Below are 57454 nucleotides of genomic sequence, written 5' to 3' on the forward strand. Positions count from 1 at the left end.
GGCATAGCCTGCCTTTCCGCAAGTTGACCCGCAACGCTCGTCGGCGCAGTTCCGTCGTCCAGGTAGCCGAGACCCCGCCCTGCTGCCTCGCGAATGAATGGCTGCATGACAGTAGCGGCAGTGACAAAACGCGCTCCCATGAAATTGGTCAGGCCGACATAGCCTTGAAAGCGGCTTAGCTGCCAATGAAGGCGATCGATATTCTGCTCGGCGCCAAGTGTCGTGAGCAGTGTTTGCGGTCCGGGGTCGTTGTCGGGATAATCATAGGGCTCCATAGGGACTTGCAGCAGCACCTCGTGACGTTGCGCGTGCGCCTGTTCCACCATCTTACCCGGATCAGAGCCATAGGGTGTGAACGCCAGCGTTACGGCTGACGGCAGTTTCATGATTGCATCGGTGGTTTTCGTCGCACCGACGCCGAGACCGCTGACCACGATGGCAACCACCGGTGTCTTTGCAGCCTTCGCGCGATCCGCCTCGGTGCCCATGGCATAAGCCTTGAAAGGCTTCAGCCCGTCGGCAGCGACAACCGGAATCATTCCATAACGCGACTTCTCCAACAGATGCTGACCAACTCCCGTTGCCGCCGCCGGTGAGCCGGCGTCCGCCGTATTGGACTCAGGACCGGAGACGACGACGTCCTGACGAGATCCGCTGGACCCGTCGATGATGGTGATGGTCTTCTGTCCGGTTGCGGATTGAGCGGCAACGGCGGCGGCGCTGTCCGGCTGCTTCGGCGCGGATCGGACGGCTGCAGGCTTGTCATCGCTGACTGAGGTCTGCTGGATCGCAACCCGCGCCACAGGTTCGCCGCCGAGAGGATCGTGATTGAAGAAAACGAAGCCCAGGAAGACGACAAGGATCGATCCCAGCAAAAATCCCGCCGCCTGTGGCAGCGTGACAGGAAGCCGTAAGCGGCGCTTGGGCGCGGAGTTCTGTCCAAGCGGCGTGCTGAGATCGTCGGTGGTATCGGCCATGGCCCCCTCGAATCATCCGAATCGAGAATACCATGGGCGCTCGCAAAGGCGGCAACGCGAGATCCGGCAGCGACGCCTGAAGTGACCCCACCCGCAAACGAATTCGGGCGACCCAGAGGCCGCCCGAATCCGGAAAACCTGATTACTTCAAAGGATCAGTTCGCTGCCTTGTTTGCAGGCTTTTCAATCGCCGCCTTGTTGCTGGGGGACGGTGACGAGGCGTTGATCTTGACCCCGTGCAGAAGGTCATCGGCCATCTTGAGGGCCTTGTCGTTTTTCGTGTCCGGCGGGACGTAGGATTGCGAGCCTGTCTTCTCGTCGGTGCCGTTTCGGAGGTGCCCCCGCAGCGAGGCCTCGCCCTTGGTATCGGTCCTCGACTTCAGTTCATCAGGCACATCCTGAAGCACCTCGATATCCGGAACGATGCCCTTGGCCTGAATCGAACGGCCCGATGGCGTGTAATAGCGCGCGGTCGTCAGCCGGAGCGCGCCATTGCCCGACCCGAGCGGAATGATGGTCTGCACCGAGCCCTTGCCGAACGAACGGGTCCCGATCAATGTTGCCCGCTTGTGGTCCTGCAATGCGCCGGCGACAATTTCGGAAGCCGATGCCGACCCGCCGTTGGTCAGAACGATCACGGGCTTGCCCTTGGTGAGGTCGCCGGGATGTGCGCTGCGCCGCTGGGTTTCCTCGGCATTGCGGCCGCGCGTCGACACGATCTCGCCGCGATCGAGGAAGGCATCCGAAACGGTCACCGCTTCCTCGAGCAGCCCGCCCGGGTTGTTGCGCAGGTCGATGATGTAACCCTTGAGCTTGTCGCCAAGCTGGCTTTGCAGGTCGGAAATCGACTTCTTGAGCCCCTCGGTGGTCTGCTCGTTGAACGTCGTGATGCGGATATAGGCGACGTCGTCGGATTCGATCCGCGAACGGACCGAACGGACGCGAATGTTGTCGCGCACCAGCGTCACGTCGATCGGATTGTCCTGTCCCTTGCGGATGATCTTTAGCCTGATCTTGGTGCCGATCGGACCGCGCATCTTGTCGACGGCCTGGTTGAGGGTCAGTCCCTGCACCGCCTCGTCGTCGAGATTGGTGATGATGTCGTTTGCCAGGATACCCGCCTTGGATGCCGGCGTGTCGTCGATCGGCGAGACCACCTTGACCAGGCCATCCTCCATCGTGACCTCGATGCCGAGACCTCCAAACTCACCGCGTGTCTGCACCTGCATGTCGCGGAAGCTCTTCGCATCCATATAGCTCGAATGCGGATCAAGACCCGTGAGCATGCCGCTGATCGCCGATTCGACCAGCTTGCTGTCGTCAGGCTTTTCGACGTAGTCGGTACGGACACGTTCGAACACATCGCCGAACAGATTGAGCTGGCGATAGGTATCCGAGGTTGCGGCTCGCGCGCTTGATCCCATCGTCATAGACCGCGGCTGTGTCACGAACAGCGTCAACGCGGCACCCGCTGCGGCGCTGAGAACAATAAGGGAAACCTTGCGCATCATCCGCGAACCTTTTGACCTTTGTTTACGACCCACCACGGGGCTGGATCAATGGGAGTGCCGTCCTTACGGAACTCAATGTAGAGGACGGGCTGACTAGCGTTTGCCGCGAGAATCGAGGCGACACGGGAAGTCGATCCCATCGTCGCTACCGGCTCCCCGGTCAACACGAACTGGCCGATGTTAACCGAAATACGCTCCATGCCGGCGATCAGCACATGATACCCGCCCCCGGCATTGAGGATCAAGAGTTGTCCATAACTACGGAACGGTCCCGCATACACCACCCAGCCGTCACAGGGTGTCGTGACCTGAGCGCCAGGACGGGCGGCTAACGAAATGCCTTTTTCCGCGCCACCGGCACCATCGGAGCCGCCGAAATCACGAATCTTCGTGCCGTTAACCGGCAGCGCCAACAAGCCCTTGGCCGACGCAAAGGCAATAGCCGGACTGAGCCGGCCGGGATCCTTGAGGGCACCCAGATTCGGCTTGCCGTTGAGCGCTCCCGGAACACCTTGCCGGCTGGCTGTCGCCGCCGCCTTGGCCGCGCTCTTGAGATCCTGCTCCATCTTCGCGATCAGGCCTTGCAGCGTGTCGACCTGGTGCGACAGTTCGACCGCACGCGCCGCCTCCACGGCCATATTTTTTTCGATACCGCTTTGCTGCCGTTGTCGTTCGTCCACCAGCGTCGCCAAACGGGTTTGATCGTCCTTGAGGCTGTCGCGATTGGCCGCCATTCGATCTCGCTCGGCAGCGATTGATTTCCGAAGGCCGACAAGTTCATCGAGATCAGCCACGAGCTTTTCCGCGCGCACGCGCATCTCCGGCACAACGGAGCCGAGCAGAATCGCGGTGCGCAAAGACTGCAAAGCATTCTCCGGCCGCACCAGCAAAGCGGGCGGTGTGCGGCGGCCGGCGCGCTGGAGGGCGGCGAGCACTTCCACGATCTCCGACCGCCGCGAATCCAGCGAGGCTCGGATTTCCTGCTCGCGGGCATCGAGCGGCAGCAGGCGCGCTTCGGCCTCTGCAATTTTGGTCTCGATGTCACGGACACTGGCGGCGACATCGATCAACTGTTGATTGAGCTTGGCGCGATTTTGACCAATCGCCGCAATGTCGGCCTTCAGTCGCTCCTGTAATTCAACCGCGCTCTTTTGCTGCGCCCGTACCGCGTCCAGATCCCGCTCGCGCTGTTTGATGTCGTCCGACGACGGGTTTGCCGGCGAGGGTGTTCCGGTCTGCGCCATCACGGACGACGAAAACGCGGACGAAAAACCCGCAAGCAGACAGGCTGAGATCACAAGCATGGAAGCAGGTGACGACTGTCCGAATCGCACCTCCTGGGACCGTGAACAGAGGTCCTGGATCAGTCCCAAGTCAGGTGATCGGCGCTCGTTTGCTCGCACTATGTTAATCCGATCGCGCCGGCGCGTTCAGCCGAGCGCGCTAACTGCGGTGATAAGGATGGCCGGCCAGGATGGTCGCGGCCCGGTAGATCTGCTCCAGCAACATGACGCGTACCATCTGATGCGGCCAAGTGGCAGCACCGAACGCAACGCTCAATCTAGCCCTGCGCCGCAATTCGGGCGAAAGTCCGTCCGCGCCGCCGATGACAAAAACAGTGCTCGCCACCGACTCATCCCGCCAGCGGCCAAGATGTTCCGCAAACGCGGCGCTGTCGATATTTTTACCTTTTTCGTCCAGCGCCACCAGGACCATCTCTTCGGGAGCCAAAGCAAGAACTGCGTCCGCCTCTTCGCGAATGCGCTGCTCAACATCGCGGGCGCGACTTTCCGCAATTTCATGAATATCCAAGCCGCGAAAGCCAAGCTTGCGCCCGATATCCTCGAAGCGTCCGCGATAGCGATTGGCGAGCTCCCGCTCAGGACCCTGCTTAAGACGACCAACGGCAACGACGACGAGTCGCATCTGCGCACGCTGACATGCGATAATTGAATTACAGCGGCGAACGGTTCAGACCGTCTTCGCCGTTGCCGTGTTTTGTATCCACAATCTCTCGAGATTGTAGAATTCACGAACCTCAGGCCTGAACACATGCACGATCACACCGCCGGAATCGATCAGTACCCAGTCGCAATTGGGCATGCCCTCGATATGGATTTTCTTGACTCCGGCATCCTTGAGGCCCTTGGCCACATTTTCGGCGACAGCCCCGACATGACGGTTGGACCGACCGGTAGCGATGACCATGTAGTCCGAAAAAGCCGACCTGCCGCGTAGGTCGATGGTGACCGCATCTTCCGCCTTCATATCCTCGAGGCGGGAAAGGATCAGCTCAAGGGTCTGTTCCACATCCGGCTGCGCCTCCGCAATGACGGCGTCTGCCGAAGTCCTTCGTGTTCTAGGCCCGTCGGTCTTGGCTTTCGTTCTCTTCAGCGCCGACGATCCCGGCGAGGAGGATGAAGCAGACCTGGACAATACAGGTGCGGTCAGGGACCATTTCCTTTCGCTGTACCGACGCCGACTCCCGGCACCGATGGGTTATAATACGCATGTAGGGGCGGAAGTTTCAATATTCCAGTGAGGCCGCGCCTTCATGTTTTAAGGCTTCCGTCCATCCATGTTCCGTCCCGGTTCCGCAGCCCGGTCGAGGACAACCGCGATTTCATTCCCGTGAGGAAAACCCAGGCAGGCAGGCGGTGCGTGGCCAACCGGCCGGCCCTGGCTTCGGGCAAACGCCATCGCGCAAGCGCCTGCGCGGCTGGCGCCGCAAGAGCGCGGAAACTGTGCGGCGGACGATCGACCACTGCGATCGGCACCGCGGCAGCGATCCGCTGCCAGTTTTCCCAGCGATGAAACTGCTCCAGATTATCGGCGCCCATGATCCAGACAAAGTGCACCTTCGCGCACCTGCTTCGCAGATAGGTTATGGTGTCAATGGTGTAGCGCGTTCCGATGACAGCCTCGAGACAACTGATATCGATCCGCGGATCACTCGCCATTGCCGACGCCGCAGCAGCACGTTCGCTGAGAGCGCGCAGCGCCCGCGCATCCTTGAGCGGATTGGCGGGTGAAACGAGCCACCAGACCCGGTCGAGATCCAGCCGCTTCAAGGCATACAGGCTGACGGCACGATGGGCGGCGTGAGGCGGGTTGAACGACCCGCCAAGCAGACCTATGCGCATGCCATCGGAATGAAGCGGGATGGCGTCTGAAGCGACGGAACACGACCCCAAAATCAATCCCCGCGCAACCCGCAGGATGATCCAATTGCGCTCACGGACGGACCTGCCCGCTACCATGTATGCGATATTTGAAACTGGTCAGTTGCTCGGCGCCAACCGGCCCGCGCGCATGGAATTTGCCCGTGGCGATGCCGATTTCGGCGCCGAAGCCAAATTCGCCGCCGTCGGCAAATTGCGTCGAAGCATTATGCAGCACGATCGCTGAATCAACCTCGTTAAGAAACCGGGCAGCCGTTTCGGGATCCTCGGTCACGATTGCGTCTGTGTGGTGCGAGCCGTGGCGCTGGATATGGTCAATGGCACCACCGCAACCATCGACCACGCGCGCAGCAATGATCGCTTCGCCATATTCGGTGTCCCAGTCATTATCGGTCGCGGGCCTGACCCGCGGATCAATACCCTGCACGACGGAATCGCCGCGCACCTCACAGCCGGCATCGATCAGCATTTCGATCAGCGGCTTCAGGGTGTCCCGCGCACCGGCGCGATCGACCAGCAGCGTCTCGGCTGCACCGCAAACGCCTGGGCGACGCATCTTGGCATTGAGCACGATCGCCTTCGCCATCGCAAGATCGGCAGCGCCATCGACATAGACGTGATTGACGCCCTCAAGATGCGCAAACACCGGCACGCGCGCCTCGGCCTCGACACGCGCGACAAGGCTTTTGCCGCCGCGCGGCACGATCACGTCGATGCCACCGTTCAACCCGCTCAAGAGCAGCCCAACCGCAGCACGGTCCCGCGTCGGCACCAGCGTGATCGCCGCTTCCGGCAATTGCGCCTCGCGTAATCCCTGCACCAGACAATCATGAATCGCTCGGCATGAGCGAAAGCTTTCCGAGCCGCCGCGCAGGATTACAGCGTTGCCGGATTTGAGACAGAGCACGCCGGCGTCGGCGCAAACGTTGGGACGACTCTCGAAGATCACGGCGACCACCCCGAGCGGCACACGCACACGCTCAATGGTCATGCCGTTGGGTCGCTGCCAGCGCTCGATGACGCGCCCCACCGGATCGTCGATCTCGCGGACGACCTTCACGCCGTCAGCCATCGCCTCCACGCGCGCTTGCGTCAGCGTGAGACGATCGATGAACGCCGCCGTCGCACCGCCGTCGCATGCATCAGTGACATCTTCCGCATTGGCCTCGAGAATCGCAGCCGCATGTTTCCGGATCGCGCGCTCCATCGCATCAAGCGCCTGATTCTTCTGCGCCGTTGAAGCAAGACCGAGCGCTCGCGCGGCTACACGCGCCTGTGTTGCAAGGTCGCTCATCAAGACCGGAAGATCGGCCAAGGCGCCGACCGCCTTCAGGGAGGCAGTCATATCAAATAATAATCCCCGCTGTTTGTTCTCTCTTGAGGTCACGTCCTAGCATAGAAATCCGTGTCCGGCGAGGCGCGAGGCAAAAGCGTACAGCCTCTGAAAGGAGCATGGGTCACCGTCGAGTGAAGCGATGCGTTCGAACGGCTGTGCTCGCGCATAACGCGTCATATCAAATATTGAAACATCAGCTAATGCCGAGCAGGATTCGATGCTGGCGTTGCCGATGTACTTTCCGGCAGCACGAACGGAAATCCAGGGCGAACAAAACCACACCGAGTATCAGCTTAGCAACAGCACACAACTCTCCGTGACCCTGAAACCTGCCGTGATCGACGCTGTTTTCTTTCTGTACGGCTGGCTAGCTCAATGCGGTCGCGCCAGTCCCCTTGCCGCGGTTATGGCGTCTCGCCACTCCACCTCAAAACCGTCAAGCCCGCATTGCGCATCAAAGAAAGGTAATGTCCCATGATCAGAGAACCAATCGCTCATAACCACCCGGCAAACGAGACTTATACTCAGCTTCACTCTACCATCCCAAAGATTGCAGCCGGCCTAGTTGCCTGGTTTGTACTAATGGCATGGGTCTTTTTTGACAGGCAGAGCTTCGTCGCACTTCCGCTGGCCTTCATCACCGTTCTGTTTCTGGTGGCCGGCCTGTGTTTCAGCGGGTCGTTTCTGGTGTGGTACAGGCATCAGCCGGACTACGACAAGCATCCGAACGAGGTCCCGTTCCGAGATTGGATTACGGGCAAATTTGCGGTTTGGGGCAGTCAGCAGAGCTCCAAGCAGGCGGCCACCGAGATATTGCTCCCGATGGCGGCGGCTGCCTTTGGAATCACGGCCATGGGAACCATCTACGCGATCCTCAGCAGTATGATTGGCTCCAGCATAGTCAGCTAACGTTTCCACTCAGCCAGAAAACGCTCTAGGATTCATCATAGCCCGGCATAAAGCCGGGCTTGACGATTCAATCAAGCCTGTCCTTTCTAAACAGCCACTCTAATCAGCCTCGCCGCGCAACCCGCCAACCACGAGATCGTCGCGATGGATCATTTCGGAGCGGCCGCTGACCCCCAGAAGCTGCGCGGCGTCGGAAGACGAGCGTCCTTTGATCTTGTCGGCATCGACTGCATCGTAGGCAACGAGACCGCGACCGACTTCATGCGTATTTGGGCCACGCACGATGACGGCATCGCCCCGCGCGAAATGCCCATCGATCCGGGTCACGCCCGCCGGAAGCAAACTCTTGCCGGCGCGTAGCGCCGTGACCGCGCCGGCATCGATCGTCAGCGTACCCTTGGGCTCCAGCGAACCGGCGATCCAACGCTTGCGCGCCGTGACCGGATTCGCCCGCGTCAGAAACCAGGTGCAGGGACCAGCATCCATGATGGCCTGCAATGGATGTTCGATCTTGCCGGAAGCGATCAGCATGTGCGTGCCGGCGGTTGTTGCGATCTTTGCTGCCTCGATCTTGGTCCGCATTCCGCCGCGTGACAATTCGGACGCAGCGCTGCCTGCCATCGCCTCGATGTCTGCGGTGACCCTCTTCACCACCGGAATCAGTTTTGCCTCCGGATTGAGATGAGGCGGCGCGTCATAGAGACCGTCGATATCCGACAACAGGATCAGCAAATCGGCGCTCGCCATGGTGGCGACCCGCGCGGCAAGGCGATCATTGTCGCCGTAGCGGATTTCGTTGGTAGCCACCGTGTCGTTCTCATTGATGACCGGCACCGCGCGCCACTCGAGCAGCTTTGCGATGGTCGAACGCGCATTGAGATAGCGACGGCGTTCTTCGGTGTCCTGCAATGTCACCAGAATCTGCCCCGCACCGATGCCGTGATCGCCCAACACTTTCGACCAGATCCGGGCCAGTGCGATCTGCCCAACGGCGGCTGCGGCCTGACTCTCCTCCAGCTTCAATGGGCCGCGCGGCAACTTCAGCTTGCTGCGGCCGAGTGCGACCGCGCCGGACGAGACGATCAACACGTCGCAGCCGTCGCCATGAAGCGCCGCGATATCGGCAGCCAGCGCCGACAGCCACGTCGCGCGCACCTTGCCCGCCGCGGAATCGATCAGAAGGGACGAGCCGACCTTGACGACGATGCGACGAAATTTCTTGAGATGCGGGCGGGTCATGGCAATCGACGGTCAATCGAAACGACAGCGCAGCTTTCATCACATGAAAGCGGCGGCTAGGAAAGCGGAATACCGATGGGATCGTTCCTGCTTACGCGGGTATCGCCTAGAGTGACCACGGCTTGGCCCGGGCCACCGGTGTTTTTATCGCCTGCGCAACCGAAGCATCCGCGCCTTTGGCCTTGTCCGAGACGGGCGCTTGCTCGATGACCTCGACAAGCGCGCGCAATGCTTCCGGCACGCCATCGCCCGTGACACCTGATACCAGCAGCGGTGTCTTTTTCGCGGCGCGCTTGAGGCGGTCGCGCTGCTTCTTCAAATCCTCAGCCGATACCGCGTCGATCTTGTTGAGCGCCACGATCTCGATCTTCTCGGCAAGCGTTCCGGCGTAGGCCTCCATTTCCCCGCGCACGATCTTGTAGGCTCGACCCGCATGATCGCCGCTGGCATCCACCAGATGCAGCAACACGCGGCAGCGCTCGACATGTCCGAGGAAACGATCGCCGAGTCCCGCGCCCTCATGCGCGCCTTCGATCAGGCCGGGAATATCCGCCAGCACGAATTCGCGGCCATCCGCATTCACCACGCCGAGTTGCGGATGCAGCGTCGTGAACGGATAGTCCGCGATCTTCGGCTTCGCTGCGCTGACCTTGGAGAGAAACGTCGACTTGCCGGCATTGGGCAGCCCGACGAGGCCGGCATCCGCAATCAGTTTCAGCCGCAGCCAGATCCAGCGCTCCTCCCCTAGCTGGCCGGGATTGGCGTTGCGCGGGGCGCGATTAGTGGACGACTTGAAATGCGCATTGCCGAATCCGCCATTGCCGCCTTCCGCTAGCACGAAACGCTCGCCGAGCTGGGTAAAATCGTGAATCAGCGTCTCGCGATCCTCGTCGATGATCTGGGTCCCGAGCGGCACCTTGAGCACGATGTCTTTGCCGTTGGCGCCGTGGCGGTCGGAGCCCATGCCGTTAGCACCCTTCGGGGCCTTGAAGTGCTGCTGGTAGCGGTAGTCGATCAGCGTGTTGAGACCGTCGGCGACCTCGACGATGACGTCGCCGCCGCGTCCGCCATTGCCGCCCGAAGGACCTCCGAACTCGATGAACTTCTCGCGGCGGAAAGCCACGCAGCCGTTACCGCCATCGCCGGAACGGATATAGACCTTGGCTTCATCGAGGAATTTCATAACCGATTAGGTAGGATAGGTGGACTGGCGAGGCAACGGCCGTACATCGTGATCGGATCACGGCCGTTGCCTGAAATCGTCAGATGAAGCGGTTTCGGGCGAAGCATGTCCTCGGGCTTGCCCCGGGGATGGATGCCGGCTCGGGTGAAGAAAAACGCGTCGGCATGCCGCTCCCCAAGATTTTCAGATGTCACCGTTCGCGACGAGCGGCACTATTCCAATGCTTCAGCGACGACCATACGCTGCGGGACAGGCGGAAACGATCGATCGGTGTGGACGAGCCGAGCGCCCTGATTCGGTGCAGTTCGACGCCGGTCCACTGGAAGCCGCACTTCTCTAGCACGTTGCGCGAGGCCGGATTGACCACGCGCGCGCCGGAGACCATGCGATCGACGTTATACTCCTCAAAGGCGTAGTCGATCACCGCGCGCGCGGCCTCGGTGGCGAAGCCCCGGCCCCAATAATCCACGCCGAACCAATAGCCGAGTTCAGGCGCATCTGGTTCACTCCAATCAACGCCAGCTACTCCGACCGGCACATGATGGTGCTCGACCAGAAACACCATCTCGCGGCTATCACACGCGACGGCTTCGACGAAGCGAACCGCGTCATCCAGCGTATAAGGATGTGGCAGACGGCGCGCCATCTCCGCGATGCGACGGTCGTTAGCGAGCGCCGCAATGACCCTGGCGTCCGCATGGGCCGGCTTGCGCAGCGTCAACCGCTCGGTCTCAAGCGCGAACGACCGCCGATCGCGCAGCAAGGGCGTCGGGATGGGCATGTCCTGCAGCATGGTCGGGCTCCGTGATGCGAACGCAAGCCTTCATGCGAGCGCAAAATAAAAAAGGAGGCCGGTTTCCCGCCTCCCCCTTGGAGCCATCAATGCCCCACCGGTTCAACAGGTACCGGCGGACGTGATGTCATCCACCGTCTATTCGGCTGCGACTTCCGTCATCGGGAGGACCGATACGAAAGTGCGGCCGCCGGCTTTTACGCGAAACGCGACGCGACCTTCGACCTTGGCGAACAGGGTATGGTCAGTGCCCATGCCAACATTAAGGCCGGGATGCCAGGTGGTCCCCCTCTGGCGGGCGATGATGTTACCGGGAATCACGCGCTCGCCGCCGAACGCCTTGATTCCAAGGCGTTTGCCGTGCGAATCGCGTCCATTCCGCGAAGAACCGCCTGCCTTTTTGTGAGCCATCGCCCGTCTCCAACTTCGTCCGTATCTCTAGATCATTTCCGTGACAGAATCATTCATTTTCTCTCACGGAGATTTTTAATTGCTCTTAATCGTCGGATTTCGCCTTCTTGGCAGCGGGCTTCTTAGCCGGAGCCTTTTTTGCTGGAGCCTCCTTTGCCGGAGCCTCGGCAGCAGCTTTCTTGGCGGATGTCTTTTTAGAATCGGCTTTTTTCGTCGCGGCCTTCGGCGCCTCGTCGCTACCCTCGCCTTCGGCAGGCTTGACGACCTTTTCCTTCTTCGGGCGCGGCCCGATTGTCGGAGCCTTGCCGTCAGCCAGAATCTCGGTGATGCGCAGCATCGTGATTTCGTCGCGATAACCACGCTTGCGCTTCGAATGCTTCCGACGACGCTTCTTGAATGCGATCACCTTGGGACCGCGCTTGTGCTGCAGCACCTCCGCCGCAACCGAGGCGCCTGCCACGGTGGGCGCGCCAAGCACCGGCGTGTCGCCGCCCAGCACCAGAACCTCGCCAAGCTGCACGATCGTCCCGACCTCGCCGGCGATCTTGCCAATCTCAAGTACATCATCCGGAACGACACGATACTGCCGGCCGCCGGTTTTGATGACTGCGAACATCGTTTTATTCCTTCGTGTTCGATCCCGGCCTCGGACAGGTCCGGGCCGGCTTTTTGTTCAGTCGCATGGGCTAATATCGTTTCCGCGCGCTCGGGGCGAAGGCCTGCCGGCCGCGCAAAAACAAGCGGCGCGGGAAACACCCTGCGCCGGTTGGCGGCTTTATAGTGGCCCAGCGAAGGGAGTCAAGGCAACCGCCCGGCAAATGCCGGCGAAAATGCCGGATTTGGCGGATTTTCGGCCATTCTGGCCTGCTAGAGCGGCGGCGCGCTGGCCTGACGGCCGCCTATTTGATGAGCCCGCGAATATCGTTATCGCGCCAAGGGCTTGGAAGACTGGATTGGACGCAATAGCGGGCGTTATAGTCGGCGCCGTCTGCGCGTCGGGTCGTGAAGCTGCGGTCGTTTGCGATCTCGTAGCTGACAGTCTCCGTGGCGGCGGTCGTGCTGCCGAGTTCGCTGCAGGATTCCCGCACGCGGTAGCTGGTCGGGCCGGTCTGCTCGATCGCCTTGAATTCGCAGAGCGTACGGGCCGCGCCGATGGCGCCGCGGCGAAGCAATTGCAGCGTGGCATTGGATGCCTGATCGCAGGAGGTGCCGCTGGCGACATAATATCCGCGCTGCAAGGGCAGGCTGGCGACGGCAATCGACTTGGCCGGCGGGGCGTTCGCGGGCGACGACGCGCCGCTGCCGGACGGCGCCGTACTATTGCCGGCCGCGACGCACTGCTGATAAGCGAAAATGTACGGGTGCTTGCTGTTCGGTGAGGCGACCAGCAACATGGACTGCTCGTTGATCTTTTGCAGTTGCCAGATTTCGGTCGCCGACCACGTCTCGCCTTCGCCGCGACAGGCGAGAGTCAGCCGGATCGCACCGCTGCCGCTATCAGCCTTCGAGGCCGGGATCGACGTGTAACGGCACTGCGTTTCGTGATAATCGACGGATTCCGGACTGATGCGGATATGCGTATCGGTCTGCGCGGCGGTGCCCCAATCGGCCTGTTTGCAGACGCCGGTCTTGCCTTCCATGTTCTGCCAGACACCCTGAAATTGCGCCGGCACGAGCTGTTTCGCGACTCCGTGCGAGGGGGCGGCAAGCAAGATTGCCAAGGTCAGGCTCGCCATGGTGCCGACGTGAGTTCGCATCGTCACTGACTGCTTCATTGTCGGCCGCTTCATTGTTACGTTCTGGCGCGACCGGATCGGTGCGATCCGACGCGCGGCGCTATTGCTGCACCAAGTTTCGCTCATCGGGAACCGCGGCCTCCGCTGACCATTGTCCAGCCGTCGGTGTTGCGGATGAAGAGACTGTCTTGTACGCCGGGCGCCGAGAAAAGCTGCCCCATCCGCCCGGTGATCGCCGGACTGTTGCTGGTATGAGAGACCGAGAACAGGCAGCGATAGCGGCCCTGACCGGCATCCTTGGCGCAACTGATTTTCTTGAAGGCAGTCAGGCGCACCCGCATGCCGCCCTTGCCGCCGGTCAGCGCCAGGATTTGCAGGCACTCGATGCCGAGGACCGGATCGTTGCGGTAGCCGCCGGAGAGGCATTGCCGCTCAAGATCGCGAATTGCTTGATTGGCCTTGGTCAGCCGTTGGTTGACCAGCAGGAAGATGTCTTCCGCGGTCGGCTCGCCAGGCTCGGCCAGGGCGCTGCCCTCGCTGAAATCGATCAGCCGCATTTCCGCGCGCGCGACGCCGTCGTTGACGGCGGTCTGATAAGCCCCGATCGCGCCCGGTCCGTCGTCGATGGTCCGGGCGTCGACATATTTCAACGCTTCGTTCCGCACGCTGGTCTCCGGATCGCCCGCCGGTTTGACCGCCAGCATCGCTGTCCGGAACGCCTGCTGGATCGCGGTGTCGTCCAACAGAGTGCGCTCGCGCGCCGACACGGCGCGCAACGAGCCGTCACGGTCCGGCGTGAAATGCGCCGCCATCATGCGCGACACCGGCGCAAGTTCGGCCCAGATGCGCCGGATGGCGGCGAGTCCATCGAGCGATTGCGGTGCTGCCTCGGCCTGAGCGACCGCCCTGACGTAAAGCGGCTGCGCAATCGCATTCGCCTTCGGCGCCGCTTGCTGCACAAGAACTTGCCGTCGTTCTTGCGGCAGCGACGACTTCTCGATGGTGCCGAGCAAGTCCGACAGCTTGCTCAATGTTGCGAGACTATCGTCGGCGGCGATCAGCGACTTCAGATCCTGATTGAGAACGCTCTCAAGCACCTGATTGGTTTTGGTCTTGAGGCTGTCCTCGAACGCAGCTTTCCTCGCCGGTGCGACGTCGTTGTAGCGGCTCACCGCCTCCTTGCCGATCGCGGCAATCCGTTCCAGCGCCGGACGCTCCAGCGGCAGCTGGCCGACGGTCTGGACCATTTCGTCGAACCACTTGTCCGCCTCGGCGCGGTTGGACAACAGCGACGCGATGTCGACGAAGTGGCGCTCATTCAAGAACGGGTTAGTAATCACCAGATTGTTGAGCGCCTGGATTTTCATGGCGCGGATGCAATGGGTTTGCATCAACTCCCAGATCGAACGCCGTTGCGCCTCCTGCATGTCCGCAAACGGCAGGCCGAACACCGGCACGAATGCTTTATTGGCGAAGGCATCCATGATCACGCGTGTGCCGGCATCGAGACTCATGCGATTGAGGTCGGTGCTGGCGGCAAATGGCGCGATCCAGTTTCGCAACACCGTGCATTGATCTTGGCGCGAGGGCGCGGCGGCAAGCAGCCCACCGATGCCATCCGCCAGCTTGACCGGTGGCGTTCGCCCCGCGTCGAGTTGTTTCTGCAAGGTTGGGTCGGCACGCGTCAGCAGCATTTCATTGGGCGGCTTGCGCAGCGAGGTCCGTGCATCGCCCCCAGGCGCTTCCCAGATATCCCGCGTGCTCAACACCGGCACGAGAGACAGGTTGTCACCGACGGTCGATATAATGAAAGCGCGCGCCCGCGACAGCACATTATACTGCGGACCGCTACCTTCGGGCCTAAATATTCCGGTGGCCTCACGAGTTCCGGCCACCATGAGAATGGTCCGATGATCGTTGACGTAAAGCGGCACCAGCACGCGCCGCAGCCGGTCGCGCGCGGCGGGCGGTTGATCGTCGGGCATGGAGGCGAACAATTCGGCGAAGTCATCGTTGCTAAACGACATCGTCAGGTCGGTATGGCTGCGGCCGGCGTAGGTCCAGACACCAGCCACGTTGGCGTTGAACGCGATGGGCTTGCTCTCGCCGTGTCGTTCAAGCTTGATCTGTTGACAGTCGGACGCCGTCACGTTGCCGGCCAGCTGTTTGCCCGATGGATCGAGCAGCGCGTCGTCAATCTTGAAAGAAAACCGCGGATTTCCCTCGACTACCAAACCGGCGTCAAATTTCACCTGGCTGCCGTCTGCGTGACCGGTGGTAACGACGATCTGTTCGGCGGTCTCGGCAACGCCGGGGCGTGCCTTGTTCAGTGTTTTAAATCGAAATATCGCAGCCAGTTGGTCGCCGTCCTGAACGATGTCGGCCTGCGCGTCGTGCGTCTCGGGTTCGCGCCGCTTCGCGGTGCACGTTATGGTGCCTCGCCATTGTCCCTGAAGCTTGCCGCCGCTGGGCGGTTGAGGTTTGGTGACGGGCGTATTCGCGGCCGCGGCATTACCCGATGGCGCCGCGGGGGTGTTGCGCGTGGCGGTAAAATTGTCGCCAATGCCGCCGCAGCCCGGCATAGTGCCTTCGATCATCAGGCCATTGTCACGCAGGCGTCCGACCAGTCCGACCGCGGTGTAGCCGCTAGGGCGTTCGATCCAGTCGCGCGGCACGAAAGTAAACCCGCCCTTGGCATCGATGCTGCCGCTGACTTTGTAAGCGCCGCCTTTGTCGCGCGCTTCCGGCGCAGCGAAACGGAAAATGCCTTCGAATTTGGTGTCCGACCGTTGCAGGTCGAGCGTGAAGGCAATGTTGCGGTTTGCGCCGCATGAATAATTGCCTTGCCAGGTGCCGGCGAGATCGGCTGCAAGAGCTGAACCGGCGAATCCGAATGTGCAGGCGGCTACGAGCAAGCAGCTCCGGTAAGAAAATCCCACAATGAATTGCCCTGATAGGTCGGAAACGACGCGGCGTGAAAAACTGGGTCTGAATAATGGCTTGCAGTCTGCGCCGAACGTAAGCATCAAACCTTTCGCGGCGCCAGACAGCGGTATCGCGGGTGTTAACTGGAAGGTCAATGCTCCGATTGTCCGGCCGGGCGGCGCGCTGCGTTGGGGGTGCATAGCCCGCTGATTCCAGTGGGATTCGATCGATGTACCCGTGGAATCGGCCGCGCCGAGCGGACGGCGCTGCGACGATTTGACCGGGCCGTTGCAACCATCCGGTTCCCACGCCGTTGTGTTCCGGGAATACCAACAACAGCAGGGGCGCAATGGCCGAAGGCAATGCAAGCACCGCAGGCATCGGCAAGCACGGTGTTCTGCGGCTGCCATCCGTGGACGTCGACAGCTACAACATCGAGTTAAAGGACGAGGAGGGTTTTCTCGGTGACCGCGCCTGTAGGGGGGCTTTCCGGAAAATTCTCGACGACCTGCGCAAACCGCTGAAGAAAAACGGCGACGATCCTCTCGGCAAGACCCCCTCCGCCGAGATCGGCAAAGGATCGCTCGATCAGACGCTGGTCGGCGATGACATCGAGGCTGCGGCGCTGGTGCACGGCGCGATCGAGGAATTCGCGCAGGAACTGGCCTATGTGACCGGGCGCTTCCTCAAGACCAAGGCTTGGACTGACACCGAATGCATCGTGGTCGGCGGCGGCTTTCGCAAAAGCCGTGTCGGCGAGATCGCGATCGCTCGCGCCGACCTGTTGCTGAAAAGCGAGGGTCACAAAATCCACCTGATTCCGATTCGCTTCGATCCCGACGAAGCCGGGCTGATCGGCTGCCTGCATCTGGCGCCCTCCTGGATCTTCGAGGCGTTCGACAGCATTCTGGCGGTTGATATCGGCGGGACAAACATCCGCTGCGGAGTGGTTGAAACGAAATGGAAGAAGGCTGCCGACCTGTCCAAGGCCGGGGTGTGGAAGTCCGAGCTGTGGCGCCATGCCGACGACGAGCCGACCCGCGAGAGCGCGGTGAAGAGACTTGCGAAGATGCTGAAGGACCTCATTTCGCAGGCGGAAAAACAGGGGCTAAAGCTCGCGCCTTTCATCGGCATTTCCTGTCCGGGCGTAATCGAGGAGGACGGATCGATCGAGAAAGGCGCGCAGAATCTTCCGGGGAACTGGGAGAGCAGCAGGTTCAACCTGCCGGGTTTGCTGATCGAGGCCATTCCGGAGATCGGCGGTCACGACACTACCGTGCTCATGCATAACGACGGCGTGGTGCAAGGTCTGAGCGAAACGCCCTACATGCAGGATGTCAAACGCTGGGGCGTATTGACCATCGGTACCGGCCTTGGCAACGCGCGCTACACCAATCGCAGGAAAGAGAACAAGAAAGAAAAGAATCTCGAGGACGGAAAGGACAAAGATAAGAAAGACAGGAAAGCCAAGGACTGATCTCCTTTCACAACACTGATCTCCTTTCACAACAAAGTAACCTTGATTGGTGAGGTTAAAATCCGGATCGCGTTGCCGGTTGCGCAAAGACCGCTACGGTCGGATGGTCGCGCAGGTGGTCCGCGAAGCCGCACTTCCGGCCACGATTTAATGACGCGGCACGGGACCGCCGGTTATTATCGCGTCCGGCGGTCCCACCACTCGGCCACAACGAGGCACCGATGGCCTCAGTTTTTCCGCGGCTTCCATGGCGAACCTCGCCGCCGGTTCGATTTTGCATTTGATCCCGCGGCAATGTATCAATGCGCGCGTTCTTCGCGCGAACCCGTTTCCACTTCGCCTGAAAACGCGCTAAACGCGGCCCCGTCCGCCCGGGCGGCCCCTGGAGAGGTGGCAGAGTGGTCGAATGCACCGCACTCGAAATGCGGCATAGGTGCAAGCCTATCGGGGGTTCGAATCCCTCCCTCTCCGCCAGTACACTGACCTAACAGCCTAATTCTTAATAAGAATTTGTTTGGTGGCGATTATACATACCTCAATTCATCCCACAAAATTTCCTGGATGGAAACTCGATTTTTTCCGATCAAAATAAATCGAAGGCGGCCCTGTACCCATCAGGCCTTCGGTTTATAGCGGTGGACATGAGCAAACGACCCAGAGGACGGCCGAGGGATTCTGGAGGCTCCGCCGCAATTCTGGATTCCGCTCAAGCTTTAAAAGTCCTGCAGGTCGCTCGGCGGATCGACCGTTCGTCACATCGTCTCCAAGTCGCACTCTTGCTTTCCTTCGACTTAGGCCTTCGCGCCTCCGAGATCTCAAGACTGTGTGTGGCAGACATCTACGATGGAAACGGCAGTGTGGCAGAAAGCTTACGAACAACATCGTCACGCGACGAACGACTGCTACCCATCGCGTCGACTAGATTGCGATCAGCTCTCGCCAACCACTTTGAGTCTAGTCTGCGCAATCGTCACATGGACAACGCTACACCGGTCATTCGCTCTCAACGAGGAGGCGCGATGACGACTGGGGGATTGGCACGACTGCTGACGCATCTGTATCGGATAGCGGGGATCGAATCCGGAAGTTCGCGCTCAGGAAGAAGAACTCTTCGGGCAAATCTGGAGAACTTCGGCTTCACCCGTATCTAATTTTGTCCGAGATGGTAAAACGCCAGACGCTCTCAACATCTCTGGCATTCTGTAGTCCCTCGGATCGACCACTTAGTGGGAAGCGGTTAAGCAAAGCATATGAGTAAGATCTGGAATTTCGATCCAGCGCTGGAGACGCTGCGGGATATTTCACCCACCAAATTGAAGCTTGGCGCGACACTCAACGCACACGGCGTTTATGCGACCGAGCAGTTCGTTCTGCGACTCAGTCCCCGGGTGCATGAATTGGTGGATGCGCTGACGCGGGGGGAGACTGACGGCTACGATCACGCGGATCTCATTCGCGCATATTCAACCTATCTGCACGAAACGATTCATTGGTGGCAGCACGTCGGCACGACAACCGGCATAGTTCTTAGTCTCTGCTATCCGACCCAATGCACCTGCAACATTGACCAGCTCCGGACTGTGTTGCAAGGCATCGGTCCGAAGAAGCCGCTTTTCCATTGGGCCGAGCAGGCGCTGAAGGGAGAAATCGCGAGCGACCCGGTGACGCTTCAGACTGCGAATATCGCAGTAAACAATGCGTTCGACATCGATTTTTACAAACAGTTCCAAGTTTGGCCGTCCCGAGCGGACCAGCTCTGGCAGAACAGGTATTTTGAGAGTGTCGGTCACTCGTATTTTGTTGCCTACGGCACGACAATAAGCGCCATCTCTGAAACATGTGGGCTCGCGGAAGGTAGCTTGCCCGATATAACGACTTGGGAACCGCGCTACGAGGCATTGCGTGCTGCGAACACGAGGGCTTTTATCACGGCTCTCCGATCCGGCGTGCACGAATAGGTCTTTTGGATATTCTTGAGGGCCAGGCGCGAATGGCCCAGATTCAATTCCTTGTCGCTACGGATGGTCCAACGGATTGGACGAGCTACCAGGATCAAGGCTTTTTCGAAGGCGTCTATATCTCCGCATTCAATGCTTTCGCCGAATTAGCGGGAATCGACAGGCCGGCCGACGTGACCGATCCCGTCGTGAATCTGTTTTTGCTCGTCTGCGACATGGCCCTGAACTCATATCGGGGGCTGCCGCTTGACGTTGAGCACTTCGAAAATCTGATCGTCGACCTCGATCCCGGGGCCCGTTTCACGTTGCTATCGGAAGCGGTTGCCAAACGGCCACATCTTCGGGAGGCAATCCAGGAATGCTCGGCCGAAGAATATTGGACCGTGTCGTCCGAGCTTGCCGATGAGACGGGTTATGACGACCCAAGACTTGGCCTCGAAGCATTGGATTGGATCGCCACCAATGACGCAGGCGGCGTCAAACTACTCAAGGACAGGGAAACATTCAATTATCAGCCGCTTAACCTTCCGACGCAGGTGGTGTTTGCCGAATTTCTCGCCTTCTCACGAGATAAATTGCGTCAGCCCGAGTTCTTTTGCTGGCCCGGCTACTATGGCGCTGGCGATCGTGCCCGACCAAAGTACCAAGGGCTTTTCAAAGATCACCTTTCGTTGTTTTCTGATCGAGCCGATACGGAGCAGATATTCCCACGTGATCTGCCCGGAAAAGACCCCGAGGGCAGAAAGGACATGCTCGATCGCTTCTTCGGTTCGTTGATCCTCTACGACCTGACGCTACAGTGGATTCTCCGCGATGGCCCGTTCAAATACGATTTCGCATGGATGACAGGAAAACCGTCGAACGAGGCGCTCGTCGAGTGGGCGAAGAAGTCGTTCGAAGCCACCTACGGCGCAAACCCAGATGACTTTGCAATAATCTCCCCGTCTTCATGATGAGTACGGTGGCATGTCTAAGCGAGGAAGCTGGTGGTGGAAGCTTGCCACCATCCTCAAGAAAGCCGCTTCTAAGTTGCGCCATCTATTGGGCCGTAGCGGCGAGGCTAGCCTCCCCGATCGTCGAGACGAGCCGATACTGTCGCCCTCTTAGGAGGGCTTCTGTTCTTCTTCCATCGTTACCGCAACATCGGCATTTGCCGACAACCTCACCTTGTTGCCCTCAACTCCGGCGACAAGGCCCTTATCAATGAAATGATGATGACCCTTGTGCGAACCCTGTCCGCTGTCCTTCTTGGTCAGCTTGATACGGTTGCCCTCAACCTTATCAACTGTACCGACGTGAACCCCATCGGCGCCGATGACTTCCATCTTCTCTCTGATTTCCATAGCCGCTCTCCTTTGCAGGACAAAGATTTCATCGGCAGAGGGGTTCCCTGTTCCGGCCATGACTCTTCTTTGTTCTTAAAGAACGAATCCAAGCCGGTAAATTCACTTCCGCTCAATCCCTAACGGTCAGTGAAAGAGCCAATCCGGTAATCGCGAGGGCGGCAAGTATCTCCAGCCACCTTAGGGCGAACCTACACTGCGTCCTTGGCAGCCTTCAGGGGTGACGCTGCGGCTGCCATCATTGAAGTAGTCGAACCCGCTGGCAAAGTGTTTGTACTCCCTAAGTGCGCACGAAAATTCGTACCTGGAAATAACTGTCTCTTTAGTTCGCTGCTTCTTCCCGGTGTCCGATTGGCCGGCGCCGATTTGGCACTCATACTGAACGACGAGATGAATTTCGCCAGCATAAGGTGACGCGGTCCGATTAGACTGGCCTGAGGCAAGTATCTCTCCAGCCAAACAGTTGTTCGCTCCGAATAATAGTCGTGACTGTCTTAACCGGTCCTTCGGACTGCTCGTGACCAGATCATCTACAGGCTGGCAAACGGTGACGCTCTTTTCGTCTCTGCAACTAAAATAAGCTTGTGCAGATGACTGCGTTACGGAGAAAAGAATAGTAGCGGCTAAAGAGACCCTCATTAGAGGTTGACACACTCATATTTCTCCGTGGTGAAATTATGGATGTTCAAAATCATCACCGTATTTGTGCGATCATTGAAAATCAGCAATTTTCCTTCTGAGCAATGGTTTCCGACACCTCGATAGACCACGACACTCCTATCGATGATGGCCGACTTATCGAGGTACAAATTCATGTCAGTCAGTAGATATTTTTGGCCATCTGTGAAACCGCACGATGCAAATTGTCCTTTTCCGAATTCTTTTCCCCAGCTAGCCACAAATTTTTGATCGTTCCCGATGTATTGGATAAGACGATAAACCTCCGAATTCGGCGGGTCCCGGCGGGAGCACTGAAGCCTTCTCGTTTCGTCTGCACCCACTGGCTCGGCTAGGAAAGCAAATAGGACATGAGAAAGAACCAAAAGGGACAATAATCTCATTTGGACATCACTCAATAGATCGGCACAATCCCACGACTTTGCCGAGGACGGCCTGAGGTAAAAAATCCGCTGCAGCGAGGTTTTTCTGAGCAAAGGTTACATTGCGTAACGTAGCCATTCTTCCAATCAGATATTGATTGAACCGCAAACGGCCATATTGAGCGCCTGAGCACGCAGCGTGGCAGATTGTAAACCGATACTTTGACGCCTGCGGCATTTAGGCGGTCCACGCCTTCCGCTAAGCTATCTCGATAATCCATTGGATCGACCCAGAGTAAGGCTTCATTTGCGATAGCAAAGCCTGTGTTTTCTAATCCCATCAAAGCTACATGATCAACAAACGGAAGATTGCGAGCAATCCAGCGGCATGTCTGCGTGATCATCGGAACCGTCAAAGCGTGAAGTACTACCCGGATTTCAACCCGTTGACGTCGGTCTTTAAGTTTCAGAATGCCTAGGATCGTTTCATCGAATGCGCCCTTGGCTTGCACGACGTGATCATGGATATGATCGACCGACGCATAGAGTGGGATCGCCGCTATTAAACTGGGATGAGCGATGTCCTTCCACGCGTCCACGATGTGCGAGTTCGCGAATGCCCGGCCGTTCGTCAGCACTTGGATCGCAGTCGTAGGGAGCCCATCGCGGAATTCCTTCAGGAGAGCAATGAAGTCCTCCCAATCCGACAACGTCTCTCCTCCAGTGAACGTCAGGGCTCGGGTTGCCGGGTCAATGAGGGGAAGGCTTTCCTTTATCTCGCTGAGGATCCATCGGTCATCGACGTCTTTCGGTGGCTGCGAGCACATCAGGCAATAATTGTTGCACCGTTCCGTGACCAAAAACGAGTTGTGCGCGGAATTCCGGCGATACAGCGCCCGGAATTTCCGCGACGCATGATCGAATCCGATGACGTCACCATCCGCGAGATAATCATATTTCGGCGGTACCGCGATTAACCGTCCCGTGAACGTGCCGGGAACGTGGATCGCGCCGACGGAGACGAGAAAGATGGACGGCCACTCGGCTTCTATCGCGCGCCGGATTTCGTCTGGCGTTCTGGCGAGTGCGAAATCCGCCACATGACGTTCGGCGGCACTGTCGACCGCCCGGAGCCTAAGGACCGATCGCACTTCGTCAAAGGAAAATCCAACGCTCTGGGAAGCGGTGCCATAAAGAGGAAGGGTCATGCGACGGCCCAGCGTCGCAATATGGCGGCATCTTCCGGAGAATTCTCCAGAATATCCAACAGCAGGCTTATGATGCCTTTTTGCCGGGCGCAAAACGCCGACAGAGGCTTGATTCCCAGCGCATCTCCCTGTGTGGCATGATGATAGACAGGGTCCGCCCCGCAGTGGCTTTCAAATACGCACGTCGAACATTCGGGCGCACACTGGGTCAGCGACGATGAAATCGCGCCAATTAGCTTGTCCGACAGGATGAGCGAGTTGTAACTGTCGTATTCGACGTGACCAAGCCGGAAAGCATCGTCACCGGTCTCGGCAAGCATCCTGCCTTCATCCGAAGCGAAAACACTGCCGTCATAATTGTAGACTAACGCGCCAAGGCCAGCGCCGGCTGGGCTCCGCAAATCTACGTAACCAATCGGGCGATCCGAAAGCATCCGTGTGAGAAGCAACGCCGCATAAAACTCCCGGAACGAGGTACCCTGTCGGTTGATCTTCAGAACCCGGCGCAATCCTCGCTCGTAGAACGCAAGCCACTTCTGTCCGTCGTACTTGGCGAACTGCTTCGTTTTGATCGCAAATCCGAACGGAGAAAGCGGCCGCAGGAAGATGCCATCAAGCCCCAGTTGGAGATATTCGTCGATGATCTCATCGACGCGGTCGAGGCTCGCCTCCGTGGTAGTCATCAGCGCCCCGACCCTGTCGGGACCTAGAATCTCCTTGGCGCGTCGGATTCCAGCAACAGCTAGTTCGTGACTGTTTGCACCGGGTCGGGGACGGTTCTTGTTGTGCAGATCGGCTGGACCGTCGAGGGAGGTTGACAGCAGGACGTTGTTCTCTTTGCAAAAATCTAGAACGGCGTCGTCCAACAAGGCCAAATTTGAGGCGATGACGAAGTCGAGCTTCTTGCCGGACCGTTGCTTCGCAGCGGCGACAATCGTTTTGATCAGCGAATAATTGAGAAGCGGCTCACCACCCTGAAACTCGATCTTGATCCGTGCTGCGGGGCTGGCGAAAGCAATGTCCAAGGCTCGCATCGCCGTTTCTTCGCTCATATCGAAGCGCGAGCGATCGGTGCTTTGGCGCGAAACCTGGCAGTACGGGCAAGAATGCTCGCAACGTAGCGTTACGACAAAAATATGCAGCGGGGTCACCTGCTGCAGGAACGACATCCGGCTTCTAAGCCGAGCCGCCAAGAGCTGGCGTTGCGCCTTCTGGTTTGTTCCCGTGATCAGATGAGCCGCGTAGGCCTTTTCATAGAGGCCGTCGCCTGGTCGAACCTGAAGGTCGATCAGCCTGTCCAGTTCTTCGCCAGTCAGGCGGGTGAAGTCGCCGACCAGGTTGGCGACTAGATACTGGTTGGTGCCGGTGCGCTCAAAATTGAGTGGTAGCAACGAAAGATCTTCTGTTGCCGCACTGAAAGCCTCAGGAGATAAAAACCGTGCCATGTTCGTCCGGCTTGACCTTATCCGGCATCATTTTGATTAGCAGCCAGCGCTCCGAAGGCAAGAGCAAGAATGACGTTCCGAACGCCTTCAGTTTTTTCAGCGACGCGGCACCGCAAGTTTTCGTCGGTGACAAGATTTAGAAAACGCTCCTTCAGCTCGTCCGAACTGAGCACGGCTCTCTTTTGCGTGGTACAAGAAACCAACCGACAAACATAGCGGTCACCCTCGTGCTCTATCTGGCAGGTCGCCGTTCCGATCAGACGATAGGCTGCCGCATCCAAAGCATTGAGGTTTTGAATGCTTGAATCGAAATCAACAGCTACCTCGACCGGCGACCCCTCTGGAAGCTTAGCGGCTGGAGGCATGGGACGCATGTGACGCATGCGAGGCGTGGGAACTATGCCCTGCAACGATGGTACCATCGGCCTGCTTCGTCATTACGAATCCTAGAAGATCTTCCCCCACCTGATAGTGAGCATTTGCCGGAGGCTTGATCGCGGGATCCTCGGCTCTGGCCCCGGTGACGTCGGTGGTCACCAGAGCTTTCGCCTCGGTCCCATGAACCGAAAATCCAGTAAGCGATGCGAGTGCAGCACCAAGTGAAAGTACAATTTTTGATTTCTCAGCCATAGAGCCCCCTCAATTTGCTCATGAATATGCATTCCTACAACTTCTGAGGGCAAAGAGTCCATAGCTCTAATGGTCGAGAGCGTGTTTGCTGCGGACCACTTCGATGCCACCAGCCGGCGAATCAAATCATTTCAACGATCTTCCGCTGGGCGTCTTGATCGGTATCGATGTATCGCTGGGTGACGCGCAGGCTCGTATGCCCAGCCAGCATCTGCACGTCCCTAAGCGATCCACCCACGAGCGAAATCTTTCTCGCTGCATTGGTGATGAACGTACGTCGTCCGCTGTGACTTGAGCAGCCGTCAAAGCCGATCTGCTCGTACCATCGTGCAAACATATTCACGATTGCCTGAGGAGAGGTCTGTTTCGAACGTTCGGTGCGGATGATGCGGGAATTTGAAACCGGATGCTGTATGTCGTGCCACTCGATGAGGGCTGCCCGAAGTTGAGAATGAATCGGGACGACTCGCCCAGACCGTCCCTTGCTCACCTCGTCTTGTAGCGCGATGGTGTGACCGATCTTGCCCTCGGCATCGGTGACCATGCTCCATGTCAAGAGAGCGATCTCACGAGCCCGAAGTCCTGCTCGTATCGAGAGCAGGAAGATCAGCCGGTTGCGGATCGGGTGGCGGGTCTTTGCGAGGTGGCCCAGAACTGCTTCGACTTGTGCTTTCGTTAGGGATTTGGCTTGCTTTCCGAGAGACACGATCTTGCTCCTGATCTATCTATCAGGATGCGGAAATATACCTAGTCGCGGGTGATCGAACAGGGCATATGGGATTTGATCTCATCGGTTTCGTGAAAAACCATTATCAGTCGAACACCGGAACCGGCTGTGATGCCAATGAGCGATCAAGCTGTGCTCCCTCCTTCACCCTCCGGCGCGGACCGCATACTAGGAAAAATTTGTCTCGCATGTTTTGTAAGAAATTGCGCATGCGTAGGCACGAGACTAACATCATCCTCGCCGCGGCAAAATCGCCGGGCAATGTGCTCGCCCAACGCCCTGTAGGCCTCCAGTTGCTCTTCAGAAAAAAGTTGCTCCATCGTCGACTCTTGGGGAAAATCCGGATTTCTTCTTTTGTAATCGAAGATGTAGTCATTCTCGTCGCCGCTCATCGATGACTTGATATAGACGAACACTCCTTCCTCCCTAGGCCCGCCCTGCACCGAGGGAGGGTAATCGATGAGGCCGATGGCCACGTGCGGGCCTGCCTGCGACGACCTTTTACCCTCGGCAAGGCTCTTCGACACCAAGCGTGACTGCTCGCTGATCGGCTGCCAGTTGAGCACTATGCGCGTACCGAGATCGATGCGGGCGAAACGCTCAAGCTGGACAAGGGACAAAAAATCGTAGTTTGGATCCGCCTCCGCTTCGACCGCCACGATCACTGAGCAGCGCCGGCGCAACAATTCGTACACTCCAAGGTTCTCTATGTGACCGCCATCGGTGAGGAACACAAAACCGGCATCCTTCCCCCCGTTTTTGTTCAGCTCCGCAACGTCCGCTCCCGACTTGAAGAATGCCTCACTCAGAAGACGCATGGGGCCGGGGCGGCCGCGCCACCATTGCGAAAGCTCGCTTGTTGTTGCGTACTTTACGATGTCATAAGGGTGCCGCATCCAACGCCCGAGCCTTACGTTGAGCAGTGCGATCGTCGCGGAAAGAGGGCGCATTGAGGCCATGCCCATGTTCGGAGCAGCTGCCGCGCCCGATATGGCCATCGCGGTGCCGGCGTTCAGCCCATCCATGGCGGCCTCGGCCAGTCTGGTATCGACATATCCGGTCAGTTCGCTGCCGACAAACCGTTTGCTGAACAGAAAGAAATCGGCGTTTCTGCCTCTGCGATTGGCAAAGCTCGATCCGGGAACATTCAAGGCGACATTGATCAGATGATAAGGCGAGGCCTCTGACACGAACTGAGAGAGTGGAAATCTATCTGCTTCCTCCAGCAGGCCATCTCCGCCGCGTCTTCGAAAAAGAAAGGCGCTCCCCAATCTATCTCGGTAGAGTTGATGGAGGGAGTTAGAATTGACGTTGAAAAGCGGCCATAGGCACAGTTGAAGGACGGCTAGCATCGCATAGGCAGCACTCGCGCCGTAGACAGGGACAAATGTGCTTACCCGCTGAAAAAGCCAAATGAGGACCGGAGGCGATTGGTCCCACGAAATACTGCCCCAAGCCTCATTGCAAACAGCAGGACCCTGCGTTTCGCACGAACTGATACCGATTGCCCAGTAGGCAAGCTGAAGGGTGACAAGCCATAAAACAAGCGGAACGGCTGCCGCGATAACGATTATAACAATTCTGCTCGTCCATTTTGATATCGCGTCTGAAAGCGATGTTGTTGCCGCTTTGACAGCTTTCTCCGATATACGCTTTAGGAATGGCATCACGGCAATTACCACCGGCGTTATGAGTCCCACGAGCCGAGGAACATCAGAGAACCAAGTGGTAGGTCCGGCAGTAGGACCCGCGGCGTTTGACAACATGCCCGAGTGCTCCGGCTTGAACATAAGCCGCAGAAGAGCAAAATGAATTTCGAGCAGAACGGGGACTATACAGAGCAGAAGAACGATCGTTGCTCCCTTCGCAATATTTTGACGGACAGATTTGCGAAGTATGGGCACGATTGATACCGCAACCGCATAGACTATCAGGAAAACGGCAAATGCTCCGCTCGCGCAAATCGTCAGCGGCCATCCACTTTCAAGTACGCCCTTGGGCAGCCACGACAGCCATGAAGGAGGGCTGACGAGCGCGTGTGTATCCGGTTTGCAGAGTGCGAGAAATGCGGCAGCCAAAAGCAGGAATGGAAACACAATGAGCACATTCATTGCGATTCCGCGAAGGTAAATCACCAGAGCGGATAAAGCGGAGGCGATTCCATTTTGCAGCAGATATCTCGAGCGATCTCTCAAATGCCGTGTCTCGTCGGTCTCTCCGATCTCCTCTCCGGTCTTGCCAAACGGAAATCTCCAAGCTGCCCGGTCGTTAGCTTCTGGCTCCTTGGCGGACGCCGGTGCTTTCTCCCGCTCTTCGATCTCGGCTGCAGACATCGAGACTGTCATTGAAGTCCCAATGTAGCCGCCGCCCGACACAGTCGAAAGATAGTTGAACTTCTTCAGGACGCCTTCGGCATTGAGAGCTTGCAAGACACCTAGGCAGAACGAAGCAGAACGGATTCCTCCGCCGGAAAGAGCCAACCCGATCATGCCGTCCTGAGCGCTAGGCGACCTAGTCGCGCGCGGTGCCTGTCTGATATCGGCGTATTCGGCCCCATAAACTTCCGCGAAGTTGGTGACAAGGTGCGTCACAGTTTCGGGAAGAAACTTTGTCGACGCGGTAAGTCGTTCTTCACACATTTTTGAGACTCCGTTCAACCTTCGCCGAATAGTCCCTCTGAGATTACCAAAGCCAAACGCTAGACGCGGTTAATTCGATCAGTCCTTCGCTAGCTCGTTTCATGCTGTTGTTTTGAGGAGCTTCCCCAAGCGGCCATGCATCCCTCGGCTCTCATTCTTGCCGGTTGGCAGGCGCAACGATGTTCGCGCGTGAATTCCTCGTTGCTCAGGCTGACATCAGTAAGTGTCGGGTGATGCATCCCTGCGAGGCCTTGCCATCGGCGCAACGGACTTCGCAGCCGTCGTCTCCGTATCTCCTATTGTGCAAAATATTTGCCAACAAGAGATTAGGTGCAACTGCTGTGACAACCAACGTGTCGTCTCTGCCTAAGTGCAAGGCTATAAGGCCATGATGATCCTCAAAGGACGTCGACTTTGTAGAGATTGAGATGCCGAGATCAACGGACTTATAATCTTCTGGCAATTCGAAGTGATCGGTTATTGGTTTATCCGAGGGCATAAAATCTATGATTCGTGAAAAGCCATCTCGAGGATTGAGGCGACCGGTCGGCCCAAAAGTTAACCGCAGGCTGACCACAGTCGGCTTCTCAATAGCCAACTGGGTTGCCGAAAAAAGCAAAGTAAACATTATTTGTTTCGCGTGTCGCTACGACCGTCATATTGCCGTTCAAACTTAAGGCATGAAATTTTCCTGTAAAGGCGGCGCGGCCCATTATGAAAATTCACTGAATGCTTTTTTATAATAAGCTCCAACAGCCTAGTAGAAGCGATCGAATAAATTATGCAATAAAGTAAACGGCTTATGTGAACTGGTGATAAAATGGACCAAGTATCATCAGTTCTTGAGTAACGAAGGTTTATTTCAATAAAACGAAAATCACCGCTCGCCTTTACGTACACGAGCGCGAAACCATCGAAGGACTGCTCCTTTTTCGCGTCGGCCTTTTCCAGTTTGTCCTCGTCATCACCACTTGCCGGCAATCAAACCATCGATGTTGACCTCGAAGATCCTGCGATGGAATTGCCGCTCAGCTTTCGTCACCATCATCGTATTGAAGCTCTCTCAGCATCTTTTCCTGTTCGGCGCGCCGCAGTTCATCTGCGATACGGGTATCAAGGCTACGAATATGTTCGCGAGCAAACGCCTGCACCTCGGGTCGCGGGTCTGTGAGCCAGGGTTCAATGAGGACCTTCTTGCCACGCATGGCTTCAGCGAAACCAAATTCTCCGGTCACGATCCCGGTGCTGTCGAAACTCGATTTGACAATCGACATTCTGGCTTGATCCTCGGGATATTTCGCAATGATGCGTTTGAAAACCTCATGGGTCGCCGGCTCGCCATGATAGTTCTCCATCACAGCCAGGACGAAGTCAGCGTCAGTCTCAGTTCCGGTGGTGACAAGGCTACAAATCTCGTCAGACAATTCGGGCTGGAAGTGAGAGAACGCGGCACTCAGAAGGCGCCCGCCGTTGAAACGGAATAGTATGCGGTCTTCTCCATACCAGCGGCGCACCGTTGTGACGGCCAGCTTGGGATCTTTCGATAACTCCTGCTCCAGCCCATGAAACCGATATGGAAGAGCCTCGTACCGGTTCTTTGCCCGTCGTTCCGTTCGCCGACCGAGTCGCTGGCCGAAGTAGTCGAAGACAAGCGGCATATAACGGCGGGCAATTTGCGACAGCATCCGTTCGACCTGATACTCGATCCTAGGCACCTCGACGAGGTTGTCCAGCAGCAGCTTGGCCTCGTCCCGCGTCAACGCCTCAAAGAATGACAGCGCATGATCTGCGAACCAAGCGCCCTGGGTCCAACGTGCGTCTTTCCGCGCCGTCAGGTACGAGATGGCCGGCGTAAAGAACTGGTCGTTCGCGGGAACGCTGTCTCCTGGACCGGCTTCGATTGCAAACAGAACGCATTGAATAACGGCAATATCGTCGGCGCTCGCTATCGCGCGGTCTAAGACCGCTTTGATCATGTCCGGTCGCGGCGGCTTCAATTCCCGCCAATGTAGCGCAATCGACGCTAGATTCGTGCCCTCCGCCAGATATCCGTTGACACACTCCTGCCAAATGCCTGCGGATCCTTGAAAAAAACCGCTCAGAATTGCGGGCAAGAAAGAGAGAAGGTCATCGCTTGCGTGAACCAACCTCCGTTTCACAGTCTCGGGCTTGGCTCGCGCAAGGTTCGTCAGAAACTTTCTGAAGATCGGAAACGTGGCTCCGTCGCCTGACTTGGTTGACGCGCAACGCTCGATGAAAAGGAACCATTCGGCTTCATTGTCTGGTGAGATATCCCGGACGAACCGCTCTGACTGCCCGGTGCGAAATGCCTTGACCTTCTGGTAGTCGCGATCTTCGTCGTCCCAATGCTCCGGCAGCACAGTTTCAAATCCGACGAGCATCTTGTAGCGCACATAGGTCTGATCGGCGTTGATGCGGTCTCGGAACTGTCGGATCGCCACGATCAAGGCTTTGGCGACGTCGCGGCATCCAAATCTGTCTTGCTTATTCTCCGCGATTTCGCGCGCCCGATGATAGTCGAACAGATAGTTGTACTCCATCGACTCTCGCAATTCATAGGACAGAGCCGCCACACCGTCTTTGAAGAACTCCACGATCCGACGTGCATCCGCCATCGTCAGCGCGAGCAGATCGTTGGAGCATTGTACCCGGGACGATGGTCTGGTTGCCTCTCGAAGGGCCGATATCACTTCACGACGCTGGGTCTCGGATGTGGAGCGCTTGAACAGATTGAAAAGGCCCGTGATGGCCTTATCGCGGATCGTCTTCACGTCGGGCAACGCCGGCAATGACGCGCTGCTCAGGGTGACAGCATTTGCTTTCCAGGTTGTGCCGTTTATGTCGGATTTCAGTGCGGCCTCGTACACGGCGATGATGATGGGGCGAACCACGTCCTGGGCTTCGCCGTCGAGGGTCTCGGCGGCATCCACCAGAATTGACTGGACAGCCGCTCCCGCTTGCTCCCACACCTCAATGTCATACTCCGCTAGCCGCATGACGGCATCCAGGATGGCCTTGCGAATCTGCTCGTCGGGCTCGTCACGAAAGAGTCGGCACAACGCATGAAAAGTGCGCTCGATATCGACGTAACGAAGCAGATCGAATATGTCGACGACGGCTTTCGTGACATCCGCCGCCGTCTTGCCTTCCAGTTCACCGAAGGTGGTTTGGATCGATTGCGGGGCCGTGGTCCGTGCCTTTGACACGACTGACAGCAACGGATCGATCAGGTCGTGATAAACCGCGGGCACGTCATCGTAATTTGGTAGCACGTGATCCTTCAACGACGTCAGGAGTTCGAAACGTTCGTTGTTGTCTGAGGCTGCTTGAATCGCAGCGAGAATGTCCTGATCGAAGAGCTCCTTGCCTTGTTGAAGGCGCTCGTAATCATGCTGAACGCGCTGGAATTCGTAACCTGCCGGAAGCAGATATTTATCCATGATGCGATTGAAGCGATTGTTGATCGTCTCCATTGCTTTAGTGCCGAAGCCGGCCCGTGGCCTGTGCTTATAAGCAATATCGTGAGAGGTTTCGGACCATGCATGATTCAAGATTGTTTGAACCTGAATCTCGCATCTCATTCCCCGGAATTTTGCGTATTCGGGCAGCTTGGCGCGATCGTCTTTCAAGCGGGTGGTGTAATGAATGGCACGGTAACGCCGCTTCTCATTCTCATTGGTCGGATGGTGAACTCGGGTAGCGCCGCGCTCGATCTCGAAGTTCTCGAAGATCACGCGCGCATTCAGAAACCGATTGACGTCTGTATTTGTGTAGAAAATCAGCCGAACGCCGGCGAGGTCGCGGCGGTCGTTTTCGATAGTGTCAGAATCCAGTTTGCCGCTCTCCGCGAGGCGATCCTTCAGGCTCTTCGGAGACTTTGCGCGGTGCTGGATGGACTGCGGCCGCGGTCCATCGCTCGCGTCGATCGCCTTTTCGAGTATCGATGCGAGGGTTTCGGCAAATTCGGCATAGAGCTCATAAAATTCACGTTCATAGTCTTCAAACGTCATGTAACCCCCGTCCCCCGCAGGCTCTGATGGGGAAGAATGGTTGGTGTCCGCAATGGCGGACGAAATGGTTTTCGTTGAAGAGCCTGTTTAGGCCGTCATGCTGCCGTATATTATCGGGTTGTGGACTGGCGTCGACCAATTTCGGCCGACAGGCTGAGAGTGCCACGGTCACTACCTGAATCCCGCGTTTTGACCCCGATCTTATCGAGATGGCGATACGAGGCTTGGATATCACATGGCTTCGGTCCATTGGGAACCATTGGACAATCTTGACGATCGGCGCCTTCTACCTCAAGTCGACTGTGACGTTAGAAGCGGAAGTGCACCTCCTCGTGAAACGTTATCCCGGAGGTCTCGATCTTACCCGAAGCAACGAGATACTCGATTATTGACCGATCCCGATCGACGCCAAGGACGATGTGTGCGATCTGCAATTAATCGGTTTGCAAGTCGCGCCAGGCGGGATGCGACAGGAGGTCGAGGCGGTTCTGGTTGGCGGGAAGTTCGGCACTGGGCCTTCCACATCCGCGATGCCATCGGGGAGGTAGATTGCTCGGATACACGCTGCTGTTGGTGTCCGAGATCTTTGAGGGGAAAATATCAGAATTATGGGTACCTCTATCGAACTTAAGGTGAGTAGCGTCACGCTCGATTATGCCAAGAATAACATGGGGAACGACTACGGTTATCTCTTTCAGGAGGCGGACTTGGCGCGCCGGCTATGCGACGGGATAAACTACGACTACTACGGCGATCATCCCGATGAAGAAGAGAGTCTGGCAGCGAGCGAACTCGCCTTCGTCCGTCCATTGTCACGGATCACCCCAAGATTGGAACTCCTCGGCCACACACTGGAGAGCGCCCGGTCAGAATACGAGGCTGTTGTCGCTGACGCTTGCGAAATCACAGAGGTGGTGTCCAAAGGACAGCGAGGTGAGTACCTGACGTTCGACGAGTTTTGCGCGCTTGCGAATCTCTTTCCGTTAGCGTGTCTTGCGGACACGTATGTCGAATACGACACTGTTGACCGGGATCTCGTTTCTCCTGGTCGCTTTGCGGAGCACGCAGAGCGATTTTCTCGCATTCCTTGGACTGAAAGAGGCGATTCCTATTGGTCAGAAGCGAGCTACCTGTCGTCGAAGGTGTGCATCCTCAGCGCGGAGTCGATGCTGCTAATCTTTGCTCTGGACCCGCGGAACGCCGACGCTGAAGTGATGTGGCAGTTTGGCAATATAGTGGACGCAGGCTGGGTCGATCGCGAAGCAATTTCTGCTGGGGCGCGACGAGACCAATCGATTTTGGTCGCGACGGAAGGCGCTTCAGATGCTCGCATCTTGCGTCGCGCAATCGACTTTATCCGCCCCGATGTGGCGGACTTCTTTCGCTTTATTGATGGTGAAGAGCGGCATCTTTTTTGGGGGACAGGCAACCTTGTACGGTTCGCCGAAGGGCTGCTGCGGATCGACATCCAGAATCAAGTGCTTTTCCTTCTCGACAACGATGCGGAAGGGATCGAAGCATATCGCAAGCTCAATGAATTGAAGATGCCGGTCAACCTGCGCGTGATGGTGTTGCCGGACGTCGAGGAGCTTCGAAGCTTTGCAGCACTTGGTCCAGAGGGGCACACCAATTGCGACATCAACGGGCGAGCCGCCGCGATTGAGTGCTACCTCGATCTCAATCTGCCAGGCTTTCCACCGGCGCAGGTGGTTTGGAGCAACTACAAGCGTGAAATGGGGTTGTGGCATGGCGCCCTGGAGCACAAGGAATCGTATGATCGCCATTTCATGAAGCAGGATCTCCAGACTTTAGCGTCAGGGCACTACGACCTTTCCAAACTTAATCAGGTCTTGAAAGCATTGGTCGCCGAGGCCTCACTCTTCAAGCGGCCAATTCGCTCGGGGAACCTTCAATAGTCGGGAACGTCGAGGCTACTCAACGTGAGGCGGCGTGTTGACTATTCGGCATTGATGGTCCTCAGCGGTTCTCCTTCAGGTTCTCCACCGTGTTTTGTCGACACTGCGATTTTCAAACAGGCCAGTTACAAGCACGGGCGCGATGTTAAAACGGGCTGGGTTTGATCCAAACACGGAGAAACCCAATGCCAGTCCTGAAGTCCCTGTCCTTCACTGCCATGCCCAAGTCCGCGAATGATCCGGTCCATATCCGGAGGGCAAAATTCATCGAAAAGCTGGAGGAGCAGAAGCTTCTGCTCCAAGATCCTGGCTACGTCCGGACCATACAAAGGATGGCTGAGGTGGATGGCCAGAAGCAGCCCGTCGTTCACCGGCAGAGGATTCGGCCTTGGTGGAAGATGGATTCTACCGGCCAGATCATCATGTCGGTCAAGTTCGGAGCCAAGCCGATTGAGTTCGAGAAGGGCAAGGCCGGGATCGCCGTCCCGTCGAAGGACAAGCTGCCGACGGTGATCAACACCCTGATCGAAGCCGTCCGCGCGGGTGAGATGGACGACCTCTTCGCGAACGCGAGCAAATCACGACCAGCCATCGGGAAAAAATAAGCCCATTCGAAAAACCGGGAGGGCCGACCCTCCCATTTTCTGGGCTTCTGGAACGTCCAGATCCTGAGCTAGGGGTTTCCCTTATCCCTCAGCCATCGGACGTTCCGGGGAGTCCTGGAGACGAGGGAAGCCTTGGGCTTTCACGATCCTGCCTTTAGATGGTAAGCTTAGGAATCATGCGGATCGGGGAATCACGTGCATCGCGGATTCCCGCCGACACAGGAATCTAGCGCTTGCTGCCCTGCTTGGGATGGAAGCTGAAGTAGTCGGCTGGCTCAACGCCGAGGACGTCGCTGAGTTGACCACGATTTCCAGCCTGATACATCGTGTCAATCCTGAACGAACCCTGAGCTTCGATACTTTTTCCGAAAGTCGGCTTTCGTACTTGGATTTCTGCGGAGAGGCACAACTGCGGGAATCTGCTATGGACGGCCATCGACGACCAAGGACATACATTGCGCCGTGATGGTTCGGAATGCAGTGCGTCTGATGACCGATTCCAGACTCAAAGTGCACGCCTCAGCATATGACGGGCGATATTTATCTCGTTCGGTTCATGACACACGAAGCCATCCTGAAATCCCGGAGATGGAATTCCCTATTCCTCAGTACTCGGACGTTCTGGGATGTTCTGAGGATGAGGTAAGCCCGGTTTCTTCATCCGGTCCCGGCCCCTCCTCGGCAAACTGAGTTGCGCATTCGGCTGAAGGACCTGGCAGCCAACCGGATCCGCTACGGTTATCGGCGTCTCTATGTCCTGCGGCTGCGCGAGGGCTATCGCTTGAACCACAAGGCGTATTTACCGACAGCATCGCGAAGAATGCAACAGTTGAATTGAAGGTAGATTGCAGCTCAGGAGTGTGCTTCACTCAAGCTGATATAAAACCCAGTTTGGGAGGAACACGAAATGTCTGAGCATCAGTGCGGGCCAGCGTATGCAAAAGGCTTTTTCCAGGGGGTGCGTGATGCGGTGATTGCGTCGTGTGTGAGCGGAAAATATTTGGTTTCTTGCATAGATCACGAAACCGACCTCCTTGGAATCGATTTTGAAACATCAGCCGGCATTACTGTTGCAAGAGATGGGGTACTTGTGACCGAGTTTGTAGATCGAAAGTCACTCGGCGCACGAACCGATCTCAGAGCATATAAATGGCTTGGATCAACGCCAATCTGTTACCTTGCAGAGGGGGCATTGCCCGAAGCACAATTTGATGGGCCCAAGGTGGACCAACTTCTTTTTCAATCTCTCGAAAAATTGCGAAGCAATTTGACGGAAGATGGGAAGAAGTACGCTCTTGTCAGTAGAGCTATCTTTACCGCCGGACTTAATTTCTCAGGTGACACTGACGTTGTAGAAGGAACGATAAAAGACGGAAAAGTGTATCACAGGATCAAAGCTGGGGAAGCGTTTCCCGCAGGTTGCGAATGTTGCACCTTCGATGACGATACAGGTGATTGCTTAGGTACATGGTGCGATGAGTAATGCCTAGGAGGTTCGTAAACTTAATTTGCTAGTTCAGTAACACCTAATAGGGTGATGATTGGCGTTGGGTGGGACATAGTCTCATGATGTCCAGCAACGCCAATCAATACGTCGGCCTTTTTCGTCGGCAACCGAACACCTTGATGTGTGCCGGAAATCGGCCACGTAGGAATCGGAGGAGGCGTGATGAGATCCTTAACGCTTGCCTTGATTGCAGCGATTGTTGCTTGCTCAAGCGCTTTCGCCAATTCCTGTCAACAATTTTCTGCAAGCACAACAATGGCAAACGGCGTGCCTGCCGCGCAGTGGCGAACCGACTATCCGATTAAGTATCCAGACGCGCGTGTTAAGCAGACCTGGGAGTTTTTTGATTTTCACACCCAGCCCATAGATTACATGAACGCTGTTTTAAAAGACGCGAGGACGTCATTCCGCATTTCAAATCGAAAACTGGTCGGCACCGGACAAGAACCATGGTGGATTTCCGAATGGCTTGACTACGGAAGTTCAGGGCGTGAGCCGCTGATGGGTCTTACAAAAGAGCGCGGACCCGATCCAGGTGATCTCTCGAAAACAAGCAGAGATGGTTATCAAGTTTGGGCCGTGGGCTTTTATAATCGAGCGGGCGCTGCTGTGCTCGGAGATGTCTTTGATGAACCGTGCAATCCATCTCTGCCCGTCGCTATAAAATTTCCAGTAGGTACGGCTTCTATCAAATTCTTGTTCACCGACGCGTCCCCCGACGAGGTTACTTATCTACAGGGTGCGCCAGAGTACGATGCTTATATTGACCCGCTAGGGTCCGGAGTTAGTGCGCATCCCGCGAAAGAGCGCTCCAGTCGCCCCGTACGACTTTTGCAAGTGGATATTTCCGTAAAGGTTAGGGGATCGAGCGAAACGGGATGGGTGTTTGGTACGTTCGTGTGGATAGGCCCCCCGAAGGGTGACCGGTTGTTCGACAATTTGGTTCCAGTGTCACTTCAGTGGGGCAATGATCCAGAGGTGTACGACTCTTCCGTGAAGCAAGGCTGGATAAATCAAGATCTCCGCCTTGTGACTTACGGTTGGGACAAGCGTCCCACTATGGGTTTTTTGGGTCGAGCCAACGGACCAGCGGACAATATTCGTTCCTCCTGTCTGTCTTGCCACGCTGCGGCTCGAACACCTCGTGCCTCCATTGGCATTCTCGATAACCGATTTGATATGAACGACGTGACCGATACGAAGAAAGTCAAAGCTCACGTCGACACTTGGTTCCAAAACATCAAAGGGGGCCAGCTATTTCAACCGTTCGAACCCGCGGCATCAGCGCTGGACTATTCTCTCCAACTTGAGGCGGCGATATTTCGCATGTGCAGAGCCTGTCAAACGGGAGACCTCCACGGTTCTACTCCCAATGTCTGTCGGACCAGTGGGCTCTACAATCGAGCCATTTGCAGTGCCCCTATTGAGGAAGGAACCAAGCGCGAGCTTGAAATGATGCCCCCACCTAGGCAATGAAGTGGTTGACTATAGCGCTAAGGATCACCATTCGAGCGGCATCGCAACATTCAGTCGCTCCTACGCGGCTAATGAAGTTAAGACAACTGGCCGTACGCCCGGAAAATCTAAGAAAAGGGTAAGTTGGCTCCAGGGCTGAGGACAATGGACGGTCCAGAACCCCGGGCTATAAAATGTGAAATAGGATACTTTTCGAGATACGTGCATCACCGGCTGAAAGCCCCCGTAGTAGATCTCCCACAATCTCCGTTGAGTTCAATAGAGCAGAGGTCAGCCTCCCCGCGAAATCCGATCTGAGTAGCCGATAAGTTCGCCTTGACCTGCACGGTCTTCCCATCAGGTGTCTTCGCGTCGTAACCGTTTGCTCCAGGTGGTACCGGCGTCAGTCCGGAAGCCTCAACCGCGATGAATTCCCCGTAGTCACGAAGAAGATTTCCCAGCCCAGCCCACTTGAACTGTGGGGCAAGGGACTTAAGCGTTCGCTGAGATGCAAATAGCGAGGCAAGTACGCCCTTCATCGCCTCGATACGCTGTTCTTTCGAGATCATGCCTTCTTGCCCATTTGGGATATGCGAGCTTTCGTAGGCTTTTGGCGGATCTTGAGACTTATAGGGGACATTGTTGGAAAGAGTAACGGATGGATTAGAGTTGTTTGTAGATCGATTTATCTGGTTTGTTGATTGATTGTAGTTATCCAGTCTAGTCGTAGTGTCGTAACTGGATACTACAGAACCCTCTCCGATCGAGACGAGGTATCCAGGACCGCCTGGCGTGCGATCCATTCATGGATTGTCTTCAGGGATTTTTTTGGTGACGCTAACGCTCTGATGCATCCGTATTTTTTTCTTCTATATAGCATGAGCGTAAGTTGGGATTAGCTCCTGGGAGAGCCGGATGCCGGATTCAATTGTGTTTGTGAACATTGGTTGGATGGTGAAGTATGCCGGCATATCAACTACGGATCCTACGATCGGAGGCCATGGCTATCTGAAGGGAAACAGCTTCGGTCATGAATCGTGGAATTTTGCGCCACTGCGTGGCAAAGTTTATGGATATGTCCCTGGATCAGCACGCTTCAATTTGAAGAACTTCGGAAAATTGGCGAGCGATCATTACGCAGACGGCATAACGGTAGTCTGGATCGCTCGAAATCCGCGAAACGGGGCGACCTATATTGTCGGTTGGTTTGACAATGCACGCGTATACAGCGAGCGCAATCATATTGAGCTAGAGCGGAAGAGTGGCGTCACCGTTCACTATCAAATTGAAGCCACGGCCTCAGATTCTAGGCTTCTAGAAGTCGAACAGCGCCAGTTTATCATCCCCACCGATAAGAAGGTGGGCAACCTTGGTCAGAGCCCTATTTGGTATGGGGGAACAGACGCCTTCAGAAATTCTGTTCGGCTATACCTCAATGAAGGTCGAGTAATCTCAAATCCCAAGCCAAAGGGAACGCGTGGATCCGCACGCCAAACCGACCCAGAGTTACGAAAGAAAATAGAGCTGGCGGCAGTTCGGCACGCAACCAGCTTCTACCAATCAAAGGCTGGCGGCAATCGAACCGTAGAGTCCGTCGAGAAAGACGGTGTTGGTTGGGACCTCAACGTCACTGCCCCAAACGGAGAAATTTTGAAGGTTGAGGTAAAGGGACTCACCGGAAGCGCTGTTGTAGTCGAATTGACGCCTAACGAATTTGAGCAGATGCAGTCGATTGAGCATCGACAGGATTATATCATTTACATCGTGACGGATGCTGGAACTGAGAAGGCTGTCAGTCACGTATTCTATCACGACAGGGAAAACAGTAGCCGAGATAATCTGATATGGGCCGCTGGTGACGGGCGGGTATTGAAGATTCAGCCGCGGACTGGTGCTCGCTTGTCGATTAGGTAACCAGATTGGGGATGTCCGAAGAGCCTGCCGGTATTTTAACGTTGGTGGGGCCAGTAGGGGCACACGACCCAATGCTTCTGCGCCATGCTCCCAAGATTAAGAGGCGGCCGAATGAGTTCTGTCTACGGGAGACTGTTTAAGTATAGAGGCCGTGAAAGACGCTCGCCGCTTGAGGATTTCCTGAGCGAAGCTATCGCGGACCTCTTCAATCGCATGTCCATAGAGCAGCTTAGCGAAATGGTAGGAGAACTCTTCGTACCTCCAGCGCTGCTGCCACACTGGCAAAGTCTCGTTGCGAGGTCGAAACGTATTCGGATGGAAACACAGTATCCAATAAAATCCGGTCGCATCGACTTAGTCGTAACTGTGGATGAGCACCCAACGATAGCGATTGAGAATAAGGTCGGCGCACCAATCTCAGAAAGATCTCACGACGATGATCAGTTAACTCGGTACGGATCGTGGATACAGTCAAAAAAGCGGGAGTGGTCACCCGCGATCGTATGTTTGCTAACGCACCTGACCCAGCCTAACACCGACTTTTATATAGAGAGGAACGGTGGAGCATCTCCGCACGTAGCGAAATGGAGCGGGGTGGCGAACGCTTTACGAGGTCTCAGTAAGAGATCTCACGTATCGTCTGAGATACGAACGCTTTGTGCAGAATTAAACATCTTTTTAGCGGAGAAGGGTATGGCCGGTGAATTTGCGGGACGAGACGAATTTGCTGCTGCAATCATATATCTGCGCGCTGGCGAGCGAATGGACCATACCTTCCTTACGATTTATTCTCATCTAAAGTCCTTAAAGGGTGTTTTTACCTCGGGCGAAGCGGCCAAGGAGATGAGCCTTGAGTTTGCGACAAAAGATAGCCTGATATGGGGATGGAAATATCTTATCCATCCCAGCCTGTTTGGATTGTTCTTCGCTTACGGAATCGCGCTCGATCCAGCGGGTACGTTTAAGAACGCCGAAACTCCTATTCACGACTCAGTGTTCATCTGCATAGGCGCGGAGGACAAAAGAAGCGTCGCTTCATTAAGAGCATCGCAGGACATTCTTCAGAAGCCCTGGACGTATGCTGAGCTGAGCAACTGGTCCGCGGTCATTTCATTCAAGCCGCTACATGAGTTTATAGTTGAACCAGAAAGATTTTCTCAGCGGATGATCGAATGGATCGATTCGGAGGCCGCTTATGTCAATACTTTCGCTGGAAGTCTAGCCTAGCGGTCTTTGTGGCCTTGTATCAGCGGCGGCTTTCATTTTCACGGCTCCATATCTGGCGGACCCTGGGATCTGCAGCGGACATTGATGGAAGCAGTATCCGTTCGATCAAAATGGTTTGTTGATCGATTTATCTGGTTTGTTGATTGTTTGTAGTTATCTGGTCTTGTCGTATTGTCGACTGGATACTACAGAAACCTCTTCGATCGAGACGAGGTATCCACGACCATCCGGCGCGCGGCCCATCAGCGTTTGCCAGATCTGATCCAGAGTTGCGATCTCAGCGAACGAGAGCGCTCGCTCGTCCGTGACTGTATCCGCACCGTATTCTTTTCGACCAAGGCCCTTACGCCAAATGCTCGCTTCAAGCTGGTCAACAGGATCGCGCCCGAAACCCGGATTGTATCGGAGAGTTTCGTTTCCGCCCTTGGTGATGTATGCGGCGATGTTCGCTAGGTTCTTTGTAGTTGAGTTTTTAGCGAAGAACGACTTCACCTCGACCTGATAGCCCGAACGAGACCAGAACGGCGATTGCTGAAGTCGATCCCGGATCTCGTCGTCCCCTAATGCTGAGTTACCGTGATCCATCACTCCATGGATATGGATGAGTAGACACTTATCAAGAATACCCTGGCCAGAATCGATCAATCGTTCAAGCACAGTCAGCTTTCTCGATTGATTGTCTTTTGAGGCCTTGATCCTCCGCATCAGGTCTAAGCTAACGACTTCGACTTCAACTGCACCGAGGAACCGCAGCCCATCGGATGCAAGCAGGCGGTGTAGCTCCTTCTCCATCTCGGTCACCGCATCGATAGCTCGTTTCTCATCGACCGGCACGACCGAGTGCAGGATCGTCACGAGCCGAAGGTCTGACTGGTTCTTGCCCTGATCAAAGGCTCTGCGGAAGTCATCGGTCAGGACCGCTGCGTGCGATTTGGATACCTTGTCATGAAGGATCGATCCGGAATCACAGCATCCGGCTTGAGTGAGCCGCGTCTTCTTGTGGGAGCCAAGGTCCGGTCGCATGATTGATCGGAGCGCCCGAAAACGCTCGACTGATGTTTCCTTTAGCCTTTGGAGATGTTCGCTGATCATCCCATATTTATGGCCATAAGACCCATCTTAGATTAGCTCATGGCGCTATCCTGAGTCGCAATTCCGAATACGTCTGTCCAATCTTGGAAGGCGATATCGATTTCGTCCCGCGAGGGTGGTTATTTGATCGGATGATCATGGATTTCCTCGGTTCCTTTCGAGGGTATACCGAGTTCTTCTTGAGTCGGTGGACTTCGGCACTCACGGAGCCAAACATAAAGGCGCGCTTTCACCGGGCAATATTACATCGACTATTCCGCCGTGCGGGCGCGATGGGCTAGGCGTGCGACCACGCCAATATTGGCCGGCGCTAGCTATCTTTCTAACCGTGAACGCTATCCCAGTTCGCCCGTTGCGCATTGGCCATGGCTCGATGGAAATTATCTCCGCGGCGAATCCTGCAGCTTTGTAACTGGATTCATGAAAACAAAGCCGGCCACCAATAAGCGATCTTGGGTCGCCGTCGCGAATGGTCCAACATTCCGAAAGATAGAGCCCTTCCTTTCGGTTAATTGCGTGCAGTCCACGATAGCCGAGTCCTTCGCTGTGACAAATAATATGTATGGCTTTCATAGTTTTCTCTCAGTTGCAGAATCGTTCACTTCAATGCCAACAGGGCAAGGAATGGGAATCGTCCCCAGATGAACTCAATTTCTCGGAATCCAACCGTCTGTAAGATGGTTCTTAGTTCCAAGTCGGTGAGCAGCGTCATCTGGCCGCGCAAGCTCCGCTCCTTTGCTAGGATCTCATCGGCTCTGAAGTCCTGCTTTAGTTTGAAGTCATAGTAGGGAAACGTGAGCGCGTCCTGCAGCCGCGATGTGCTAGCAAGCAGTTTTTCTGCGATGATAAGCGCGCCACCCTCGATTAGGCCGCTGTACAACCGTTGTAACAGTGATACCTTCGCAGAAGGCGGAATGAACTGGAGCGTAAAAGCGAGACACGCTAAAGATATATTCCCGAACTCGAATGACCGTGCGTCACAAGCCTTGAACTGAAGGTCCTTGGTCTCAAGTTTCCGCCAATGGCTTTTAAATTTCGGTTCGTTGTCGACGCCCACGTAATTGACGCCGCGTCGAGAATTCCCGACGTTTCTTCTGATAGCAGCAAGCAAGTCACCGGTTGAGCAGCCGACATCAACCACGGTTGTACTGCTTTGCACGAACCGGCGCGCATAGCCGGCGCACTGGGGAGTAAGTTCTCCGTAGCCGGGAATGGACAAGCCGATGTGTCTATCGAAACTTTTGGCATGCGCGGCAAATGAAAAGTCTCGCGGACTCATTTTACTTTCTCCGCGTATGGCCGCAGTACGTGATTGTAGATGCTCTCGGCGATGGCTTTGGTGAGTAAAGGGGGAACCATTCGACAAATGCGCTCGGTGGCCTGCGCTAGGGTTCCTGTTAGGATGAAGTCATCCGGAAGACCGAACAAACGCTTTAACTCTGGGAGCGTGAATTTACGGTCCTCTACGGGATGAACGGCCCCTGTCAGCCCATCAGGCTTCTGTCCTGTCACCACCAGCGTGGGCGCAGGTAAATCCCACGCACATCGCGTCAGTGTGAACTGCTTTGTGTAGCCGGGAATCACTTCGCACAATCTGGTTAATCTCTTAGGATTTCTTGGCAATAACTGAATGGACCGTCCTAGCGAGGTCGTTGATGCAGACGCTATCCAAGGCCAGATATCGGCTGGCGATTGAAGAAGATCGGCCAGTGCGGAACGAATGCTCAATGCGTTATGGGTCGGGGCCGGGAAGAGACGGAGCACCGCCTCGTCGCTATCGATACCAAGCGCTTTTCCGATGTCTGCTCGGACACCGATGATGAATAATCTGCGTCGCCGTTGAGCAACCCCAAAATCACTCGCGGTGAGCACAGACCAGTTCAAGAAATATCGGCGCGACGACCTATCCGGACCAATGTATCGAAGTGCATCCAACACTCGTACGAACACCTCTTGGCCTCTGGTAGCAAAGGCCGGTACGTTCTCCATAACGAGTGTCTTTGGTAGGACCGTCGTTGCCAGCTTTACAAACTCGAACGGCAGCGAAGCAATATTTCTTTGTTTTACGTCCGAATAGGATCGGAGCACGTGTGGGCTAGATATCCCGTTTCCGGCGACGCTGAATTCGCTGCACGGCGGTGAGCCGTCGAGAAGATCGAGTTCGCCCGCTTCCAAACCCGCCTCAATAAGAAAGATTTTTATGCTCTCAGAGCTTCGGACGAGATCCCGGATATCGCGTGCATCGATTGGGCAATGTGGGAAGTTTGAAGAGTAGGTTCGTCGCGCCTCTGGCACGAATTCGCTCGTGATAAGTACTTTGGCGCCAGCTAGCTGATATCCAAGTGAGGAGCCGCCGCCTCCAGCGAATGTAACAATTGCCGTGAATCGCCTCGTACGCGATGCTTTCTCGACGTCACTCAAAAGGTAGCGTGTAAATCCGCCGACCGTCGACGTCCGAACAGTCGCTTGGAGTAAGGGCGCTATTGTCTCGAGCTCGGATCGAAGCTTATCTTGCTCCCTGCCAACCTCTTTACCCCACCTGTGGCATAGAGCTGCAACGGTTGAATACTTCCTGTCAAAACGATTGATCTTCGGATTTGACAACAGTGACCGAAAGGCCAGATGAACGCCGCCGCCTTTTTGCAGGCGGACACCCACCGGAACAGCGAATTCCGGCAAACCGGCAAGCTCTTCTGCGAATGCCTCGCGCACGACCGGCTTCTTAGGCGGGCATAGCTCTTCATGAGTAAATCGACGAAAGTAATCTCGGATTGAGGGGTCGAGATAAGGATCGAGCAGCCGTTTCCCATACTTGGCAGCTACACGAAGTGCATACCACCACGTATCGCCCGATCTTGAATCGTATAGTTTTGCAACGCTCGCGTCCACGGTCGCGTCGAACCGCTTCTTTCGTTCGGCGGTCGAGGTCTCCCTCCGAAGCGCTGCTTGCTGCAGAATAACTTTTCTCGTGTTGCCGAAGTAGTCGTCTGCATTGAACCCTGTCCAGACCTCCCGTTCGCGAACGCATTTGAGCACGTGAAGGAGGACATAGGTGCATTCAAACTGCACCTTTTTCTTGCAGCCAAACTCAACTGCTAGCCGGATGAAATCGGAACCCAAGTCGGACGGGTCGATGGTAATGATCGTGAGTTTCCAACCATAGTGGCGCGCCAGTTGTTCAACCTTGGCGCGTTCTTGAGACGGATATCCCTTGATCTCATACGTATACGCGTGGATTGTCTTGCCGGAGCGCGCGAGAGCGAGGCCGGTGGTTAGGCTATCGAGGCCGCCCAAGAGTAAGGCGACGCTTTCATCTTGGCTTTTGGCTTTAATCTGAGCGACCAGGAGATTACGCAGGGAAGTCATCGCAAGCTGGGCCTTTCAGCCCATGTCTGCTCCCCGACAAGCGAATGCCAGCCCGGCGAGCTCTCAACAGCGAAGATGTGTAACTTGTTCGAAGCATTCGGCGCTATTCGTGCCGCAAGAGTCAGGATATCGACCGGCGCAGCTCTCTGCTGCCACAGATCACCCGGTAAAAGCACAGGATTGTCATGTCCGCGCTCCGCGAGGATTATAGCATCGACATCGCTTACGTCCGGATGCGTTGGCGTTGAGGCAAGTACAATTCGAGAAACTCGGCCGAAGCCGCATAATGGAAGCAAGACATGCGCTATTGTCGGAAAATCTTTGACAGAGACAGCGACAAAAGCGATTGCCTTGGCCGCAATTCTCTCATGTATTTGAAGGCATTCCGCGAGCGCGGCTGAATTTGCATATACGTCGCTTAATCGTCGTATGTCCGAGAGACTTGGCGTTGCGACGAGCAAATCGAAATCATTCCCACAGACACCGAACGGTTGGCCTTCGGGCTGACCCGTAATGGTAGAGGAAAAAGTCGGTTGAGGCGTATTGTGCTTCTTTGGCTTTGCCTCACGCGCGATAGCATCCGCGGTCAATTCACCATCACGTTCATGAATTAGGGCAATGCACTTTGCTAGAGCATCAACGTTTCTAAACAACCGCTTATAGAGAAGAACGACCTCGTACAGAGTGGAAGGGTAAGGCACCAGGTATTCGCGAATTCCGTCACGAAGGAGGACGTCTCCATGATCTCCGATTGAGCCCAACATAGAAAGCTTCGGTATCGATAGCCCGAGATGCGCTTGGCTTGCCGGGAGAATGAACCCCTTAACCAATTCCGCGATGAATATATCAACGGTATCTCGATTATTTCTGAAGCGAAGAACTGCCTTGTTAATTGCGATGCACGCATAGATCACATGCTTGGTCCCCGCGCCAAATCCTGAAATAACCAATCGTGCGATTTGCTCCGCAGACTGGTTTTCGGAATTCGAAAAAAGTTCCACAGCACACTGTGCGGAGCCAGAGGAACACGGCGCCGCCATCGCACAAGAACTATCGTTGCGGTTGGCACGGGTCATTTCGACCCCCGCTTCATGCATGGATCGTCGATTCCGCTTTCAATAAGCTTGGCAATATCTTCAGCGCGCCACGCGGTCGTGCGCGGACCGAGCTTAACCGGCGCGGGAAATCGGCCCGACTTAACGCCAGCCCACCAAGTTGAGCGAGAGACCGGAATGGGACCATTCGGCGCGAGAATGGTGTTGAGACGACGAAGACCAGGGCGGCCCTGTGAGAGGGGCCGGGTTTCTTTTTGTGAGGATGACATTCCGCTCTCTCTTGGTGACCGGGATTGGTCGAGAACGGATATGAGAACTACACACAGAACGGCGTGGTTCAACACGGCGTTGTGGGAGATATTGGTCCGGCAAAGACCTCAATAAATCCCACGCGATCAGCTAGGTCGGGAGCGCATGGAGGAACGGTTTTAACATATCAGGCGCAATACCTAAGCTGCGCTTTGATCTCTTGATCCCCTTCGACCAGAACGGGCACCAGAATCACCATTGGCAGATCGTCCCTAGAAATTATTACCTTTGTTTGTAATGTGTTCTTTAAGAGCCGTGTCAACAGTTGCATCAGCTACAGTCGGATAGGCAATCCTGGCAATCTCGATCACATATTCAAGTCCGGTACACTTCGATCGATCCGACATTCGGTTTGTCGACCGTTTCAGGCTGGTATTGTGTTGCTCGAAGAGGAGTTCATCCAACTTGGAGACAAGCTCCCGGAGTGGGCCGTAACCCTTGCGACCACGGCCCCGTTCAATGCGCTCTTCGGCCATGCCCAATAAGTCGTCGGCCTTGTCGAGAGTGTGGGCTGCAAATATTAGCTGCTTGCGTTGTTCAGCAACAGACTGGTCGAAATATAAGGCTCTTCCCTTGAATAAGTCCGGATTCTCGGAGAGCTCGAACAATGCAATTATGAGTTTTGGGATAAGCGCACGTGCTTTTGCGATGTCTTTCTTGGTGTCGGGGTCGACTGTTTGGTGAATGAGGTCTTCCCAGTAATCGCGCAACGCGGAATCAATCTTAATGCGGGCCGCATCTTCGAAGCCAGAAATTGACTTTATATTGTCCCACTCAGCATCAGTAAGTCTGGTTCGCAGTATTCCAAAAAGGTGTTTGAGCTCGAATTCGAACTCTTCCTCGCTGAGAAATTTGTGTGGCTGCAGTGTTGGTGGCATAATCACCCCTAAGGAATAAAACGCTCATTCGGCAGCAAATCGTGACCATGCTTCCATAAGCTTGCAGCGCTTTTCGAGAAGGTCACCGCGCCGGTAGGCGGCTTCCGTTTTATCCCTGATCGCGTGAGCCAAAGCCAATTCACAAACGTCTCGCGGATAATTCGTGGTCTCAGACGCCCAATCGCGGAACGCCGATCGAAAGCCATGCGCCGTGAAGCCCACTTTCATTCTGCGTAGGATCATTAAGAAGACCATATTCGACATTGGCTTATGCGCAGATCGGCCCGGGAAGACCAAAACCTCGCTGGTTGAGATCGCCTGAGCCGATTTTACGATCGTAAGAGCGCGCGGTGAAAGTGGTACGCGATGCTCCCGGCTAGCCTTCATCCGTTCGGCTGGAATCGTCCATATCGCTTGATCCAAGTCGAACTCAGACCACTTGGCACCGATGACTTCACTGGTCCGCGCAGCTGTGAGGATTAGAAATTCGAAGGCGAGCCGAGCAATTTCGCTGGTCGCCACGGTCTGCAAGGATCGCACGAAGTCGGGCACCTTGGCATACGGGACGGCGTCGAAGTGGGCTTTCTTGCCATTCTGTCGCGGTAGACCCCTCGCCACGCCATCGACGGGATTATCTCCCGACCGAAATCCGGCAGCCTTCGCCCAGTCCATCACCGTCGATATCCGCTGCCGAACTCGACGAGCGGTTTCTGCCTTTGTCAGCCAGATCGGTGTGAGTGCTTTCATAATGTCGGCGGTCTCAACCCGATCAACGCGGGTCTCTCCAAAGACGGGAAAGACGTAGGTCGTCAGCGTATTGATCCACTGATCGGCGTGCTTTGCGTTCTTCCAAGCATCCTTGTGGTGTTCGAGCGTTGCTTTGGCCGCATCGGCAAAGGTCGGAATTATTGCCTCAGCCTTGCGACGAAGCTCTAAGGGGTTGCCGCCTTCGCGGGCAAATCTCCGATACTCAGCTGCCTTTTCTCGCGCGACGGCCAAGGACACCAGTCGGAGGCCACCGAGGCCGATGTCACGTCGGCGTCCGTGGACTATGGTTCGGAGAACCCAACGCTTGGCCCCAGTTGGATCTACGATAAGATAGAGCCCATTGCCGTCGGCGTATCGGCCGGGGGTCGAAAGGGAATTGACCTTTACAGACGACAGAGCCTTTTGAGGATGTTTGCCGGCCTTCATACCACAATCCATACCACAAAATATTTGGGATGGAACGGGATTTGACAGTATGCACTCGGACGATCAGTTTGCCTAAGTTATTGAAATAAATTGAGAGATCGGACTATCTCGGATTAGGCGGGACTTCAATCCGAAGGACTCCCTCTCCGCCATATCGCATTTAAAAATAACGATATTTTGGATTTTTCAGATATGACCCCCGGATATACCCCCATCGCCTGCAATCGATCTGGTAGGTTCTTCATCCTGAACCTCGCCGCCCCACCTCACCACGATGCAAATTATTTGACCATACTACGGTTGAGAACTACGGTCCCGACCCGGTATCAACGCAACCGCGATCCGAGGCACATGCTGCATTGTTCTCGCGAGCTTCACTCCGGGTTAACCAGGTCATCCCCAGCCCGGCGGCGCGCGGCACGAGATGTCATCGAGATGATCGAACGACTCACCACGCTTCCAGCGCGGCGAACTCCTCAAGCGGCGCATCTTCGGCGACATCGCTTACCTCGTTACCGCCTTTAGCCTTACCTATTCGAGGACCCGATCCAGCGGACCTCTTATAAAGCGCAAGAGCGCGATGGAACCAAGTTACCGCCGCTCAAGCACCACACCCACAGCGCACTTGGCTTAGCCTTGCCTTCACAGCTGTGAATCGCCAAGAGCTTACTGCCCTCAGACCGTGCCATCTTCAACACTCGGATCGAAGCGGCGCAGGCAGCCAAGGGGCCAGCCTATGCCTGCCCAGGCTGCGGCGAGCCGGTGACCCTAGCGAAGGGACGCATTTGGCGGCCGTATTTCGGGCATCGGCCGGGCGGTCTGCAGCTATGCCGCGCATGAAACATCACGGGCCAAGGAACTTGGCCACCGCCTATCGCGCGCAGCCTATCGTGCGACGTCGAGGCGGAGGTTTTGTCGATCGCCGGCGATCCCCGCTCAGACGTGCTGCTGCCGTCGGGTAGGCCAATCGTGTGGCTTTCGAGGGGCAGCATAGTACGCTCGACTATACTTCTCCCATAGCAGCTGTCTCCTCAGGGATATACCGCTTACGAAGCTGGCTCCTCATCGCTCGGGTCATCACTACCAAGCAAACTATTGTACATGGCGTCCGTGAATGGCCGCATAAACTCATAGATCTGGCTGTACTGGTCTGCTTTCAGGAGATGATAGGCCTCATCGAGTTCGATCACTTTATCGAAACGGAACGTCGTCGGCGCTTCCACGGCCAGTATGACCTGCATGTCAGCCGGTAATTCGTGGCGATGTACTCGATCATGACCGGTAGGTTAGTGGTGTCCTGTCCTTGTTGCTGGGGTGAGTCTATGACTGCAGGCATGGAAAACGAACGTATTCACTTCGCGAAGTCTGCCAGAGAGCCGCGTAGTACGCCAAAATCGACCTCGGCCCGCCGCTCCCGGAAAGCTTTGGGCGGCTGGTGAGCTTCGTTCCCTTGGACTCAACGGGCGGCATATTGAGCGCCTGCAACGCAGCCGCATAAGACGTCCGGAAAATAGCGAGGATAAGCGCCGCGACACCCAATGAACAAGGCCCCGAGTTTTTTCGGGGCCTTTTCTTGTCGCTTCAAGCGGCAATCGCCGTCGTTACTGTCTGCCGTTCGACGAGCCCCCAGATATGGCCATCCGGATCGAAAAGGGCCGCCACCCGCCGACCGGCGGTGTCAGTCTCGATTCCATTTCGGACCGTTGCACCGGCGGCAATCGCAGAACGAACTGCTGCATCCAAATCCGGAACGGTTAGGTTCACGATTGCATTCACCGCGCCGGCGGCCTTCGGAAAGAAGGGACCGCCGCGCTGCGGTTCCTGTTCTCGCTTCGGGTTTGCCCCACACACGTTAAATGTCGAGCCGCCAAGGCGCATCTCCACGGCCGAGAGACGGCCATCCTCGTTATGCGTGGCCACCTGCTCGGCGCCGAATGCGGCCCTATAGAAATCCGCCGCGTCCCGCAGCCGTTCCAACTCAACAAATAGGGTCAATCCCAAGTCCATGTCGTGCCTCCATCGTCAGAATCCTGTCGGTCAGGATACGCCTGATTCGACGTCCTCAGTCCCTCATTGTTGACACGACGTTGCGGTTTTCAGCCCCTTCGTGACCGCTTGTCGTGTCATTGCTCGACGAATTCGCCAACATGGCTTGTGCAGTCGTTTTGAGTGAGCGGAATCTGAGAAAGCCAGCCATGGTGTCATACGCTTCGCTCCTGACCCCAAGCTGGTGAGGCGGGAGGAAACCTCCCCCTTAACCCCCACCAAACGGCTTCCCGCAGCCGTTTGCGTTGCCGCCGTATGACAACATGGGTTGTGCGTTATTCAAGCCGACGTCACACACCATGGCTTGTCCGGCTCGCGCACATCGTAAGATAGCATGGCTTGTTCAAAGCCGCCGGTGGACTCATCCTCAGTGACATCGTTTCACTGAGTTGGTGCCATGCCTTCAATCCTGTCCGTCCGTCTCGATCCCGCGACATCCGCAGCACTCACCGCTGCGGCCGCATCGGCCGAGACGTCGGTTTCAGGTTTCGCCCGCACCGCGATCATCAAAGCCCTTCCGGATCGTGCAGGACTTCCTGCGGTACGTCCGTCGCCGCCGTGGCCCGCCTTGTCGGTGAAGTCGGCAAGCTCACCGGTGCAACGGTTCAGATCGCGAAGGCTCTTCGCGAGATCGGGCGCGCTCCGGGACATGCCGCTGCCGAATCCGTTCTCCAGGATATCCGCGCCACGCAAGCCGACCTTGTTCGCATCGTTGACCGCCTTCGAGCGGTGGATGTCGCCGCATGATCGCAGGCGCCACACGCGGCACCGGCGGACCCGCCTTGACTGATGAAGCGATCGCGGCCACGGTCGTTAAAGCGCGTGATGCATGGGACGGCAAAGTCTATCTCGACGGCGACTGGACCCAGCATGAGCAGGACCGTCTATGGATCGCCGCGCAGCGCGCAGGCGTCGAGATTCAGAATTGCGAACCGTCCGCTTCCGCACAAGCTGCTTGAAAACGCGAACACGAAGCCGTCGCGACGACCACGCGAACGATTACGTCGGCACGGTCTGCCGTCGCCGCCGACGTCAAGACCGCTGCGGGTGGCGATCTTGAAGCTTTGAACCGCCTTCCGAAGCCGCTCCAGGCTTTCGTGATTTCGCACCTTGACGACGACCAACGGAAACATCTGTCGGCGCAGGGCGTGGCGTACATCATCCCGGAGCTGGATCGATTCCGCAGCCTCGGCAATGACGAGCCTGCCGAATTCGAGCGCCGTGGAGAGCGTTTCTCGCCACCTCGGCCGCGCCATCCCGACCGCGATGCTAATGGATTCGACATTCGATGACGGTCGCTCCGCACATCCTCCGGCGCTACGTGATCGACCGTGCCAGCGGCCGGACGCCGCGCCATGAGTGGGCTTACTACGCGCCAGACCTCGCGGCCTGGATTCGCACAGACGAGACGGCGGCCCGGCGCCATGAGCATTGGCGCCGTATCCGGAAAGCCGGACAGCCGTGGTGCGACGTCATGGGCCACCAGACCGCAGTTGCCGACGACCTCGCCTTGCGGATGTTTTTCCTGACTGTCTCCGGAGACGACTGGCCGTCCCTTGCCGCCGCCGTCCGGGAGCACTCCAAGCGTTGCCTCCGCGACTGGACTGCTGCGGGGCAACACCTCATGGCAGCAGTCACGGGCGCGACGGCTGCCGTCATTCCGGATACGCCGGGACCGCTCGACGGATGGCCCGCAGCACGCGGAGACGGCCCCCGCAGCCTCCTGCCGCGTTGAACGACGGGGGTCTTTCTCCCGTGGGCAATCATCCCAGCCGCCCCGCCGACCCCATCCAATGCGCGTTTAAACCTGTCTATTTTTGGAACACCTTCATTGGAAACTCGAAAAACGGTATCAAAACAGCGAAATGACGTTCCGGGAAACGGCAGAGGCTTGCCACAATCTTAGAAAACGGTGCTAAATTACCGAAATCTTCATTCCGCGGAATGGCTGCGGGCGGTTGCGGCGTAGCGGATTTGTCAGTTATCGGACGTCGGCCTCCCGGAACGGCAGGAAACATTCTCTCCGGTAGTCGCCGACGAGATTTGATTCCTAGGCGTCCGGAATAATGTTCCCTGTGAGAATAAGTTTCGGCCGGGGTTCCCCGCACTCACCCCAGTTCGATGCTTCGGACGGCACGACGCGGGCCACGGGTCCCGCGCCTGGACGCTGCGCGTCCACCGTCCTCCCGCATAGAACCGGGGGCCCCGTCGCGCGGTGACGTCGGAAACGCGCGCAAGGCCCCTCCGCTCGACGTCCCGCCCTACGGGGCCGGACGGTGAACAAGCGTAGGCGCGCGTTTCCGTCGTCAACCCTCGGCCTGATTCCGCAATTGTTGACAAGGTTTCGGAAGGCCGTTTACATCGCATTGGTACACAAAGCCAATGTCGCGGTCGAAGAAGTCATTACTTTTCAGGCGCTTACGAGGATGACGGTTCGAATCCCACTCTCTCCGCCATATCAGATTGAAAACATTAAAGAATATTGATTAAAATATAACCCCCCGGATTAACCCCCGCGTCGTATGCCGATAGAATTGAGCGTTTGAGATAGGGATATGTGGCCCCACTTCACAGTACCAATCGCCACTTGTCGAACTCCTGCTGGCATGAATCGAAGCGAACCTCCCGCTAAGCTGCGCGGGTGAGATCAGGCGGTAATTTGCCGCCGTTAGCTGCCAGCTGTGCCATCATTTGCTTATGCAGCCAAATGTTCATTGTCCCGGAGTCATTCATGTCGCCGGGAAAGCCCAGATCCTTCGCCAGCTCCTTGCGAGATTCTAGGCTGGAGTCGACGTCGAGAGCCTTCATGAGATCAACGATCGAAGTTCGCCAGGCCAGCTGTTCGTTTTTCTTCGCTACAGCCTTGTCGAGAATGGCTGCAACGTCAACAGTGCTGCCGGCGGCCGTTCCATTTGAGGTAGAGGTGGCCGGGGTCGCAGCAGACCCGCCGCCTGTCTCGGGTTTTGATGTCGGTGTCGCAGCTTCGGCGTGGCTGCCGAAGATGGCACCCATGATCTTTCCAAATATGCTCATTGTGAGGCTCCGTTCGGCCGCGAGGAACAATTCAACCTCGAGATAACGCGCCCGATCAGGTTCGTTCCATCCCATTCCGCCGCCCTGAGATTGGCTTCAATCAGTGTAGGGCTTTCCATCCTTATGCAGGAATTGCCAAGCTCCCGTCGAATCCAGCACTGCCTCAAGATCGTCGTTTGGATAGGTAGCGGAATCCCCAGGTGAGCGGTCACCGATCTCCAGATACACGACATCGGATCCCGTACGATTGATCAGATGATGCGCAAGACCCTTAGCCGGAAAGCCAGCGCACATGCCTGACTGGAGCTCGAACTCTCCCTGATCTGTTGCTAGCGTAGGTTGGCCTTCCAGAATGAAAATGAATTCGTCCTGCTTATCGTGCCGGTGCATCAGCGAAGACATACCTCCCGGCAAAAGACGTGTCAGGTTGACGCCGAAATTCCGAATCCCGAACAGATCACCAAGCGGCCTCTTCTGCCGCCTCGCCATCTGCGACCGGTACGGCTCGGGATAATTTGAAGATCGCGCACGCAGCGGGGCATCATGCGCGGCAATGCAAATGGTGCCGTCGGGCGCCTTGCTCATTATATTCTCCAACCGTTGAAGCGATGGCGATTTGAGGTAGCCTCAACCCGAGGTCGCTCGTAAGCGCCTGATCTGGCGCCCGGACCTTCTCTCCAAGGCGCAACCTATTTTCGATTGCTTCACGAATGGCCGGCGAGGTCGACGGCGCCGAAATCTCATATAGCGCAACACGAGAGAGGCCTTTCACCAGCCAAAGGCGATACCCATAGGGCCGGGCAACATTCGTCACAGCTGCGCAACTGGTCGGATTAAGTCCGAACTTGTCGAAGGCGAGCTGGGTTATGCGAGACGTCTTGTGTTCTCCCTTGTGCTGGAGGAGGAACAATCCCTCGGCGATCACGATTTCGGCCTTAGACTTTCGCTCGACCCGCGGCTTCTGAGTGGGCTCAGGTTCGAAATGCTTCCTCAACTTGTTTTCCAGGATCATGCCCAGATACTTGCCGAGCGATGTTTCGAGGAAAAGGTCGAGCTCGTGCATGACCTCGAAATGGTCATCAGTGGCGGCAGATGATCAAATGCCTCGAGCCATTCTGAGCCCTAGTCCGTCCACGCGCGTTGCCGAGTCATCACATGGTGCACGGCCTCAATCACCGGCGCGACCAGCGCATTTTCGTTGTCCGCGGACTCGATGATCGTCACGATGAGAAGATTGACGTGGCCCTCGTCATGGTACCGCAGGACGCGTTCTAGCCTGGCACGTGCTGTCGCTTCGATAATCGGCCGATCAAAAGAGCATAGGATCCGTTGGAGCGTTTCCGCGCAGATCTCTGGTGGTGTCGGTTGGAACGCAGGAATCCATTGCTTGGCCGCGGACAACAAACTGGTGCTCACCACGCTGCTAGCCTTTCGCCATTGCGCTGTATCAGGTGTAAGAGCGCGATCGAGGAATTGCAACGTGATGCGCCTAGTGCAGCGGCTCTTCTACGATGACCGTTACATAGTTTGTATCCGGAGGACCTTATCGTTGCACGCGCACGTCGCGGCGTAGCCGCGCCCCTAGTTCATAGTCGTAGATCCGATCGGGAAGTGGAACTAACGCCAAGTCGAGCAATTCCATTCCATAGCGAATTAACTTCGAATTTTCATCATGTGATCGAGTTGAATTTGACGATAACTGCAACTGATTGTACCGACAGCTTGCTGCCGCCTTCCGGCGAAGAGACCAGGATATGTCGACTAAGTCGCCCAATTACATTGACAAGCATGTCGGCAGCCGTGTGCGCATGCGCCGCATTATGCTCGGCATGAGCCAGGAGCAACTCGGGGAAGCTTTGGGGCTGACATTTCAGCAGGTTCAGAAGTACGAAAAAGGCACTAATCGCGTCGGTGCCAGTCGCATCAAGCAGATTTCCGAGATCCTTGGAATTCCGGTTTCTTTTCTATTCGAGGGTAGCCCCACGCGTATCTCCGCGACCGAGGATCCCGGCCAGGTGCCATCACCTGACTACGTTTCCAGTTTTGTCGCAACATCTCAGGGACTAGCCCTGATCCGCGCATTCACTCGGATCACTGATCCAAAGCTCCGCCGCAGCGTCGTCAACCTGGTCGAGCAGATTGCGTGTCGCGAAGACTAAAGACGGCGATCGTTACGACGGGCACTTTAGGAACGTGCAATGGGGAGGAACTAGCCCTGCTGTGACGGATGCCCGTTCAACGTTGTGTTAAAGGGATCTTCAGCGATAGGGCGGATGGTGCATGCTCTGGAAGATCAGGCTCGTGCAGCAAATTCAGACAGCGCCCTCGCGGCTACCGGCCCTCGACCTGCTGCGGCTCGCCGCTGTCGCAGGCGTTATTCTGTATCACTACGGTTTCTGGGGCCCCTATTCGCACGGCACGTATTTGGTGGCGCTTCCGGAGTTAGCCCCGATTGCGCAATACGGTTTCCTCGGCGTACCCGTCTTTTTCGCAATTAGCGGCTTTGTTATCGCTTTCTCGGCGGAGGGGCGGACGCCGACGGGGTTCGCGATCGCCCGCTTTAGTCGCATCTATCCCACGTTCGTCGTTTGCATGACCATTACCTTCGTTGCCGTTGCGCTGTTCGGTGCGGGTCACTTCGAAGTCACGGCGCGGCAGTGGTTGTGCAATCTCTTCATCGCGGCGCCAATGCTCGGTCAGCCCTATATGGATTCCGCCTACTGGTCGCTTGTAATTGAGGTGGTGTTCTACATTTGGGTCGTCATTCTCATGGCGTCAGGATTGTTTCCAAGCCGGATGGACGCGATCATCGTGGTATGGCTAGCAATCACTTCCGCCAATGAGCTCACGATCGACGCACCCATTTTCGAGAAGCTCTTCATAGCCGACGACAGCGGGTTTTTCGCGGCCGGTCTCCTCATCTACGAGTATTATCGCGGACGCCGTGATCTGCGCCTGTGGGCGCTGTCGGTATTGGCGCTGGGTACAGTGGTATTCCAAACCGTCCATAAACTTGAACGGCTTGGCGTACATTCCGACAGTTCATTCGACCCAAAGGTGGCCGTTGCCGTTTGTCTGATTTCTTTCGCGTCTGTCTTTCTTGCGACCAAGGTCAAGCGCATGCCGCTGCCGGCAAAGGCCGTGCTCGCCGCCGGCG

Annotated in this window: 55 protein-coding genes, 1 tRNA gene and 2 pseudogenes (2 of these 58 running past the window's edge); 21 read left to right on the forward strand and 37 right to left on the reverse strand. The window is 56.5% G+C overall.

The window, feature by feature from the left end; genetic code table 11:
• From AC1RT6_RS07910 to AC1RT6_RS07940, 7 genes are all read right to left on the reverse strand, one after another.
• Positions 1-977: the 5' portion of a divergent polysaccharide deacetylase family protein gene (locus AC1RT6_RS07910; RefSeq protein ID WP_079445566.1), read on the reverse strand. Its footprint begins 229 nt before the window's first position; 977 of the gene's 1206 nt are visible here — the first part of the coding sequence; the start codon lies at positions 975-977; the stop codon falls past the left edge of the window.
• Between the two features lie 155 nt (positions 978-1132).
• Positions 1133-2488, reverse strand: a complete 1356-nt coding sequence (locus tag AC1RT6_RS07915; RefSeq protein ID WP_079445565.1) for a S41 family peptidase — start codon at positions 2486-2488, stop codon at positions 1133-1135.
• Positions 2485-3792: a murein hydrolase activator EnvC family protein gene (locus tag AC1RT6_RS07920; protein ID WP_244553396.1), complete on the reverse strand. Its 1308-nt coding sequence runs from the start codon at positions 3790-3792 to the stop codon at positions 2485-2487. Before AC1RT6_RS07920 ends, AC1RT6_RS07915 begins: the two co-directional genes overlap by 4 nt.
• Before the next feature lie 139 nt (positions 3793-3931).
• Positions 3932-4414, reverse strand: coding sequence for a 23S rRNA (pseudouridine(1915)-N(3))-methyltransferase RlmH (gene rlmH / locus AC1RT6_RS07925; protein WP_079445564.1), 483 nt, complete (start codon positions 4412-4414; stop codon positions 3932-3934).
• A gap of 45 nt (positions 4415-4459) precedes the next feature.
• The gene (rsfS, locus tag AC1RT6_RS07930; protein WP_420799260.1) at positions 4460-4798 is read right to left on the reverse strand and encodes a ribosome silencing factor; all 339 of its coding nucleotides are present in this window, start codon (positions 4796-4798) and stop codon (positions 4460-4462) included.
• Between the two features lie 242 nt (positions 4799-5040).
• Positions 5041-5631: a nicotinate-nucleotide adenylyltransferase gene (locus AC1RT6_RS07935; RefSeq protein ID WP_244553395.1), complete on the reverse strand. Its 591-nt coding sequence runs from the start codon at positions 5629-5631 to the stop codon at positions 5041-5043.
• 91 nt (positions 5632-5722) lie between these two features.
• Positions 5723-7015, reverse strand: a complete 1293-nt coding sequence (locus AC1RT6_RS07940; RefSeq protein ID WP_079445563.1) for a glutamate-5-semialdehyde dehydrogenase — start codon at positions 7013-7015, stop codon at positions 5723-5725.
• 573 nt (positions 7016-7588) lie between these two features.
• Here AC1RT6_RS07940 and AC1RT6_RS07945 point away from each other — a divergent pair.
• On the forward strand, positions 7589-7915 hold the full coding sequence (locus tag AC1RT6_RS07945; RefSeq protein ID WP_472791253.1) for a hypothetical protein: 327 nt from the start codon (positions 7589-7591) through the stop codon (positions 7913-7915).
• Between the two features lie 99 nt (positions 7916-8014).
• Here the strand turns inward: AC1RT6_RS07945 and proB are convergent, their stop codons facing one another.
• The 7 genes from proB to AC1RT6_RS07980 form a co-directional block, all read right to left on the reverse strand.
• Positions 8015-9154 carry a glutamate 5-kinase gene (gene proB, locus AC1RT6_RS07950; RefSeq protein WP_079445561.1) on the reverse strand — a complete coding sequence of 380 codons (1140 nt, stop codon included), beginning with the start codon at positions 9152-9154 and terminating at the stop codon, positions 8015-8017.
• 106 nt (positions 9155-9260) lie between these two features.
• Positions 9261-10337: a GTPase ObgE gene (gene obgE / locus AC1RT6_RS07955; protein ID WP_079445560.1), complete on the reverse strand. Its 1077-nt coding sequence runs from the start codon at positions 10335-10337 to the stop codon at positions 9261-9263.
• Between the two features lie 190 nt (positions 10338-10527).
• Positions 10528-11130 carry a GNAT family N-acetyltransferase gene (locus tag AC1RT6_RS07960; protein ID WP_079445559.1) on the reverse strand — a complete coding sequence of 201 codons (603 nt, stop codon included), beginning with the start codon at positions 11128-11130 and terminating at the stop codon, positions 10528-10530.
• 138 nt (positions 11131-11268) lie between these two features.
• Positions 11269-11541, reverse strand: coding sequence for a 50S ribosomal protein L27 (gene rpmA / locus AC1RT6_RS07965; RefSeq protein WP_079445558.1), 273 nt, complete (start codon positions 11539-11541; stop codon positions 11269-11271).
• Positions 11542-11626: 85 nt separating this feature from the next.
• Complete coding sequence (gene rplU / locus AC1RT6_RS07970; protein ID WP_079445557.1) at positions 11627-12157, reverse strand: 50S ribosomal protein L21; 531 nt, start codon at positions 12155-12157, stop codon at positions 11627-11629.
• Between the two features lie 283 nt (positions 12158-12440).
• Complete coding sequence (locus tag AC1RT6_RS07975) at positions 12441-13298, reverse strand: hypothetical protein (protein WP_139372817.1); 858 nt, start codon at positions 13296-13298, stop codon at positions 12441-12443.
• 101 nt (positions 13299-13399) lie between these two features.
• A complete protein-coding gene (locus AC1RT6_RS07980) occupies positions 13400-16192 on the reverse strand; it encodes a hypothetical protein (protein ID WP_472791249.1) in 2793 nt (930 codons plus the stop codon).
• 359 nt (positions 16193-16551) lie between these two features.
• Here AC1RT6_RS07980 and AC1RT6_RS07985 point away from each other — a divergent pair, with 359 nt between their 5' ends.
• From AC1RT6_RS07985 to AC1RT6_RS08000, 4 genes are all read left to right on the forward strand, one after another.
• Positions 16552-17679: an ROK family protein gene (locus AC1RT6_RS07985; RefSeq protein ID WP_079445554.1), complete on the forward strand. Its 1128-nt coding sequence runs from the start codon at positions 16552-16554 to the stop codon at positions 17677-17679.
• Positions 17680-18063: 384 nt separating this feature from the next.
• Positions 18064-18153, forward strand: a tRNA-Ser gene (locus AC1RT6_RS07990).
• Positions 18154-18929: 776 nt separating this feature from the next.
• The gene (locus AC1RT6_RS07995; protein ID WP_472791248.1) at positions 18930-19637 is read left to right on the forward strand and encodes a hypothetical protein; all 708 of its coding nucleotides are present in this window, start codon (positions 18930-18932) and stop codon (positions 19635-19637) included.
• Positions 19638-19669: 32 nt separating this feature from the next.
• The gene (locus AC1RT6_RS08000; protein WP_472791247.1) at positions 19670-20590 is read left to right on the forward strand and encodes a hypothetical protein; all 921 of its coding nucleotides are present in this window, start codon (positions 19670-19672) and stop codon (positions 20588-20590) included.
• 150 nt (positions 20591-20740) lie between these two features.
• Here the strand turns inward: AC1RT6_RS08000 and AC1RT6_RS08005 are convergent, their stop codons facing one another.
• The 9 genes from AC1RT6_RS08005 to AC1RT6_RS08045 form a co-directional block, all read right to left on the reverse strand.
• Entirely contained in the window at positions 20741-20980 is a 240-nt protein-coding gene (locus AC1RT6_RS08005; protein WP_472791499.1) for a DUF2171 domain-containing protein, read from the reverse strand.
• A 1072-nt stretch (positions 20981-22052) separates the two neighbouring features.
• Positions 22053-23321: a His-Xaa-Ser system radical SAM maturase HxsC gene (gene hxsC, locus AC1RT6_RS08010; RefSeq protein ID WP_472791246.1), complete on the reverse strand. Its 1269-nt coding sequence runs from the start codon at positions 23319-23321 to the stop codon at positions 22053-22055.
• On the reverse strand, positions 23225-24619 hold the full coding sequence (hxsB, locus tag AC1RT6_RS08015) for a His-Xaa-Ser system radical SAM maturase HxsB (protein WP_472791245.1): 1395 nt from the start codon (positions 24617-24619) through the stop codon (positions 23225-23227). Before hxsB ends, hxsC begins: the two co-directional genes overlap by 97 nt.
• A gap of 71 nt (positions 24620-24690) precedes the next feature.
• Positions 24691-25038: a hypothetical protein gene (locus AC1RT6_RS08020; protein ID WP_472791244.1), complete on the reverse strand. Its 348-nt coding sequence runs from the start codon at positions 25036-25038 to the stop codon at positions 24691-24693.
• A complete protein-coding gene (gene hxsA2 / locus AC1RT6_RS08025; protein WP_472791243.1) occupies positions 25022-25303 on the reverse strand; it encodes a His-Xaa-Ser repeat protein HxsA2 in 282 nt (93 codons plus the stop codon). The genes AC1RT6_RS08020 and hxsA2 overlap by 17 nt, the downstream gene beginning before the upstream one ends.
• A gap of 121 nt (positions 25304-25424) precedes the next feature.
• Positions 25425-26009 carry a tyrosine-type recombinase/integrase gene (locus AC1RT6_RS08030; protein ID WP_472791242.1) on the reverse strand — a complete coding sequence of 195 codons (585 nt, stop codon included), beginning with the start codon at positions 26007-26009 and terminating at the stop codon, positions 25425-25427.
• A 146-nt stretch (positions 26010-26155) separates the two neighbouring features.
• The gene (locus AC1RT6_RS08035) at positions 26156-28519 is read right to left on the reverse strand and encodes a patatin-like phospholipase family protein (RefSeq protein WP_493029411.1); all 2364 of its coding nucleotides are present in this window, start codon (positions 28517-28519) and stop codon (positions 26156-26158) included.
• A gap of 355 nt (positions 28520-28874) precedes the next feature.
• Entirely contained in the window at positions 28875-29297 is a 423-nt protein-coding gene (locus AC1RT6_RS08040) for a hypothetical protein (RefSeq protein WP_472791240.1), read from the reverse strand.
• Positions 29298-29697: 400 nt separating this feature from the next.
• Positions 29698-32700, reverse strand: a complete 3003-nt coding sequence (locus AC1RT6_RS08045; protein WP_493029413.1) for a GTP pyrophosphokinase — start codon at positions 32698-32700, stop codon at positions 29698-29700.
• Positions 32701-32969: 269 nt separating this feature from the next.
• Between AC1RT6_RS08045 and AC1RT6_RS08050 the strand changes: the two genes are divergently transcribed.
• The 6 genes and pseudogenes from AC1RT6_RS08050 to AC1RT6_RS08075 all read left to right on the forward strand — a co-directional run bounded on the left by AC1RT6_RS08050 (position 32970) and on the right by AC1RT6_RS08075 (position 38204).
• Positions 32970-33092 (forward strand): hypothetical protein, encoded by a 123-nt coding sequence (locus tag AC1RT6_RS08050; protein ID WP_493029415.1) that lies wholly within the window; start codon positions 32970-32972, stop codon positions 33090-33092.
• 216 nt (positions 33093-33308) lie between these two features.
• Complete coding sequence (locus AC1RT6_RS08055; RefSeq protein WP_493029416.1) at positions 33309-34616, forward strand: HEPN/Toprim-associated domain-containing protein; 1308 nt, start codon at positions 33309-33311, stop codon at positions 34614-34616.
• Between the two features lie 185 nt (positions 34617-34801).
• On the forward strand, positions 34802-35221 hold the full coding sequence (locus tag AC1RT6_RS08060; protein ID WP_472791237.1) for a DUF6641 family protein: 420 nt from the start codon (positions 34802-34804) through the stop codon (positions 35219-35221).
• Between the two features lie 682 nt (positions 35222-35903).
• Positions 35904-36042 (forward strand): annotated as a pseudogene (locus tag AC1RT6_RS08065) (IS3 family transposase); the annotation flags it as partial.
• Between the two features lie 86 nt (positions 36043-36128).
• Positions 36129-36704 (forward strand): hypothetical protein, encoded by a 576-nt coding sequence (locus AC1RT6_RS08070; RefSeq protein ID WP_472791236.1) that lies wholly within the window; start codon positions 36129-36131, stop codon positions 36702-36704.
• A 186-nt stretch (positions 36705-36890) separates the two neighbouring features.
• Positions 36891-38204 (forward strand): hypothetical protein, encoded by a 1314-nt coding sequence (locus tag AC1RT6_RS08075; protein WP_472791235.1) that lies wholly within the window; start codon positions 36891-36893, stop codon positions 38202-38204.
• A gap of 206 nt (positions 38205-38410) precedes the next feature.
• On the opposite strand, the gene AC1RT6_RS08080 is transcribed toward AC1RT6_RS08075, so the two are convergent.
• Entirely contained in the window at positions 38411-38752 is a 342-nt protein-coding gene (locus tag AC1RT6_RS08080; RefSeq protein WP_472791234.1) for a DUF6998 domain-containing protein, read from the reverse strand.
• A 346-nt stretch (positions 38753-39098) separates the two neighbouring features.
• Between AC1RT6_RS08080 and AC1RT6_RS08085 the strand changes: the two genes are divergently transcribed.
• The 3 genes and pseudogenes from AC1RT6_RS08085 (at position 39099) to AC1RT6_RS08095 (ending at position 41324) form a co-directional block, all read left to right on the forward strand.
• Entirely contained in the window at positions 39099-40097 is a 999-nt protein-coding gene (locus AC1RT6_RS08085; RefSeq protein ID WP_472791233.1) for a protein NO VEIN domain-containing protein, read from the forward strand.
• 237 nt (positions 40098-40334) lie between these two features.
• Positions 40335-40640, forward strand: a pseudogene (locus tag AC1RT6_RS08090) (PD-(D/E)XK nuclease family protein); the annotation flags it as partial.
• A gap of 150 nt (positions 40641-40790) precedes the next feature.
• Positions 40791-41324 (forward strand): hypothetical protein, encoded by a 534-nt coding sequence (locus AC1RT6_RS08095; RefSeq protein ID WP_472791572.1) that lies wholly within the window; start codon positions 40791-40793, stop codon positions 41322-41324.
• Between the two features lie 153 nt (positions 41325-41477).
• On the opposite strand, the gene AC1RT6_RS08100 is transcribed toward AC1RT6_RS08095, so the two are convergent.
• The 7 genes from AC1RT6_RS08100 to AC1RT6_RS08130 all read right to left on the reverse strand — a co-directional run bounded on the left by AC1RT6_RS08100 (position 41478) and on the right by AC1RT6_RS08130 (position 49218).
• Entirely contained in the window at positions 41478-42179 is a 702-nt protein-coding gene (locus tag AC1RT6_RS08100) for a hypothetical protein (protein WP_472791232.1), read from the reverse strand.
• An 835-nt stretch (positions 42180-43014) separates the two neighbouring features.
• Complete coding sequence (locus tag AC1RT6_RS08105) at positions 43015-43695, reverse strand: methyltransferase domain-containing protein (RefSeq protein ID WP_472791231.1); 681 nt, start codon at positions 43693-43695, stop codon at positions 43015-43017.
• Positions 43692-45782 carry a DNA cytosine methyltransferase gene (locus tag AC1RT6_RS08110; protein ID WP_472791230.1) on the reverse strand — a complete coding sequence of 697 codons (2091 nt, stop codon included), beginning with the start codon at positions 45780-45782 and terminating at the stop codon, positions 43692-43694. Before AC1RT6_RS08110 ends, AC1RT6_RS08105 begins: the two co-directional genes overlap by 4 nt.
• Positions 45779-46858, reverse strand: a complete 1080-nt coding sequence (locus AC1RT6_RS08115) for a hypothetical protein (RefSeq protein ID WP_472791229.1) — start codon at positions 46856-46858, stop codon at positions 45779-45781. The genes AC1RT6_RS08110 and AC1RT6_RS08115 overlap by 4 nt, the downstream gene beginning before the upstream one ends.
• On the reverse strand, positions 46855-47106 hold the full coding sequence (locus tag AC1RT6_RS08120) for a helix-turn-helix transcriptional regulator (protein ID WP_472791228.1): 252 nt from the start codon (positions 47104-47106) through the stop codon (positions 46855-46857). Before AC1RT6_RS08120 ends, AC1RT6_RS08115 begins: the two co-directional genes overlap by 4 nt.
• Positions 47107-47358: 252 nt before the next feature.
• On the reverse strand, positions 47359-48024 hold the full coding sequence (locus AC1RT6_RS08125) for a hypothetical protein (protein ID WP_472791227.1): 666 nt from the start codon (positions 48022-48024) through the stop codon (positions 47359-47361).
• 24 nt (positions 48025-48048) lie between these two features.
• On the reverse strand, positions 48049-49218 hold the full coding sequence (locus tag AC1RT6_RS08130) for a tyrosine-type recombinase/integrase (RefSeq protein ID WP_472791226.1): 1170 nt from the start codon (positions 49216-49218) through the stop codon (positions 48049-48051).
• 702 nt (positions 49219-49920) lie between these two features.
• Here AC1RT6_RS08130 and AC1RT6_RS08135 point away from each other — a divergent pair.
• On the forward strand, positions 49921-50058 hold the full coding sequence (locus AC1RT6_RS08135; protein ID WP_493029478.1) for a competence protein CoiA family protein: 138 nt from the start codon (positions 49921-49923) through the stop codon (positions 50056-50058).
• Between the two features lie 206 nt (positions 50059-50264).
• On the opposite strand, the gene AC1RT6_RS08140 is transcribed toward AC1RT6_RS08135, so the two are convergent.
• From AC1RT6_RS08140 to AC1RT6_RS08150, 3 genes are all read right to left on the reverse strand, one after another.
• On the reverse strand, positions 50265-50459 hold the full coding sequence (locus AC1RT6_RS08140) for a hypothetical protein (protein ID WP_079445553.1): 195 nt from the start codon (positions 50457-50459) through the stop codon (positions 50265-50267).
• Between the two features lie 340 nt (positions 50460-50799).
• Positions 50800-51213 (reverse strand): VOC family protein, encoded by a 414-nt coding sequence (locus tag AC1RT6_RS08145; protein WP_472791225.1) that lies wholly within the window; start codon positions 51211-51213, stop codon positions 50800-50802.
• Positions 51214-51645: 432 nt separating this feature from the next.
• On the reverse strand, positions 51646-52026 hold the full coding sequence (locus AC1RT6_RS08150; RefSeq protein WP_079445551.1) for a hypothetical protein: 381 nt from the start codon (positions 52024-52026) through the stop codon (positions 51646-51648).
• On the opposite strand from AC1RT6_RS08150, the gene AC1RT6_RS08155 reads away from it, so the two are divergent.
• The 3 genes from AC1RT6_RS08155 (at position 52008) to AC1RT6_RS08165 (ending at position 52999) form a co-directional block, all read left to right on the forward strand.
• Entirely contained in the window at positions 52008-52223 is a 216-nt protein-coding gene (locus tag AC1RT6_RS08155; RefSeq protein ID WP_139372816.1) for a hypothetical protein, read from the forward strand. The genes AC1RT6_RS08150 and AC1RT6_RS08155 overlap by 19 nt on opposite strands.
• 105 nt (positions 52224-52328) lie before the next feature.
• Positions 52329-52556, forward strand: a complete 228-nt coding sequence (locus AC1RT6_RS08160) for a hypothetical protein (RefSeq protein ID WP_493029424.1) — start codon at positions 52329-52331, stop codon at positions 52554-52556.
• Positions 52553-52999 (forward strand): hypothetical protein, encoded by a 447-nt coding sequence (locus AC1RT6_RS08165; RefSeq protein ID WP_079445549.1) that lies wholly within the window; start codon positions 52553-52555, stop codon positions 52997-52999. Before AC1RT6_RS08160 ends, AC1RT6_RS08165 begins: the two co-directional genes overlap by 4 nt.
• A gap of 893 nt (positions 53000-53892) precedes the next feature.
• Here the strand turns inward: AC1RT6_RS08165 and AC1RT6_RS08170 are convergent.
• A complete protein-coding gene (locus AC1RT6_RS08170) occupies positions 53893-54297 on the reverse strand; it encodes a DUF3597 domain-containing protein (RefSeq protein ID WP_079445615.1) in 405 nt (134 codons plus the stop codon).
• A gap of 96 nt (positions 54298-54393) precedes the next feature.
• A complete protein-coding gene (locus AC1RT6_RS08175) occupies positions 54394-54882 on the reverse strand; it encodes a cupin domain-containing protein (protein WP_309773899.1) in 489 nt (162 codons plus the stop codon).
• 295 nt (positions 54883-55177) lie between these two features.
• On the opposite strand from AC1RT6_RS08175, the gene AC1RT6_RS08180 reads away from it, so the two are divergent.
• Positions 55178-55393 (forward strand): hypothetical protein, encoded by a 216-nt coding sequence (locus AC1RT6_RS08180; protein WP_493029426.1) that lies wholly within the window; start codon positions 55178-55180, stop codon positions 55391-55393.
• Between the two features lie 26 nt (positions 55394-55419).
• On the opposite strand, the gene AC1RT6_RS08185 is transcribed toward AC1RT6_RS08180, so the two are convergent.
• The gene (locus AC1RT6_RS08185; protein WP_309773896.1) at positions 55420-55776 is read right to left on the reverse strand and encodes a hypothetical protein; all 357 of its coding nucleotides are present in this window, start codon (positions 55774-55776) and stop codon (positions 55420-55422) included.
• Between the two features lie 275 nt (positions 55777-56051).
• On the opposite strand from AC1RT6_RS08185, the gene AC1RT6_RS08190 reads away from it, so the two are divergent.
• Both AC1RT6_RS08190 and AC1RT6_RS08195 read left to right on the forward strand, forming a co-directional pair.
• Complete coding sequence (locus AC1RT6_RS08190) at positions 56052-56456, forward strand: helix-turn-helix domain-containing protein (protein ID WP_309773895.1); 405 nt, start codon at positions 56052-56054, stop codon at positions 56454-56456.
• Between the two features lie 121 nt (positions 56457-56577).
• Positions 56578-57454: the 5' portion of an acyltransferase family protein gene (locus AC1RT6_RS08195; protein WP_309773894.1), read on the forward strand. It continues 257 nt past the right edge of the window; only the first 877 of its 1134 coding nucleotides appear in the window; its start codon is at positions 56578-56580; its stop codon lies off the right edge, out of view.

The sequence above is a fragment of the Nitrobacter sp. MLSD-S21 genome (genome assembly GCF_058809865.1).

Bases quoted from the DNA above. Each gene is read 5' to 3' on its own strand.
- AC1RT6_RS07915 (WP_079445565.1), bottom strand. From the start codon at position 2,488: ATGATGCGCAAGGTTTCCCTTATTGTTCTCAGCGCCGCAGCGGGTGCC.
- AC1RT6_RS07920 (WP_244553396.1), bottom strand. From the start codon at position 3,792: ATGCTTGTGATCTCAGCCTGTCTGCTTGCGGGTTTTTCGTCCGCGTTT.
- rlmH (WP_079445564.1), bottom strand. From the start codon at position 4,414: ATGCGACTCGTCGTCGTTGCCGTTGGTCGTCTTAAGCAGGGTCCTGAG.
- AC1RT6_RS07935 (WP_244553395.1), bottom strand. From the start codon at position 5,631: ATGCGCATAGGTCTGCTTGGCGGGTCGTTCAACCCGCCTCACGCCGCC.
- AC1RT6_RS07940 (WP_079445563.1), bottom strand. From the start codon at position 7,015: ATGACTGCCTCCCTGAAGGCGGTCGGCGCCTTGGCCGATCTTCCGGTC.
- AC1RT6_RS07945 (WP_472791253.1), top strand. From the start codon at position 7,589: ATGGCATGGGTCTTTTTTGACAGGCAGAGCTTCGTCGCACTTCCGCTG.
- proB (WP_079445561.1), bottom strand. From the start codon at position 9,154: ATGACCCGCCCGCATCTCAAGAAATTTCGTCGCATCGTCGTCAAGGTC.
- obgE (WP_079445560.1), bottom strand. From the start codon at position 10,337: ATGAAATTCCTCGATGAAGCCAAGGTCTATATCCGTTCCGGCGATGGC.
- AC1RT6_RS07960 (WP_079445559.1), bottom strand. From the start codon at position 11,130: ATGCTGCAGGACATGCCCATCCCGACGCCCTTGCTGCGCGATCGGCGG.
- rpmA (WP_079445558.1), bottom strand. From the start codon at position 11,541: ATGGCTCACAAAAAGGCAGGCGGTTCTTCGCGGAATGGACGCGATTCG.
- rplU (WP_079445557.1), bottom strand. From the start codon at position 12,157: ATGTTCGCAGTCATCAAAACCGGCGGCCGGCAGTATCGTGTCGTTCCG.
- AC1RT6_RS07975 (WP_139372817.1), bottom strand. From the start codon at position 13,298: ATGCGAACTCACGTCGGCACCATGGCGAGCCTGACCTTGGCAATCTTG.
- AC1RT6_RS07985 (WP_079445554.1), top strand. From the start codon at position 16,552: ATGGCCGAAGGCAATGCAAGCACCGCAGGCATCGGCAAGCACGGTGTT.
- AC1RT6_RS07995 (WP_472791248.1), top strand. From the start codon at position 18,930: ATGAGTAAGATCTGGAATTTCGATCCAGCGCTGGAGACGCTGCGGGAT.
- AC1RT6_RS08000 (WP_472791247.1), top strand. From the start codon at position 19,670: ATGGCCCAGATTCAATTCCTTGTCGCTACGGATGGTCCAACGGATTGG.
- AC1RT6_RS08005 (WP_472791499.1), bottom strand. From the start codon at position 20,980: ATGGAAATCAGAGAGAAGATGGAAGTCATCGGCGCCGATGGGGTTCAC.
- AC1RT6_RS08020 (WP_472791244.1), bottom strand. From the start codon at position 25,038: ATGCCTCCAGCCGCTAAGCTTCCAGAGGGGTCGCCGGTCGAGGTAGCT.
- hxsA2 (WP_472791243.1), bottom strand. From the start codon at position 25,303: ATGGCTGAGAAATCAAAAATTGTACTTTCACTTGGTGCTGCACTCGCA.
- AC1RT6_RS08035 (WP_493029411.1), bottom strand. From the start codon at position 28,519: ATGATCGGGTTGGCTCTTTCCGGCGGAGGAATCCGTTCTGCTTCGTTC.
- AC1RT6_RS08040 (WP_472791240.1), bottom strand. From the start codon at position 29,297: ATGTTTACTTTGCTTTTTTCGGCAACCCAGTTGGCTATTGAGAAGCCG.
- AC1RT6_RS08045 (WP_493029413.1), bottom strand. From the start codon at position 32,700: ATGACGTTTGAAGACTATGAACGTGAATTTTATGAGCTCTATGCCGAA.
- AC1RT6_RS08055 (WP_493029416.1), top strand. From the start codon at position 33,309: ATGGGTACCTCTATCGAACTTAAGGTGAGTAGCGTCACGCTCGATTAT.
- AC1RT6_RS08060 (WP_472791237.1), top strand. From the start codon at position 34,802: ATGCCAGTCCTGAAGTCCCTGTCCTTCACTGCCATGCCCAAGTCCGCG.
- AC1RT6_RS08070 (WP_472791236.1), top strand. From the start codon at position 36,129: ATGTCTGAGCATCAGTGCGGGCCAGCGTATGCAAAAGGCTTTTTCCAG.
- AC1RT6_RS08075 (WP_472791235.1), top strand. From the start codon at position 36,891: ATGAGATCCTTAACGCTTGCCTTGATTGCAGCGATTGTTGCTTGCTCA.
- AC1RT6_RS08080 (WP_472791234.1), bottom strand. From the start codon at position 38,752: ATGATCTCGAAAGAACAGCGTATCGAGGCGATGAAGGGCGTACTTGCC.
- AC1RT6_RS08085 (WP_472791233.1), top strand. From the start codon at position 39,099: ATGCCGGATTCAATTGTGTTTGTGAACATTGGTTGGATGGTGAAGTAT.
- AC1RT6_RS08095 (WP_472791572.1), top strand. From the start codon at position 40,791: ATGGCCGGTGAATTTGCGGGACGAGACGAATTTGCTGCTGCAATCATA.
- AC1RT6_RS08105 (WP_472791231.1), bottom strand. From the start codon at position 43,695: ATGAGTCCGCGAGACTTTTCATTTGCCGCGCATGCCAAAAGTTTCGAT.
- AC1RT6_RS08110 (WP_472791230.1), bottom strand. From the start codon at position 45,782: ATGACTTCCCTGCGTAATCTCCTGGTCGCTCAGATTAAAGCCAAAAGC.
- AC1RT6_RS08115 (WP_472791229.1), bottom strand. From the start codon at position 46,858: ATGACCCGTGCCAACCGCAACGATAGTTCTTGTGCGATGGCGGCGCCG.
- AC1RT6_RS08120 (WP_472791228.1), bottom strand. From the start codon at position 47,106: ATGTCATCCTCACAAAAAGAAACCCGGCCCCTCTCACAGGGCCGCCCT.
- AC1RT6_RS08125 (WP_472791227.1), bottom strand. From the start codon at position 48,024: ATGCCACCAACACTGCAGCCACACAAATTTCTCAGCGAGGAAGAGTTC.
- AC1RT6_RS08130 (WP_472791226.1), bottom strand. From the start codon at position 49,218: ATGAAGGCCGGCAAACATCCTCAAAAGGCTCTGTCGTCTGTAAAGGTC.
- AC1RT6_RS08140 (WP_079445553.1), bottom strand. From the start codon at position 50,459: ATGCAGGTCATACTGGCCGTGGAAGCGCCGACGACGTTCCGTTTCGAT.
- AC1RT6_RS08155 (WP_139372816.1), top strand. From the start codon at position 52,008: ATGATCGCAGGCGCCACACGCGGCACCGGCGGACCCGCCTTGACTGAT.
- AC1RT6_RS08165 (WP_079445549.1), top strand. From the start codon at position 52,553: ATGACGGTCGCTCCGCACATCCTCCGGCGCTACGTGATCGACCGTGCC.
- AC1RT6_RS08170 (WP_079445615.1), bottom strand. From the start codon at position 54,297: ATGAGCATATTTGGAAAGATCATGGGTGCCATCTTCGGCAGCCACGCC.
- AC1RT6_RS08175 (WP_309773899.1), bottom strand. From the start codon at position 54,882: ATGAGCAAGGCGCCCGACGGCACCATTTGCATTGCCGCGCATGATGCC.
- AC1RT6_RS08190 (WP_309773895.1), top strand. From the start codon at position 56,052: ATGTCGACTAAGTCGCCCAATTACATTGACAAGCATGTCGGCAGCCGT.